The sequence below is a fragment of the Sinorhizobium sp. 8-89 genome, from assembly GCF_030124325.1.
Classification (GTDB): Bacteria; Pseudomonadota; Alphaproteobacteria; order Rhizobiales; family Rhizobiaceae; genus Sinorhizobium.
The window spans coordinates 1-56,415 of record NZ_JASKLR010000005.1 but is presented as its reverse complement, the minus strand read 5'-3'; the positions used below and the strand labels follow the sequence as shown (position 1 = coordinate 56,415).

Genomic DNA, 56,415 nt, shown 5'->3' with positions numbered 1-56,415 from the left:
AAGATTGCCGAGCGCCTCGGAAAGGCTGCCGCCGGTGCGGCTTTGAATGGCGATGACGATGGCGAAGAAATTTGCTTCCGGTAGCGGCATGCGTTCACACATACGCTCCACGGCCTCGTCAACGGGGATGCCCAGCGTCTGGTCCTGCGCGATGGAGACGAACTCGCTTTTGACCGGTTCCTGCGCTTCTGCCGCAATCACCCTCAGGCAATCGCCCATTGGCAGGCCCGCCTTCAGTCCTCGGACGATGACATCGACCGCATTCGGGAACTCGGCAGCGAAGCGGGCGAACCGCGATTTGCGCTTCTTGCTCACATACGCATGCGGCAGCAGCAAGCCGCTGGCGATGGCGAAGCCGACCGCTACCAACGGCCCAAGGCCCAGCGGAAGCATTATGCTCCAGGTCGTAAGGGCGACACCGGCGCAAGCGAGGAAATAGGTTCTGGTCGACCAGTGGAGGCCGGCTTGGCGGATCCTGCCGGCGAGCGACGGCTTGCGGCTCCTGCGCGCATTCGCCTTGTGCTTCGCTTCGATTTCGCGCAGCGTCCTTTCGACCGAACGCCGGCGATCCCGGCCATCCTCTTCCGCCCGTTCGCTCTGCTTGCGCTCCGCCACGGCCGCGATGCGCTCGAACCTTTGGCGATAGACGCTTGCCTTGACCACTCGCGGATAGAAGGCAGCTATCATCACGCCGCCGATGCTGATGGAGGCCAAGAGAAAGACAAACGCGGGAAACAGCAGGGAAGTCAGCATCTCTTACGCAGCCGCCTTCATTTCCGCAGCATCGAGGGCGGCGGCAAGCCGCGCCTCTTCGCCATAGTAACGGGCGCGGTCCCAGAATGCCGGGCGACCGATGCCCGTCGAACGATGTCGCCCGATGAGGTTGCCCTTCTGGTCCTCACCCTGAATGTCGTAAACGAAGAGATCCTGGGTCGTAACCACATCGCCCTCCATACCGAGCACTTCGGTGATGTGCGTGATCCGGCGAGAGCCGTCGCGAAGACGTGCGGCCTGCACGATCACATCGACCGACGAGACGAGCATCTCCCGAATTGCCTTGGCCGGCAGCGAATGCCCGCCCATGGTGATCATTGCCTCGATGCGCGAGATCGCTTCGCGCGGCGAGTTGGCATGAAGCGTGCCCATCGAGCCATCATGGCCGGTGTTCATCGCTTGCAAGAGATCGAAGGCCTCCGGCCCGCGCACTTCGCCGACGATGATCCTTTCAGGCCGCATGCGCAGGCAGTTCTTGACGAGTGCGCGCATGGTGATTTCACCCTGTCCTTCGATGTTCGGCGGGCGCGTCTCGAGCCGCACGACGTGCGGTTGCTGCAATTGTAGCTCGGCCGCGTCTTCGCAGGTGATGATGCGTTCGCCGGGGTCGATGTAGCCGGTGAGGCAGTTCAGAAGCGTTGTCTTGCCGGAGCCGGTGCCGCCGGATATGAGCACGTTGCAGCGGACGCGGCCGATGATCTTCAGGATCTCGGCACCTTCCGGCGAGATCGAGCCGAAGCGTACCAATTGGTCGAGCTTAAGCTTCTCTTTCTTGAACTTGCGGATCGTCAGCGACGGGCCGTCGATGGCGAGCGGGGGCGCGATGACGTTGACGCGCGAGCCATCTGCGAGACGCGCGTCGCAGATCGGGCTCGATTCATCGACGCGCCGGCCGACCTGGCTGACGATGCGTTGGCAGATGTTGAGGAGCTGTTCGTTGTCGCGGAAGCGGACACCGGTTTCCTGCACCTTACCGCCGACCTCAATAAAGACGTGGTTCGCGCCATTCACCATGATATCGGCGATGTCGTCGCGTGCGAGCAGGGGTTCCAGCGGACCATAGCCCAGAATGTCGTTGCAGATGTCACTGAGCAGCTCGTTCTGCTCGGCCAAGGAGATCCCGGCCTTCTTGGCCGCGACGATGTCGTTGATGATCGCGCCGATTTCGTTGCGTGCCTGCTCGCCTTCCATGTTGGAGAGTGCGGCGACGTCGATGGTGGCGATCAGTGCGCTGAAGATTTCCTTTTTCAGGCTGTAATATTGCTCGGCCTTTTCGGCTTTGATGACGGCAGTTGGAATGGCTGGCTTCTGAGTAGGGGGCAACTGGGAAATTCGTTCCGGTTCGCGTGCTGCCTCCGGCTCAACAGCCGGTTCAAGAACCTTTTCGTCCGAGAGGGATTTCTTGCCGAACATCGTTGTCGCCGTGCCTCGAGCATTTTGGGGGCTTGGGAACGAGCAGGGCGGAGGGCAAATGCCTCCGCCATGCACTTAAACCAGACTGGTCCCGCCGATTACAGCTTGCCCGAGATCGTGGTGAACATCGTGTCAATCTTTCCGCCGAGCGTGGTCGCACCGGTGATGAGGGCGACGGCGATAAGGCCGGCGATAAGGCTGTATTCGATGGCGGTCGCGCCGGATTCGTTGCGAGTAAAGGCAACAAGAAGCTTCTTCATGGTTCGGGGTCCTTCAGTGGTTTGAGGTTGCGCCGACGCCAAGTTCGGCATCACAGGGCCGGGCCAGGTTCTGCCTCGTTTCCCGCTTGCTGTGTGGCTCTCATATAGACTTTATTAACCCTCTCGATCCATTCAGCCTGATGGCCGATGGCCGCCCGCACGCGGCTCGGCCGGTTGGCCTAGTCCAATCGTCGGCGTTGCACTACTTCCATGCTTTGTCAGACTTGTTGGAACGGATTGCACATCCATCCGTTGAGATATCGCGAGTAACCAGTGGGAGTGATTGCAATGCGCACCGGTGCCGGATGGCTTGTTCTAGCGGTCGCGACATGGGCTAACCTCGGAGCGGCGCAGGCAGCGGAGAATGTCCTCCCAGCAGCCATCACATTGCAGCCAACCCGCCAGACCGAGGGCGTCATCAGGGTGGTCGTCGATTTCGCGCGAACGCTCCTGCTCGCGCGGCCCGCGAGCACGCTCATTATCGGCAATCCGGCCATCGCACAGGCGACTCTCAGCGACGACAGGACGGTCATTCTGACCGGCAGGACGCCTGGTTCGACAAACCTCATCGTTATCGGCACGGACGGCGCGGAGGTGTCCAACGTCATCCTCGACGTAGTGTCTGCAGGCGGTCGCCTGGTCACCGTCGACGAGGGCACGGGCAAGACAACATATAGTTGTTCGGACCGCTGCGATCCGGTTCAATCCGGCGAAGCACCCATTCCGCAAACTGAGAACACTGCGCCGCTGCCCGGTGAAGACGCCAATTCTACAGGCAATCCTTGAACGATCACCCGATCGGAATGCGCCGCGAAAGCTGAAGGTGGAAAGGACTCTGCGATAATCCCGGCAGTACGAAGGTGAAGGGATACCGGATCGATAGAACGCGAAAATCGATCCCGTCCACCGTTTCCTTGCCGGTGACGATCTGAAGCAGCGCCGGATCACCGCCTTGGAAACTCTCTCGCACCGCGCTCTCCAGCTTCTGCTGCGCCTCGCCGGCGGGCGCATCGCGGGCGACTTGGCCAATCAAGACCTTCCGCGCCGCGAAATCGGCGGCGTATGAGAGATCATTGCGTACGTAAAAGGCACGGCCGAACTCGACAATCCCTAGCATGAGCAGCAGCAGGGGGAGACAGACCAGCGCAAACTCCACCGCAGCCGCGCCCGACTGGCTGCGCCCTAGAAATCGAATGCCGCGCTGCAGGTTCATCGGACTTCCACCTGGATCGAAGAATTGAGATCGAAATCCGGAAGCACCTCCGGCGCAGACATCGGCCGGTAGAGTGTTGCTGCATCCAGGCGATAAAAGATGAGCTCCGGCGCTGAGTTCGCACAGGGTGTCTTCCCGCATTCCGGCGCCGCCTCCGGTTTGACATCGGCATTTTCCGGGCAGGCGCAGTAGCGCGTCACCGCCGCAACGGTGGTATTGGCCAGGTTTGCGCTCTTGGCGAGCGTGGACTGCATCACCTTGTAGACCTGTGTCGCCCCGGGATCGGCCATGGCAGCCTGCGCGCCTGCGCGAAGGGCATGGTCAAGCGTCATCCGTTCGTAGATAGCAAAACCGAGATCCGCCATCGCCACGAGAGCAAGGGCGAGCACCGGAGCGATCAGCGCAAATTCAACCGCTGAGGCGCCCGTCGCGGACGCTTTAAGCTCACCCACTTTCTTGCGCAGTGCTGAGGAGGCCTTCGGCTTTGTGCGCTTGAAGACGTTCCGCAGCAACGCCTTGAGGCCCTTCTGGTGCGTACGTCTCTCTCTCGTCCCGCCAACGCGCCACGCCAGGGCAATAATCGCACGGCCCGCTTCGGAAGCCGGTGCCCGCTCGATGACGAGCTTGCCATTATTCGCCGCGGCGCCGAACAGGTGCGGGTTGAAGGCAATGGAAACGCTCTCCTGCAGACCGACCGCAGCGACGAAGTCCTTCGGCTTGATTTCCGGAAGCTTGGGCGTGCCGAGCTTGTTCAACACAAGCCTCGGCGGCGGGTCGTTTGGCCGCGCCTTCTTCAGGAAGTCGATAAGGTTCTTGGTATTGCGCATGCTGGCAAGATCAGGCGTTGCGGTGATGACGATTTCATCCGCCTCAAGCAGGATCTTCCGCGTCCACTGCGTCCAGATGTGGGGCACGTCCAAGACGATGTGCCATGAGCTCGAACGCGCGACCTCGAGCAGATGATCGACGTTGTCTTCCCGCAGGCTGAAGAACTTGTTGAAGTCCGTGGTGGCCGGAAGCAGGTGCAGACGATCCGTGTAGGTCACTGCCAGCCGCCGCAAAAGCACGTCGTCGAGGCGATCCGGACTTTCGAGTACATCCAACATCCCGTTCGCGGCTTCGATATCGAAATTGAGACCGAGTGTCCCGGACTGAAGGTCGAGATCTGCGAGGAGTACATCGGCATCCACGCGCTTGGACATGGCATAGGCCACGTTATGCGCAAGCGTCGAGGATCCGGTCCCTCCCTTGGCGCCGACGAAGGCGACGATGCGGCCCAGCTTCTCCTCCGTGGAGTCACGAAAGCAGCGGTGTACGGCAGCGACGAAATCCATCGGCTCGAACGGCATTACGAGGTAGTCACTCACGCCGGCGTCCAGAAGCTTCTTATAGAGACTGACATCGTTGGAGCGGCCGATGACGATGACCTTGGTACCGGTAACGCACTCCACTGCCAGGGCTTCCAGCGCCGCCATCAGCCGGACCTCATCGTCGTCATTTTCCACGACGACGAGGTTCGGCGAGGTGATGCCCCCATAAAGAGCTGTCGCTTCCCTTATTCCACCCGACTTGATCGTTACCGTGGCGCGCGCCATACGACGGTCGATCGCCGCCGTACGGATCGCCTCCGTCGCTTCCTCCGATCGACAGAAGGTGGCGACCTCCACTTTCGGGATGGGCAAAAGCGGTGGAGCATCCACTATCTGCGACGTTTCCTGGATTTGCTTGCCGAGATGCTTCATTTGTCCGAGACTTCCATGAAAACCGATCAACTGCCGTTGGAGCGGGAGGGGACTTCGACCATCGACACGCGCCCGCCGCTGATGATGCGCACCACGCCCGGTCGCTTTTCTTCCGTTTCGACGGCCGGCCTTTCGTGATTGTCGGCCACTGCGCGCAGGGCCAGCGAAACCGTGCCGGAGGCTTCCGCAGCCGCAACGGTTGCGATCTGTTCCGGATCCGCTTCGAGCGTTGCGGTTTTCCCGATCACCGAAGTGCCGTCGGCGGCTTCCGAAATGGTCTGATCGACCGCGAGCACGCGGATGTTTGAAAGGATCGCTCGGCTGATTACCTTTCCGTCCTTGCCGGAGGAGTCCGCCCGGGCGACCGTGTGGATGACGTCGACATGGTCGTTGGGCAGGATGAAACCGCCGGCCGTGCTCTCCGCCGTCACGCGAACGGCGATCGCCCGTTTTCCAGAAGGCAGCATGCTTGACAGAAAACCGGAGCCGCGCTGCGCGAGCTTGTCTTCGCGAATGGGTTCTCCCGGCACGAAGTCGCTCAAGGCGAGCGAACCCTTGAGCGCCGTTATCGCGTCCGGCCTTGAACTGCGGCTGATGAAGACGGGAGCGATATCCCCCTCCCACGGTTGCCAGCGCATCTGGCCCTCGTCGAGCGTCGCACCGCGTTTGAGTTCCGCGGACGCGACCAGCACCTCATTCGAGGGAGCCTCTTCAGCGGTTACGACCTCTACCTCCGGCTGACGGGACGCGCCGAGCGCCAGCCAGGAGGCAGCCCCGCCGGATGCGAGGGCAAGAAGGAGAATGACGAAGCGGATCATGGCCAAACCTTTTCAACGGGCAACGGAAGCTTGGTAGCGCCCTCAGAGAAGAGCGGAGAACCACTGGGTTTGCGGCAGCAGCAGAAGCGCCGCCGGCGCCATCGCCGCCCCGTAGGGAATGCCCGTCTCAGGGGCGTGCAGGCGCGCGGAGCAGGCGTTCTTTTTCAACACCACCGGCAGGGGCATGCGCCGGAACTGAAGGAGCGCAAGCGTCAACGCCGCGCCGATCACGGCCGTGTAGAGGACGAAATCGACCGCGAGGTCGGGCCCAAGCCAGAGCACGGCGACGGGCAAGAGCTTTGCGTCGCCGCCGCCGATCCAGCCGAGGGAGAAAAGCACGAAGGTACAGGCCAGTATGCCGAATCCGATGAGAATGCTCGAAGAGATCGTGGCTACGCCCAAGCCAGCGGCGGGCGCAAGAACGGCAAAGGAAACCGCCAGTGCGAGCACCAGGCGGTTCGATATGGTCATCGTGGCGACATCCTTGATGCCGGCATAGGTCATCGTTCCGGCAAAGAGGAAGAATGCGAGCCAAGCTGCGGATGTCGAGATCATGTTCGATGCCTTTCGTGCGCCGATGGAATTGTCGCGAATGTGCCCTTTGAGCCGCGCAATAACCATTCGACCTGATGGCCTAAGCGTAAGGCGCCAAAGGCTTGCGGCCCGGACTAGGCCAATTGGCCGAATCGCCAACGACCGGCGAGCGATATACCGTCCGGCCCCGATAGTCGGGTTTTGGACAGAGGAATGGGCGAGAGAAGCGACACGGTCAACGTGGAAAGGCCGATGCGACAGCGGCGCGCCGGCACACGTCGATTCATAAGAGACGAAGGTGGTGCGGTCGCCGTCATCGCTGCGATCGCGTTTCCTGTTCTCGTCGGTGCGATGGGGCTCGGGGCCGAGACGGGCTACTGGTTCCTCGAAAAGCGTAAGCTGCAGCATGCGGCCGACGTATCGGCACACGCCGCTGCCGTGCGCTTTCGGGCCGGAGATCAGCAAGCTGCGCTCGAAACCACTGCCCGCAGGATCGCGAGTGCGTCCGGCTACACCCCCGGCAGCCTCACCGTCAGCACCCAGCAGGGCCTTGGGGGATCCAGCAAGCTCACGGTCGAGCTGACCGAGACGCATCCGCGCCTGTTTTCATCCGTTCTTGCCGACGGGCCGGTCACGATGAAGGCGCGCGCCGTCGCCGAGATCAAGGGCGGTTCCAAGGCCTGCGTGCTTGCGCTGTCGAACTCGGCGTCGGGCGCGGTGACTGTGACCGGCTCGACGGAAGTTCGCTTGTCGGGCTGCAGCGTTATCTCCAACTCCAGCGCAGTCGACGCCTTCCTCATGAAGAACGGCAGCGCAATGATGTCGACGGACTGCGTCTATACGGTTGGCGAGGCCGTTACGACCACAGGCCTGACGCTTACCGGTTGCAGCGAACCCATCGAACGGGTGTCGCCGACGGCGGACCCTTTTGCATCCGTCGCCGAGCCGGACAAGTTGCACATCCAACAGCTTCCCTGCCGCACGCTCGCCTATGTCTCCAATTCCACCTACACCTTTGACCGGCTCGCAGACGGGACGGAGGCGATCAGGTTCTGCGGCGGATTGCAGATCCAGAATACGATCACATTGAAGCCGGGCCTCTACATCATAGACGGCGGCGACTTTACGGTGACCGCGGGGGCGAAGCTTTCTGGTGAGGGGGTCACGCTGTTCTTCACCAACGGTGCCGCGGCGAAACTGCTCGGCAACGGCGACATTGACCTGTCCGCGCCGACTAGCGGACCCTTCGCCGGCCTGCTTTTCTTTGGCAGCCGCCACGATACGGGTGTGATGCACCAGGTGACGGGCAATTCAGAATCGACGCTGGAGGGAAATCTGTACCTGCCCAGTGGCCATATCGATTTCACCGGCAACTCCACTGTGTCCGGGGGGTGCACACAGATCGTTGCGGACCAGGTCACGTTCACGGGCAATTCGACAATGGAAACCTGCGCCTCGCCGACCGACGAGATCGTTGTAGGCCGAACGGTGTCGCTGGTTGAGTAGTACGCCGGACACGGGTTGGAACTACATGATCGGACCAACGGCTGTCCTTCGCGGTAGCAACCCGGATTAACGCGGTCGTCCAGTAATCAAACCTCGGGCGTACCGAGTACGAGCGAGACCACCGAAACGTGACCGGGCATTCACTCGCGGTCGAGCGTAGCCGGGATAGGTCAAGTTGTACGCATTTTCTGCACGGCGATTTAAAGCGTCTCATCTACCGTGCTGCGCATGAGGTTCGAGAACCAGGAGTTCTAAACATGAAGGCGCAAACAAGGACTTCGGTCGGGCTAATCGACGGCCGCAGCAATATAGTGCGGGGCGTGTTTGCTCTACTCCTTGCAGCAGCCGTGTCGGGATGTTCTGTCACTCCAGACCAAAGTATCCGAACCTCGTCGCTGACGAGACAGGTCGGCTATCCGGCGTTGAGCAACAAGCGCGTCGCGGCCAAGCCGGTCGTCGTTCAACGAGCGGTCAAACTCGAGCGGGCCGCCTATCTCGGGCGTGCCCCGTATATTTGCACGCCGAGCGGCTTTGGCAGCACCTCGCGCTGCTTCCTTCGATAGGGGTGGAGTTGCGCGCCGATCGGCGACGGGCTCATCTGCGGAGCCAAATTGATAGGCTGACGCAAACAGGCTGCGCAACTCCTTCACCCGGTCAAGATCATTCGACCTTGCCGAGTCCTGCTTCGATTCTGTTCAGCCGCGCGCTCACATAATTGCCGCGACGAAGCTTGGCGAATTCGTCGTCAGGCTTTGCCGGCACGTTCTTGAAAACATACCATTCGCCGTTCGGTTCGCGTTTCTGAAGGATGAGGCTACCTTGCCTGCGATGGCTGAAGCAGGTTGTTGCCGGAGCCGAGCCGTCCTTTGCGTGCCAGTCGGCCTTGAAGCAGAGTTTTCCTGGTCCGGTGATGAACCAGCGACCGACGCCATAGGAGGGACGGCCGTTCTCCTTCGACCAGGCCGTAAACCGGCGCTGCCGCACTGAGAAATATCCCGCGCCCGCTTTCCAGATCCACGATTTCTGGCTGTAGAGCCTATAAAGCTCGTCGTGCGTCAGCGGGATTGCCTTTTGAGCGTTCGCGCGTCCGGCAGCAGCCTCGGCAACCGATGCCGTCGCACCCATCATCGCGGTGATGGCGACAGCCAGGGACATTGTGCGTAATACTGACCTCATCTCATGTCTCCGTGCGAGCGATTGTTAATTGGTGGTTTCTCGGACGACTCGCCAGTCGGGCCGGCCATAGCCTCCAGGCCATGCGTAGATTTCGCGGTCGTTGAAGTAGACGACCGCAGTCAGTGCAGGGAATTCTGAATGACGCATGGCAACGCTTGTCGCCCAGCTCGCCACATAAGACGCGTCACCTTCGTAGCCCAGCTCGGCGACCATGATTGGCTTGCCGTAGCCTTTCACCCGTTCATACCCAGGCGTCAGCCGTTCCGAGAACGACTTGTCGCGGCCAGTCGTGCCTTGATCGTATTTTTGATAGCCGAACACCGAGAGCCCGACGATGTCGACGACGTCATCCCCAGGGTAGAAGGCCTCCAGCCCCTCGTTGCCCTTGGGCGACCATACGAATTTCGCGGTTTTGATGTGCGCGCGGCACACGTTCACCATACGCCGGTAGGCGGCCCTGAAATCTTCGCTCCGCCAATGAGACCAGGAAAACTGGTTGTCCGTCTCGTCCATTTCCTGCCCCCACCTGATGATAATCGGACTTTTCAACGTGGCGGCGGTCGAGCAGACTTGGGCCATGTTCTCGTCGCGTTCGCCACCGAGAATGCTCCGCAGCAGTTCCTGATCCGAAACGCGCCAATCAGGCGACCAAGACCACGGTTCGATCGTGATCATCAGCGAGCGCCCGCGCGCTCGGGCGTAATCGTCGGCAAGGGCCAAGGTGGACAAATCGACGTCTTCCCAGGGCAAGAAGAGATGTTCGATCTTGGACTGCGACGGTTCACCGAAATCGCCGTGGGGGTCATAAGCACCAAGATCGATGGAATCCTCCGTCAGCACGGGGCGCTTTTGCGACGGCGCCGCCGCGGTGGAATTCCGGCCGGGAATGCCACGCGGTATGCTGGCTGCCAGCACCGTGCCGGACAGGAAGAGGCCCATGCATAAGAGGGCAATTGCGTTTGATTTCTTATTCATCGTGAACCTCCGCTGTGGACTGGTTTTCGATAAGTGAAGCTGTTGCTGTCATGGTTTGATCCTCAGCGTCTCGCGACGTCTTCCACCGGAGCAGGGATCCAGCGCGGTCGAAGTACGATCTTGCGCAGGGTGATGCCGCCTTGGCCGGCACCTGACGCCGCATAGCGCTCTTCGAATAGGCGGAGATGCCCCGCTCCCCATGCAAGTGCTTCGAGCCCGTCCTTTCCGTGCTCGGCAGTCGCGATCCCGGGCAATGCAACGAGCGCTACAAGCCCGGCTGCCATCGCCGGCCTATAGAAGCGAGGTGCGGCAGCGATCGCGTTCTCCTTCGCATGCCGCGCGACAATGACCAGCAAAAGCAGGCCGTAGATCGCAGCATTCAGGATCGCGAAAAGATAGAAACCCTTGGCCTTGGCCGCATCGTCGACAAGTAGGACCGGCAGCACCGCGGCAACCGCGAGAAAAACATAGGGCGCAAGCACGCGCAGGGGCAGCGGATCGACCTTGGATGCGCCTTTCGGGGTGACGCGGAAGTCCACGAATGACCCAGTGAGCCAGTCGCGCGCAGCCGCCACCGTGCCGGCAAGCGCCCAGGGCCAGCGTGCAAAGAGAAACAGCATGCATTCCCAGCTTAGGATTTTCGCATCGTACGGCCGGAAGGAGCCACTCGCCCGCCAGCGATAGGCCAGAAGGACGAGAACCATCGAAAGTGGCGTGAAATGGACCAGGAAATCGGGATAGGTCACGGCGACGAAGGTCTCGCCGCGCGCAAGTGCAAGGGTCGGCGTTACGAACATGAGTGCCATGAAGCACGCGAAAAGCGGGTACCAGAGCTGCGAGAAGAGGAACTGGAACTTCAGGCGGAGCGGTAGCCGGCCGAGGAGACGAGGCGAATACTGCAGCAGCAGCATGGCCAGGCTGCGTGACCACTGGAATTCCTGCGTCACGAGGTCGCCGAAGGTGCGCGGCCCGTCACCATGCGCGATGGCATCGAGCGCGTGTACGCCGCGCCAACCGGCGGCATTCATCATCAATGTCGTCGAATGATCTTCCGCCAGTTCCGGACCGAGCCCGCCGATATCTTTGAGCGCTGCCGTGCGGACCGCATAATGAGAGCCGATGCAGAGCGGCGCGAGTCCGCCATTGTAGCCGGCCTGGAGCGAGCCGTGCATGCTTGCCTCGGCATACAGCCTTCCGCGTGCCGACCAGCTGTCAGCCGCGTTCCGGTCGCAAATGCTGGGTGCCGAGACATAGCCCACTTCCGGGTCGGCGAAGGGGCGGAGCATCTCGAAGAGGTAGCCGGGCTCGGGAACGTGGTCGGCGTCGAGCTGGGCAACGAAGTCGTAGCGATCGTAACCGTAATGGTCATAGAAGAAGGCAAGATTGCCTTCCTTGCAGCGCGTGCGCCGCGGCCACGAGGTCCGATGATAGTCCGCCCGCCCTTTGCGAGTCGAGACGAGGACATGATGCCTGCGGCACCACTCGAGCGTGGCCTCGGAAGGGTCCTCGTCAGCGAGCCAGGTATCGTGCGGCACATCCTGAGCGAGCATCGCTTCAAGTGTTTCCGCCACGACCGAAAAGGGTTCAGATGGGGCCTTGGTCACGACCATGGCAACACGGCTGCCTCCCGGCAGCCGCAGCGGCCCGTTCGGTTTTGCCGCGCGGTGGAAGACAACTATGAAATAAGCGGGGAGAAGCGTGACCCAGGCAAGCACCGTCGTCACCGTAATACTGCCGAAGATGTCCACGTGGTGGCGCGGCTCTAGCCACCAGCTCCAGAAATAAGCGAGGGCGGCGGCCCAGAGGCATGCTCCGAACAGATATTCCGCCCGGCGATAGCCTGTAAGCACAGGGACGAGCAACGGCTCGCCGCCGGGCATGTTGCTCGTTCTATCGTTGGCACAAAGACGACTCACGACCGCGCCTCCAGTCCAAAGAATGGCGCGGCCGTTCGTACGATCGTCTCGAGGTCGGAGTATCGGGGCACGAAGCCAAGGCTCCGGTAAGCGAGACCTGCGTCAGCATAGAGCGTCGGCGGATCGCCGGAACGACGCCGATGGAATACGACCGGGACATCATGCCCAGTCACGTCGACAATGGTCCGCAGGACTTCCTTGATGGAATGGCCGCGGCCTGTACCCAGATTAAGCGCGAGGTTTCCGCCGTCTTGGGCGAGATGCCTGTATGCGAGCACATGAGCGCGTGCAAGGTCGGCCACGTGGATATAGTCACGCACACACGTCCCGTCAGGCGTGTTGTAGTCCTCGCCGAATATCTCGAGATGTGGAATTCTCCCTGCCGCGGCCATGAGCGCCCGCGGGATGAGATGGGTCTCCGGATCGTGCCATTCACCGAGGTCGCCTTCGGGATCGGCTCCAGAGGCATTGAAGTATCGCAGCGCGACGTAGTTGAGGCCGAAGGCGGCCCCATAGTCGGCGACCATGTGCTCGGCCATCAATTTGGTCTTGCCGTAGGGATTGATCGGCAGCTGCGGTGTCGCCTCGTCGATCGGCAACACCGTCGGCACGCCATAGGTGGCGCAGCTCGACGAAAAGATCATCTTGTAGAGACCCGCCTGGCGGCATGCATCGAGGAGCGACAGCGTCCCACGAACGTTATTGTTGTAATATTTGGCGGGGTCGACGACGGACTCGCCAACATAGGCGGATGCCGCGAAATGGATGACGGCGACCGGTTGATATTGTTCGATGACCTCGATCAGACGAGTCGTGTCGAGGATGTCTCCATGCACGAACGGTCCCCAGCGCACCGAGGAGCGGTTTCCGGTCGTCAGGTTGTCGTAGACGACCGGCTCGATATCCTCCAGGCGCAGGAGCTTTGCGGTATGGCTGCCGATATAACCGGCGCCACCCGTCACAAGGATGCGCGACGCGACCATCAGACCGGCTCCATGACTTTCCGCTTCGACTGCGAGAGAAGCTCGTCGAAGTAGCGAATGGTTTGCGCGAGGCCTTCCGACAAATTGACAGTCGGGCGCCAGCCGAGCTGCTCGGTTGCGAGAGAAATATCCGGGCGCCGCTGACGCGGATCATCGACGGGGAGAGGGTGGCGGACGATCTTCGACCGCGAGCCGGTCAATTGTATCACTTGTTCAGCGAGTTCGCCGATCGTGAACTCTCCGGGGTTGCCGAGATTGACCGGACCAGTGAGCGACGACGGCGAAGCCATCAGGCGGATGAAGCCGTCGATCAGGTCATCGACGAAACAGAAGGAACGGGTCTGCGAGCCGTCGCCATATATGGTGATGTCCTCACCCTTGAGCGCCTGGACAATGAAGTTCGACACGACGCGACCGTCGTCCGGACGCATCCGAGGGCCGTAAGTATTGAAAATGCGAACGATCTTGATCTCGACCCCGCGAACCTTGTGGAAGTCGAAGAACAGAGTTTCGGCGCAGCGCTTGCCTTCGTCGTAGCAGGAGCGCGGACCAAAGGGATTGACGTTGCCCCAGTAGCTTTCCACCTGCGGATGAACGTGTGGGTCGCCGTAGACTTCCGATGTCGACGCCTGAAAGATCCGCGCTCGGCGGCGCGCCGCCAAATCCAGGAGATTGAGCGACCCGATCACGCAGGTCTTCGTCGTTTGGATCGGATCGGCCTGATAGTGCGGCGGAGATGCCGGGCAGGCCAGATTGTAAATTTCGTCGACGTCGAGGTCGATCGGTTCCACAATGTCATGGGTGATGACGCGGAAGGTATCGAAACGCTTCAGCTGAGCAATATTGCGTCTCAAGCCCGTCGAGAAGTTGTCGATGCAGATGACCTCATGACCGGCGCCGAGAAGCAGTTCGCAGAGATGGGATCCCAGGAAGCCGGCGCCGCCGGTAACGAGTATTCGCTTTTGGACTTTCCGGCTTGGCGATGGACCACTGTCATCCTTTGCGCCGTACAAAGTATTTCTGAAGTCATTTCTGAAATAATTCACGGAATAATCCCCATAATATTAGCTTTTCAACAAGGATTGTTCCCCGCAGGGAGCAATAATTAGGTGATCGAAACTCTATCGCTCGAAAATACCTTCAATGTTCATCAGCAATGTTTGGAAGCAATTGTAGGGAAGTGATACAATCATCCCGCGGAGATTGTCATTATCACCCAATCCCGATAGTTATCCCGCCGTGCATTTCTACTCAAAACGGGTTATAAACTGGAACTGCAGGGTGTAGCGGACCGATTTCGCTCCACCGCAGGCTGAGTTGTGTCAAGACCGGACACGGCCCGCCGCCAGGCAATCGATCGTCTGCGCCCTTGCGGACGATCCATTTCGCTGGAGAGAGTTGTATGACGAAAGACTCCGGATCAGGAGATGACCCCGCCGAAGTCCCGGCTTGGCCTGCCCACATGGAGCGGCGGCGTTGGCCCCGCGAGCCAGCTGTGCCGAAGGATCATCAAGGCGGAAAGTCACCTGTGCTCGTGCCCTCGCGCTTCTCGACAAACGATCTGCCGCCGGTCGAACAGTTCCAATCCTGGCGCGCGCATATGGCGCCCCTGGTGGATGTCCATCTGCCGGACGGAGTGTCCGAGGCGGACGGCTTTGCGGCTGAACAGATCGGGTGGCATCTCGGCGACTTGCTGGTCGTTCAACAGCGTACGCCGGGATTTAGCTACACACGTTCGCTGGCGATGCTGCGCTCCAGTCCGATCGATCATTGGAACGTCGGGCTATTTCGCAGCGGCCGGGCATGGACCGAAGTCGACCGCCGCGTCATGGAAGCCGGGCCGGGAGAGATCTTTTTCAGGTCACTCGGCTATCCCTATCGTGGCCGGACGACGGAGGCTGCAACCGTACTTCTGTTCATGCCGTTTGAATTGCTAGCCGATGACGCGAGCACGCTCGAGATTGCGAACAATTCGGTCTTGTCCGGCAGTCTGGCCGACTTGCTCGTGAACTATATCAACGGCATGGAGGCAAACCTCGGCAACATCACAGTCGAGGAGGTGCCTCGCGTCGTTCGCACGATACGCGACATGGTCGTCGCTTGCGTAGCGGCGGTGAGGCCGGACCCAGCCGGGCCCCAGCCGAAAATGGGAGTGATGGAGCGGGCACACCGATACATCCATGTCAACCTGCACTCTGCCGACATGACGCCCGAAAGGATATGTCGTGAGCTGGGCATCTCTCGTACCCGCCTCTATCAGCTCTTCGAGCCGAGCGGCGGCGTGCTAAACTACATCCGCCGGCGTCGGCTGCTGCAGGCCTATGCCGATCTCAGCGATCCGACGAACAATCGGCCCATAGGGGAAATTGCGGAAGCGGCCGGTTTCGAAGTAGCCGCCAATTTCACCCGCGCGTTCAGTCACGAATTCGGAGCGAGCCCCCGCGAAATCCGCAGGGCTGCGGCCGCAGAACGGCCCATGGTACCTGCTACGCCTTCCGAGAGGAATATCGGCTCTACGATTGGCGATTGGCTCAAGGCCGTCCAAGGCTAATGCAAGAGAGTTGCCCGCGCACAATTGCAGTGCGCAAGATTGGCGCCGCGGCAGAATGGGCGGCAGCCACGCGTCGCACGGCTCGTCTTCAGCCCAGCCTGAGATCGACGCCCGGATGCAGCTTCTTGAGGTTTGGCAGAGACTTCGATTGCCAGGGAAACTCTGAGCTTCCGCGGACCGTGAATTGGATGTTCGGCCGCTTGCGCGCCTCGATCGTGAGCTTCGCAAGCAGGTTGATTCCGGATGAATTGAGAAACTGCAATCCCGTGAGATCGACGGTCATGCGATCCGGCTCAGTCTCGAGGACGCTCATCACCAAGGAGAAAATCGGGGCATAGGCCTCGGTGCTGGGCAGGCGCATCGTGCCATCGAAATAGATGTCCTTGCCTTCCGACCAAACGCGATATTCGTCTTCGTTGATTTCCATATTTTTTGCTGCCCATTAGTTCGAGAGCTCGGGGACCGTAATCGCGGCATAGGTTTCCAGCGGGATGTCGCTGTTCTGTCCACCGGGTCCAAAGACCCAAGCAAAGTGGGCACCATAATCGCTCATGAGGGTCAGAAGGCCAAGTCCGGAGCCTGAGCCCGAGCCCGTCGCATTCGCTTCGATCCGTTCTATGAGGAGGTCGCTTGGATCGCCTGTGGTTATTTCCGAAAGCAAGTGCTGGAATTGCTCAGCCGTATCCTTGTCGATGAAATTGGAGACCTTTGCCCGAAAGGCGCTGGCGGCGATCGACGCTTCTACGATGATTTCGCCGGAAGCACGGAACTTCATTGCGTTTTCAATAAGCTCGTTCGTCAGATAGCCGACATTGTGCCGCACCTCCTTATAGAGATTGCGGGTGGTTTTATAGCGCAACGCAGCGAACTCGGCGACGAAGTCCGAAGTGATTGCGCAGTGTTTCCAGCTGAGATCGAGCGGACCTTCAAAGAGACGAAGTCTCGTCACATCTTCGCCCGTTCCGATCGCGAGGTCCTCCAGTCCGTATAAGGTCGTCATCCGCTTACCTGTGCCTCATCACTACCAGTGTAATATCGTCATGAATCTTCTGCGTGCCGATATGTGCCATCAGATCCTCGATGATTCCTGATTTGACATCCTCGGCGCTTCGGCCGTAGCGACGACGCGCGCTCTCACAGAGCCTTTCGATGCCAAAGAGTTCGCCGCTCCGATTCTCCGCCTCCGTTACGCCGTCGGTATGGAGAATGATCATGTCCCCATGCCCAAAGGAGATGTCGCGCGTTGCCACGAAGGGCGATATGTCCGGCTCCAATCCGATCGGCAGCCCGAGGTCGAGTGTGTCTATCCTCTCCACGTCTTTTAGGTTTCTCACGACGATCAGTTCTTCATGCTGGCCAGAGAGCGTCAGGCGCGCGCCGTCGTAATCGAGGAATGCCAGCGACAGATGCTTGTCGGTGCTGGTTCGGACGAGATTCTTGTAGATGGCGCGGTTTACGCGGTTGAGAAATTGCGATGGGTCCATCTCCCCGACTTCCTGCAGAGCCCGCGCGACGGATTGAACCATCAGCATCAGCACGCCACTCTCGAGACCGTGCCCGGTTACGTCGCCGATCCCGATCTTCAGCCGCTTTCCGTTCTTCAAGACATCGTAGTAATCGCCGCCCACCTCGTCCGCAGGCCGCATGTAGGCTGCGATTTCCAGATCGGCGATTTCCTCAAGCTCGCCGGCTTTGGGCAGGACCATCATCTGGATGCGCCGAGCGACTGCCAGTTCGGCGCCGAGACGCAGATTTTCACTGCGCAACTTCTGGTTTAGCGCTGAGATCTGCAGGTTCGCCTCTTCGATCTCTTTCGTGCGATCCTCGACGAGCTGTTCAAGGTTCTCTGTGTGGAAGCTGATCTGCTCCGCCATTCGATTGAAGGCCGCGCCGGCCTCGCCGACTTCGTCGCGGGTCGGGATATTGACCCTGACGGAATAGTCTTTGGCCTGAATGCGTTTGGCGGCATCGGCAAGTGCACTGATGCCGCCGGTGATCCGCTTTGAAATGGCGAACACGGCGGCAGTAACGAAACACAGGGACACGAGGAGCGCCAGGACCTGATAGATCACGATCCTGTTCGTCGCCTCTGAAATTCCAGCCTGAGCAGCAAACAGCGACGCGTAGATTTCGCGCTCCGGCACGACAATGCCAAGCATCATGGTTTCACGACGAACAGGGCCAGAAAGCCAAAGGTTTGTCGGCTGGAGCTGCTTCAATACAACGAGGTAGGGTACCCTCTCGCCGTTCTCGACTAGTAGGATATGCTTGAGCAGTCCGTCCTGGCCCAGGGGCAACTTCGCAATTTCCTGCTGCACGCTTTTGCGCAACGAGCGATCGAGGCCCGTCACACCTTCGCTGCCGGCCGCGCTCGACGCCCGAAGTCCGATGACTTTTTCTCCGACCGGATTGATGGCGACGACGTTGCCATCCGACATAGCCAGGAAGCCGAAGCCGTTGTCGGCGACCTTGACGTTCTCGACGATCTGCGCCAACTGGTCGAGCGTAATATCCGCTCCGGCGGCGCCAGCTACGCGCCTGCGGTCCCGAGACCACAGCGGCTGAAAGAAGCTGACGATGAGCTTGCCGGTGATAGCATCCGTGTATGGCGCTGTCTGGGTAATGTCGTCGCCCACCGGACGCTTCCTGCGATCGCTCGCCCACTGCTCCCACGAGTCGTAGAGTCCGGGAAAGAAGAACGACCAGAATTCCGCCTTGTTGTGTCCGGGATAGAGCTTGTCGAAGGTTTGGGCCTGATCCGTGTAGGGCGCTGTCCTGAAGATCGGCCGCTCCTTAGGGCCGATATAGTACATCTGTAGCTTTGACTGACCGTTTGCGAGAAGGCTCGGCGCGACCAGATCGAGCACCGCGCTGTTCTCTATGTCCGTCTGCACCTCAGGAAGCGGCACGTGGTTCGCGTCAAGGAGATAACCCCAGACGCTGACGACTGACAAAGGGCCGGGCAGGTTCTGAGCCCACCCTCCCTTCTGGTCGTATGCAACGGTAACGGCCCCCGGCGCTCCGCGCGCCATCGCTTCGCCGATCTGGGATTTCCTTACGGGCCGATCGATCTGCTCCTGGAGAACACCCGCGAGCGTGCCGACGTCGGAGTGGACCTGATCAATGAGCAGATTGACGCGAGCCGCCGTCGTTTCAGCATAGGAACGGATATAGTCCTGGCTCGCTTTCTCCAGACCACGGCCGACCTCCGCTGCGGCATCGCGGGAGAGTCTCTGAACATTCCATAGCGCCAGACCGCCGGTGACGAGCAGATCAAAAAGCACCGCGCCTCCGACGATGAGAACGAATTTGGCGCGGAAGGAGCGCAAGCCTAAACGGTTGGTCTGCTCGCCGGGGGCGCTCATAGCGGTTTGCGTCCTGACGCGGCCCAGATCGGCCAGCCGGCGTAACCCTTCGGGTGGAGCGCAGCGAAAATGTGGTCCCGGAACCCCTGACGGAAACGTTCAATGAACTCGGGAGGATCACCGCGCTTCACGGCCATTTCGCCAGCATAGACGTTCTCCCAGGCAGCGATGATGTCGGCGAAGTCCTGCGGATCTCCATCGAGGTTGGTGACCATGAACGATTCGACGACGATGTCGTCGAAGCCAGCTTCGGCGAGATAACGCCGGCTCTTAGGCCCGAGCTCGACGTCCATCTCGAAATGGCCGAACAGCTTGGCGACCTCCTCGTAGGTCCACTGGATGCTCTGTGATCGCGGCTCGCCGAGGCAGTGCGAGTTCTTTTCATTGGTCATGTACACTCGCCCGCCGGGCTTGCAGATCCGGTAAAGCTCTTTCAAGAGCACGTCCGGCTGGTTGAAGATCTGCAGCGAATGACGGCAGGTCACGAAGTCGAATTGGTTGTCCTCGAGCAACATCTCCGAAGCATCGCCGTAAGTGTATTCGATATCGGTGATGCCGAACCCTGCCGCCACGTCGCGCGCATAGGCAAGGCTTGCCTTCGAATGGTCCAGGGCGACGATTCGTGCTGGCTGGAACTCCTTGCGCACAAGCATGGCGAAATCGCCGATGCCGCAGCAGATGTCCGCCATCACCATTCCGGGGCGGATGCCGTGACGAGGGAGAATGGCGCGCTCGTGGCGCCAGGTCATTTTCGTCTGCGTCCGCAGTATCGGAATGAAACTCGCGTTCTCCACGAAGCTCTGGCCGGGATAGAACTTGGAATCATAGACCTCGACAGTGACCTGCGGTTCGATCTTGTTCAGGTGCCCGAACATGCGTTCGGTCCAGCCCACGACGCTCGACGTTACCACCACGAAGCGGAGATCCGATCTTTCACGACAGGCATCGAGAACGACACGTGCGAAAGCGTGAAAGGCCGTGTTGTTCATCTGAACCAGGCGTTTTACGTTGATGTAGAGGACGCCTCGCACCTGATCGATTGCGCCCTTGAGCGTTGAAATGCTCGCCGCGATTTCATCGACCGAGCGCGGCCGGATCACTCCCGAAAGAGAAAACTCCTGGCTGTTCGGGTCGAATTCCACGTTGAAGGGCGAAAGGGCTGTCGTACTCAACTCACGATTCCTTCCAGAGGCAGGTCGATGACAATCGTTATTTGCGGAGGATCGCTTTCCTCCAGCCGAAGCCGGGCATCGAAATTGATCGCCAGATCGAGCAGGACGGCCTCCCTGCTCGGAGCGAGATCGGTCGAAATGGCATCGATATAGCGCGCGTAGGCATTTCCTCTTCGGGTCTTCGAGACCGCTTCTCGATAGAACTGTCTCTGGCCCGGCGGGCAGGGAAAGGTGAGCTTCACCCGTTCCATGGGACCGTGTCGATAGACGGCGCAGCCAATCCGCCCGTCGAGAGAACCGCCACGGAATGACACCTCCAGGAGTTCATTGAGGGCGAATGAAAAGAAATTCGAATGCCGAATAGGATCCGTTCGATTGTGGCTGATCATTCGCGCCATGAAAGTCGACAGCTGGTCGCAGTTGTGCCAATCCGAAAGAAACGTTCCCATCGCCATCTCGACTTGGAGCAGGGGTTCGAAATGGCCGTCCGCGGCCTCGTTCTCAAGTCCGTTCATGCTGCTTCCTCCTCCGAGCGCAAACCTGGTTCAAGCTTGTCCAGACGATTTCAACGCTCCTTCGCTCACGTTCGTAAAAGGCCCGCAGGCGACTTGCGGAGAAATGCGCCAATTGCTTCGGCAGGCATGGGGAAGCCCAGGAAATATCCCTGCAGGCGGTCGCATCCCTCTTTCTGGAGCCAGGCCGCCTGACCACCGGTTTCCACCCCTTCGGCGGTAACATTCATGCCTAGGCCATGCGCCAATGCGATGATGGAGCGCACGATTGTCTGGCTCTTCTCGTCTGCCTCGAGGTCCTTGATGAAGTACTGATCGATCTTGATGGTGTCGAAGGGGAAATTCTTGAGATAGCTGAGCGAGGAATAGTAGGTACCAAAATCGTCGAGCGAAATCCGCACGCCGAGCACATTCAAGGTATTGAGCGTATCGAGGTTGTTGATCGTTCGCTCCAGCAGCACCGACTCGGTAATTTCGAGTTCAAGACGGTCGGCGCGAATTCCGACGAGATCGAGCGTTTGAGCCACGCGATCCGTGAGACCTTCGTGCAAGAATTCGGCGGGAGACAGATTGACGGCGAGTGTGAAGTGAGGCGGCCAGGTTATCGCCGCCCGGCACGCGCGCTCCAGCAGCCATTGGCCGATCTCGCTCATGAGACCATCAGCCTCAGCCATCGGAATGAAGACATTCGGCGGAATGATGCCGACCAGGGGGTGGCGCCATCGCAAAAGCGCTTCGAAGCCAACGACCGAAGACGATGTCTTCACGAGAGGCTGGTATTCAACGAAAAACTGACCCTCCTGCAGGGCCGAGCGGAGGCCTCGGCGTAGCATTTCCCGTTGTTCGAGCACAACGAGCATGGAGCGGGTGAACGTCCTTGCTCGCCCACGGCCGTCCGTCTTTGCCGCATAGAGCGCGATGTCGGCAGCCTTCATCAGTTGCTCGACTTCGTTGCCGTCTGCCGGCGCAACGGCAACTCCGACGCTTGCGCCGACGAAGACATTGATGCCTTCGACCGTGAATGGTGTCTTGAACGTGTTGACCAGCGCCTCCGCCAGGCGCTCGGCCTCCTTGGGCTGGTCGGCCCTCCATTGGATGACCGCGAATTCGTCGCCGGCCAGCCGGTACGCGAATTCCCGATCCCTCAGCACGCTCCTGATCCGTTCCGCTGCCATCTTGAGAACGTCGTCGCCAGCGCTGTGGCCCAATGTGTCGTTGATCGGCTTGAAATCATCGAGATCGATTTGCATGAGCGCTAACCGCGCACCGTTCGGCACGGGCAATGCGCCGCGCAAATGATCACTGAATTGCCGGCGGTTCGGCAATCCGGTCAAAGCATCATGGGTTGCCTGATGCAGCAGAAGCGCCCGATCGCTCTCGCTTTGGCTGGATGTCTCGCGGTAGGCGGAACTGCTTTCCGCTTCGACGATCCCGATACCATTGGCACTGCGAAAGATGATGAGGATGCGGCGATTTCCCGTCGCCATATCGGCGATCTCGACCGTTCGCGGCAGTCCGTTCCCGATGACAAATTCGATGGCGGACTTCGGGCCGGGCGCCAACAGTTCGGGATAGATGTGCCAGAGAGTTGTCTCGACGAGCGAGTCGACGCCGTACGTTCTCCGGTGTGCTGCCGAGCAGCCGACGAGATGGAAGCCCTCGTCGTAGAAAGAGACGAGTTCGTCGGTATTGGTGAGAAAGCAGCTCTCAGGGGGATATGAAGCTGACATCGTCGCATCCGCGTCCGGCATCCTAGCCCTCCACTCCCTTCCCTTTGCTCCTCGTCCGAGCCGTCTCCGTTCTATTCAGAACCCGACGACGTGCGTTGACTCAGGTCAATATCCAACGCAGTCGTACACCCACAAGTTATGGCGGAAGATGTCGCGGTCAATGCCGCTCGACCAGTGAGGTCGGCGGGATTTTCATAGATTCACCATGGAAACACTCAAATTTAAGGGGTTATTCGATGTCTCGTGTCGATGAATGTTGAACACGTAGCGGCTGTAAAGCGACAGCCGAACCGGCGCGCGCCTCTGGCTGTCGTCGGTGGTGCAGTGTCGGGTAAATCCCGATCATCCGGAACCATCGCGCTTGCCAGCTATTGTTGCGCGAAAGGAGAGCGCCGATGACCACTGATATCCGAAACGCCAGATTTTACGTATTAGAGCAGGACGATCCCTCCACCCCCGCCGATGCAATTCCCGTCAGTTTCGAAGAAGCCTTCAAGGAGGCTGAAAAGCTGACGGCCAGCGGTCGCGCTGTTCACGTTCTTTATACCGAGGAGGCAACTCAGACACAATTGAACCGCTTTGCCGACGCTGGCTTGCGAACAAGCCTTGCTCCGAAAGGTTAGGAGAAATTGCCGAGGATCAGCGCTATCTTGCTGGCCCACCTCCTGGGATTTCATCGCCTGAGCGGCGCGAGTTCGCCACGAGACCATGAGGCCGCTACCGCGGGCGCGGGTCGAGCCCAGCAAGTGGTAGCGGAGCTAGGTTGCGTCGAGGCCACCACAAGGCCCTCATCGGCGAAGAACAGAAGACTGCACTCGATCACACGTCAGGGTCAGAAACTGCTTGCGCAACGGAGAGGAAGCACAGAGCGGATTACTCCGTGCAGGTCGGCCAACTTGTATTTCGTTGTCTTCCCGTATCCGATCATCTGTTCCTCCTGTTGAAGTCGCGTTTGCCCCTGTTGCGCATGAGGATTTCGGACAGGACCCTTCGGTCATCCCCCGACATGGCGGCAATCCACTGGTTGGTGAAATACCGCAATTCATGGGTGGAGAAGGGGGCCGGGTTCCTCGCGTAGGGGACGAGAGTGTCGATGAGCGTCTGCCCCAACAGAAGCTTGTCCCAGTCCTCCTTGATATCCGGCTCTGTCTCCTTCGGCTCGACCGTGATCACCCGTGGAACCGTCTTGATCGTGGCGCCGGTGAGAACCGGCCTGCCCTGCAGAGCCGTCACGTTCCTGGAAACCTCCGGCTTACCAAACAACCATTCGACTAAGCTCATCGCTTGCGCTCCAACATCGCAGTCACTTCTCGTCATCTGGTACGGCGCGCGCGAAGAACGAAGCGGGCGAGAAGATCCTCCGCTGTTCGATCCTTCATTGGTGGGGTTGCGCAGACGCCAAGTGCGGCATCACAGGTCGGCCCGGGTGCTTTCGTTTTCCACCGCGCTGTGCGCTGATATAGACTACATTAAACCTTTTGATCCATTCGGCCTGTTGGCCGATACCTCTTCCGGAGAGGGTCACCCGGTTGGCCTAGTCCGTCTGATGACTCTGCCGCTTGGTTTATTAGCCACCGCTTCTTCGAAGCGCGCAGGTTGCTTGGTGTTAAACGTTCTTCCGCTGATCTGACCTGTACTGAACTGGTCGCCTCAGGGAGAATTGATCTCCTACTGCAGGGCGTATCTACCGATGACAGCGACCAAGCGTGGTCTTTCGATGCGGTCGACTGCAAAAATGCAACGGGCAGGCGTGAATATGCGACCCGAACTTCTCGCTTCTTGTTGCCGCCTATACTTCCGACATGTGCGGCAGTCACATCGAGCCTCGACCGGTCCGGATTATCACGCGCGGCGGCTGCGACTGGACCGACCGCTTCCCTTCGATCGCCGACGATGCGCGCTTGCCGTAAAACAGCCATCCTCGATGGCGAGGCAGTTGTGCTCGACGACAAGGGCCGATCCATGTTCGACACGCGTTGGGGCGCCGTCGCTGTCATCGACCGTCTGTGCCGGGACCTCCCCGCCGCCTGGTCTAGATGATGACTTGCTCTCCCAACTCGACGACACGATTTGGAGGCAGATGGAAGTACTCGGTTGGATCAATCGCCGAGTCGGCCATGACGATGAAGAGCTTGTCCTGCCACTGCGGCAGTCCTGATTGGGAGTCTGCTATCAGCTTGCGCCGGCCGAGATAGAAGGATGTCGACATGATCTCGAACTTGAGCCCTTCCTTTCGGCAGCGCGCCAGGGCCCTTGAGACATTCTGATCGTCCATGAAGCCGAATCTCAGCTCCAGTAGGCTGAACCGGTCCGTGAGCTTTGTAATTGTGTAGCGGTCCTTCTCAGGCACGTACGGGATCCTGGCGGTTTTGATGGTCAGGATGACATTGTGCTGGTGCAGCACGTGATTGTGCTTGATGTTGTGCAACAGAACAGCCGGAGTCGTGTCGGGCGTGGCCGTCAGGAAGATCGCTGTTCCGGGCACGTCGACAGGAGCATGCTCAGACTTTCGTTCGACCATGGCTATGAACTGGCTGAGCGGAATGTCCTGGCGGGCCGTCTTTTCGCGCAGCAGTCTGACACCCTTGCGCCAGGTCCACATCATCGTAATCAAGGTGCCGGCGATGAGGATTGGCACGTAACCCCCATGGTGAACCTTGAACAGGTTGGCGCCAAGAAAGACCAGTTCTAGGCTGAACAATGGAAGCAGGACGGCTATTGCCGTCAACGTGGGCCAGGCCCATTGGCGGCGGACGAATTCGAAGGCGAGGATAGTATCAATCACCATCGCGCCGGTGATTGATACGCCGTATGCGGGGGCAAGGGCTTCGGAACTACCGAACAACAGCATGAGGGCGAGCACGCCAATCAGCAGAATGCTGTTGACCAAGGGCAGGTAGATCTGACCTGTCTGCGTTTCCGAGGTGTAGCAGATCTCGAACCTTGGCAGGAAGCCGAGGTGGATCGCTTGCCTTATGAGCGAGAACGCTCCGGTGATCACGGACTGGCTGGCGATGATCGTTGCGGCAGTGGCAAGGATCACCATCGGCAACAGGGCCCAGTTCGGGAACATTAAGAAAAACGGGTTGGAGAGGGCGTCGGGATGGGACAACACTAGCGCGCCCTGTCCGAGGTAGTTCAGCGCAAGAGCCGGAAACACGACGGCAAACCAAGCCGTCTGGATGGGGAGGCGCCCGAAATGGCCTAGATCGGCATAAAGCGCCTCGGCTCCGGTCACTGTGAGGAAGATGGCGCCGAGCACGATAAAACCTACGAGACCGGCATTCCATAAGAAGGCAACCGCATTGAGCGGGTTGAATGCTGAAAGAATCGCCAAATCGTCGCCGATATGCGCGACGCCGGCAGCGGCCATGACGAGAAACCAAATTAGAGTGATTGGGCCAAAGAATATCGAGACGGCCCCGGTGCCACGGGATTGCACGGCAAAAAGCAACACGATTATCGCGACGGAGATCGGAAGGACATAATCGTGAAGCGCCGGCGTCACGAGCTTCAATCCCTCGACGGCCGAGAGCACCGACAGCGCCGGCGTGATCATCGCGTCACCGACGAACAGGGCGGCACCGAGAATGCCGGCAAAAAACATCAGGATAGGATACTTGGTTCCCCTCTTCATCAACAGGGCGAGCAGGGACAAGGTGCCTCCCTCACCATCGTTATCGGCACGAAGCAGAAAGAGCACGTACTTAATGGTAACGATGGCTGTCAGCGTCCAGATCACGAGCGAGACGAGACCGATGACCTCGTCTCGCCCGACCCCACCTGGTCCAAATGGACGCAGTGCCTCACGGAAGGCGTAGAGAGGACTGGTCCCGATATCACCGTAGACCACGCCGATTGCCCCAACGGTCAGCGCCAGAAACCGCGGCAGATTGTTCGTTTGTGCTGGTACGTGGTCGAGGGAGTCGGCCAATGTGTTCTCCCAGCGTTGATTGGGCGACCTGCTGATGCAGCCGACGGCGCAGATACCGCCGCCCGTTCGAGAGTCGAGCCACCGAACTAACTGAACCGCGTTCTTATTTGTTCCTGCTTAAAGAACACCGGAACGCTCACCCCTTCTGGTGAAAACGGCGTATAACCGTCGACTGCGTCTCATGCAAGAACAAGCATTCCATGATCGACGAGGACATTGCCGCCAGTCCTGGGCGGCGTGGCAGCTTCGTGTGTCGATGAAATGCCCTTAGGGCAAAGAGCGGCATGCAGTTGGCTAATCGCAGAAGAATGGGATGCCCTTCAAACCTTGCGCTCCACCAATCCCAGAAGCGAGACTCCCGACTAATGTGTGCCGGTTCTCCCAACTGGAATTGGGCAGGATCCCACATTCGCATCCCTAAGCTCGCGAAGCTTGCGCGGAAAAGGGCAAGCCGCCTAAGCCAAAGGAACTATCCTGAGCTAGGTCACGAGGCCGAATTAATGAATTTGGGGGATGCCCTAATCCCTTTTTGAAGCTCGCTGCTGTCAACTGGCTTTGCTACCCTAAGCAAGGTGTTTGCGGATCATCAGTGCCGTGCGCATGAGCTTCGTGCCAGTCGCGCATGGACGGAAGGATCAGAAATGGATCTTGTTCAGAGATCCAAGGCCGCGTGCGACCGCCGTGCATTCCTTTGTAGGAGCCGAACCTTGGGAATTCCAAGGCCTCGGGCCCGGCAGGTGCCGGTTGGTGCCGCCCTGAGCCTCATCCCGTTCTGCCTTATTGTGCTGCTTGGATCGCCCGCAAGAGCGACTGACGACAGGCTATCCCTGCAAGACACGGTCGGGATGCCAGCCGTCGGTCTGCGTGCGAGTGAACTGACGGAACCGATTGCCAACCGCTTGCACGCCAAACGCGGCAGCCAGGGAACTCCGGCCACGACGGTACTGCGACGAACGCCGGCGCCTGAAGGACCGTCATCGCGCGCCGCCACAGCTATCGGGCGGCGCCCGACGGGGGAGCAACCGCGCATCGAGGAGCCTTCGGCGACGGAACTATCGCAAGCTCTCGCGCAAGAGCGCTCAAGGGTCAAAGCTTTACTTCGCGATCTGGCGGCCGCTCGCGCGGAGCTCGAAACGGTTCGTGGAGAAGCGCGAGCTGCCCGTCGGGCCGACGAGAAAGACGCGTTCCTGCACAAACAAGGCCTCGCTGTGGAGCGTCAACTGGTTGCCACCTTGACGCAGGAACTCAGTGCCGCCTGGGCCGATCTCAAAGCTATGAGCGTTCAACTCGAGCAGTCAGCGAACGCGGCGGTGCGAGCGAGGGAGGCTGCGGAAGCAGCGGTCAACAAGGCTCATGAGGTGGCCGAGAGCGAACGTGCTAAGAATGACGCATTGGAGCAAGAGCTGCTCGCCGCGCGCAAGGAAGTCGCCGCCATAAAGGGCGCTGCGCCAACGGCTCGTGGTGAGCGTGAGGAAATTCTCCGCCGGGACCTGGCGGCGGCCAGAAGCGAGCTTGATGTACTACGGCGCGCCGCCGCCGCCGCTGACGCTCAGGCACAAAGAGCGGCCGACAGGGCGGCCGCAGACGGTCAAGCCGCTGAAGAACAGCGCCAACGAGCCGAGGGGCTCTCACACAATCTGACCAAGGCCAGAAGCGAGCTTGACGCAATACGGCGCGCCGCCGCCGCTGACGCTCAGGCACAAAGAGCGGCCGACAGGGCGGCCGAAGACCGTCAAGCCGCTGAAGAACAGCGCCGACGAGCCGAGAGGCTCTCACACGATCTGATGGCGGCCAGAAGCGAGCTTGATGCAACACGGCGCGCCGCCGCCGCCGCTGACGCTCAGGCACAAAGAGCGGCCGACCGGGCGGCCGAAGACCGTCAAGCCGCTGAAGAACAGCGCCAACGAGCGGAGGGGCTCTCAGACGATCTGGTGGCGGCGCTGCACGAGATGCAGGATTTACGGGCCAAAGCCGCTGGGGCAATCCGATCAAAGGCCGCCGCGCTCAGAGCGCGACACGTCGCGGAGGCATCTTTGGCCGCCGCGAGGCGAGCGCTTGACGACGAGCGGCACAAGCTTGAAGCCTATGAGCACGATATTGCCTTGACCCGCCAGTCGACCGCTTCGCTGAAGGCTCTCGTCGATCGGGGCGCGGCAGAGCGGGATGCCGCCGTCGAGGCCCGGAAGTTTGCCGAGGCGGCGGCAAAGCAGGCTGGTGCAGCGCTCGTGTTGGAGCGTGAGAAGGGAAGATCGCTCGCGCGCGATCTGGACACTGCCCGTCAGGAACGCGACACGGCAAAGGAAGAATTGAGTCGGGTCTCAGCGGCGCAGCGCAAGGCGCTCGGAGACGAGCGCGAGCGGGTCAACGGCCGAAAACTTGGGGCCTCTAAGGAAAATGACGGCCCGAACGCCCGAACGGAGCGCCGCATTTTGGATGTCGAACAGGTAGCAAAGTCGCGGGCCAGCGGTCGCGCAAGTGAACGTGCAAGGAAGCACTCTGTAAGGACGAGCGCTCGATCGGCCCGTGAACCAGCGTTGCGGGAAGTCCGCCGGGTGAAGGTGCGCAAGCCGACGCCATCCGCTCGACCTCTGACGATCGTGCTCCCCAACGCACTGCTCCCCAAAGAGCGGCTCGTGAATGGCCTTTGGTAAACCAACTGGAAGGCGGTTTTCGAGGGTGGATTTGCCGAAGATGAGGAAAATCGCGATGCGCAAGTACCTCGCTGCTACCTTGTTGATCGCAGTTGCGATCGGGCCCGCCTGGGGTCTCGGCCTCGGCGTCTCGGCCGGCGGTGTCGGGCTCGGCGCCAGTGTAAGCGTCGGCAAGAATGGCGTCTCGGTGGGGATTAGTGCGGGCGGAGCAAAGGTGGGAGCCTCGGTCGGCAAGAATGCGGGATCAAGCAGTGGGTCCCGCAGCAAGGCCGGCGGGAAGAGTGGCGGCATATCGAAAGGCTCCCATTCGGGTGTCGGGTCATCGAGAGGTGGCGGAAAGGGCGCCAGTCAGGGAGGTGCCTCAGGTGGTGCGGCTAAAGGTTTCGATCTGGGGGGCAGGTCGGCGAGGGGAGCGATATTGGATAACAATCCGACGAATGCTTCAGGCAATTCGGTTAACACGAAAGCTGGCGTTGCTCCCGCGACCGCGACACGGCAATCCGCTGTCCTGCCTCGCATGCTTTTGCCGTTAAAACAGAAGCGCGCCGTCAACGAGCGAGGCGAATGGGGTTACCTGTTACGGGTGCCAGCGCCAGCAGCAGCGATTCCGGCTACCCGGGGCACCGTGGCTCGCATCTGTCTTCACGCGATCGCGTCGGCGGCCTCCCCCCTTGGAGCCGTGCGGGTGCGGGCGGCAAGCGCCGGCCCCTTGCACCGGGATCGCGGCGGCGGTCTGACCGCCCCGCTGACGGTTCGCATAGACTATGCCGGTCCGAACAACGTCGAGGTCCGTCAGGCGCGAATCAGCTGTCGCCTCGATTCCTCCGGCAGAGTTATCGCGGTGATTTAGACGAGGCCTCGGCCTTACTGTGCAGGAAGCAGTCTCCTGGCAGCGTTCAGAAAAAATCCTGTGGCGAGATACGTGCGGTGGTCGTTGCGCTTCACCGCCGCGGAGCGTCTGGCCGACGACCGTGACCCGGGGGGCGTGCGGCACCGGAAGCGAGGTGATCATCGAAGGCGCTGACTTCTATCGCGGGGTCAACATAGTCGCCCGTCTCCATTGATGGCCAAGGCGAGCGGCGTCTACGGTGGGGACATACAGCCAAACGCGTGAAATGACACCACGCATTGTCTCGGCCGAGGCTACAAACGCATCAACCCGGCGGTTTCCCGCCTGCTCCGGTATCCGTTCCGATCAGGCGCTCGGGGCGATCCGCGAAGTCGGCCCGAATCGTGGGAAAGGGGAGTGTCTGCAGCGGAAGTGAAATGGGGCAGGCCCCAGAGCGGGCGGTATTGGGGGCATTGGGACGTCGCTCTGGGACCTCATGGCCCACGACGGTTGCCACTGACGATTCCGTCGAATTGGCCGCCATGGATAGCAGGAGCCATAACCAGAAAGATACCGCGACTGGCGGCGCGGCGCATCGGACCTTTGGCCCTACATTAGCCTCTGGAAATCGGACCAAAGTCGGAAAGGTTCGGCCGGGTCAAAGCATTCGGCAAGTGGCTAGGACTTTTGGCGGATCAAATCGGACTAAGGTCCCATGGATCAAGGTTAACGCCCCCCTAGCTCTCTAGGGGTTCGCTGCGGCGGGCACTCACAAGAACCTAATCATTTCAGCAAAAATTTAGAGTGGGGCCTGTGCCTTTGCGCGGGTCCCGCTTGTGTTGGTTCTACCGTCAGTTCTGACATCCATGATGTCGTGGGGAGCGTGGTTGGACCAGAACGCGCCGGTTGAGGCTTCTGTCGATTGGTCTTTGGGCAAGGAAAGAAGGTCCCAGAACGCCAGAAGGGACTGTTGCCATCGCTCTGGGACCCCAGCGAGCTTGACGGCGGCGTTGGAGAAGCCGCCGCTGGCGCCCAACCGCGGATATGTGTCGCCAGGAACATTCCGCAACGGGTCTAAGACCTCTGGCGATGCCATATCGGACTAAGGTCCCAAGGGGCTCACCCTCGCGCGCGAGCATCGCGAAGCGAGGCTGCCACCGTCGTCATCGATTACGGCTGGTTGGCCGGGAGCTGCGGTTCCTTGAGGGCGGTCTCGCCCTCCCGTCGATAGCGTTCCGCCATTTTATGGACGTCTTAACACAGACCCCGAAAACCGCGGCGACGGTCGTCGGCCGCAGTCCTTCGGCCACCGCGTGCGCAATTAGGGCTCCATCCTCAAAGAATCACTGAAGCTTCGACAACCTCAGCCTTCCGGGTGAGACCGGACGGGCAACCTGTTGAAAGCTCGCATCTAGCTCGCTTGATTGAATCAATATGCCATAATTTTTACGGTCGGGACTTTGATTTCCCTTTTCCACCCTTTCCAGCGCCTTTTTTGGACCCGCCACCGCCACCGCCGGATTTTGCGATCGCATCGGATGTGAGACTGGTTGAGAGTAGCATCGTCACCAGCGGAGGAGTTACCGCTGCGAAGCGCCCGCAACTTTTCAGAAACTCACGCCGATCTTCATCGCTCCGCGAGATCTGTAGATCTGATTTTTCCTGATCCATAGCGCTCTCCTCTTGCTGGAGCATTCTACAGCACGGGATAATATGTTGCCATATATCCGGAAGCATAGGACTTCAGCAGTTCGGTGGTCCTGGCCTGCACCGAGGCATCGAGCCCCGATTGGACTTCGTCGCAGATCAGAAGTTGAAACCGCCGCCGGCGTGCATGCAGCAAGCGCGGAGGGGCCTTTGGCCAGTGGGGCGGCACCTGTAGCTGACCGCAGTTCATCAGTGAACGGCTTCGCGCCGCTCGACGTTACCTCCTGCTGGAAAAATGCAGTGCCAACTGCCGCTTCAACCGGCGGCAATCAGCCACTGCCGGTTGCCGCCGGTTCTTCGTTAGATCCTATTCGCTACGGTCGTAGGAGAACTGGATGCCGGGAGTACCGCCGGTTTCGATGAACAGGTTCATGAAAGCGGGGACGGCATCGCTGCGTTTCCAATCTCGCGAACCGGCCTGCCTTCGGTAGAGTTGCCGACGATGATCGTAGTTTTGTTTCAGTTCTGGAATCCAGTCCGGGCGCAATGCTGACGTGTAAAGAGTCGGGCATTGCCTACGTTCGCGCAAATGCGCCATGGGCGGGAGTGCGATAGCCGGGCACTTGCGCGGCAACGCGTTCAGATGACGGGCGAGGACGACGAGCTGCTGCCGGCTGACGGCGGACAGATCGGTGTCAGTCCGACCCCTCTCCGCCAGTAAATCACACCTCGCCAGCGATCGCGCCACTCGCCGGCATCGCCGCCCTATTCTCCGCCAAAGCCTGCCTTGCCCAACACGCCCAGAGTTCGGAAGGCGGTAGCCAGAACCAGCCTCCTTTCTCATCCCCAACGACTTCCGACTTGCCGACGTAGGCGCATGCCGACGTCAGAAGGCAGATCCACGCTGCGCGCTTTTCGTGATCCCGCTCGGCTGTGACCTTCCGAAGCAGAACCTCGTTGCTCCAACCGATGGACCGAAGGAGGTTTTGGAGCACGCCGCTTTCGACGGCGTGGTCGTACAACCAGTCGAATTTCTTGCGCTTCGCCGCCCTGGACATGGCAAAACGCTGATCCTCGAGAAGAACGCCGAGAAAGGCGTTGGGGAAAGCCTCGATGATCGCGGTGCCGGGAACGACGGATTTGCCGATCATGCGCGCAGCCGCAAGGTGCCTGATCTGCGCCGCCGTCTCTGCGGCAGCTTTTCGCAGGTTTCGACCATAGCCGTGATGGCTGAGTCCCGGCTTGCAACGCGCATGGAATGCGCCGCGGATAAAGAGCCGCTCGCACAAGCGGTCGAGGTCATCGGGAGCGTCGGGCGGCGTCAAGGGTCCGTCGATCGCGATAACGGCGAATGTCGTCGACGCGGGAATGTGACGCTTTCGGCGGTCCCAGTCGGTGTACGTCCTCGCAGAACCGAGATCCTCGCCGACGCTCCACGCGATCCCGGTGGTCGGTCGCGACAGCGAGTATCCGACGTCAATGCCGAGCAGGTTTTCGAAGCTCATTTCTTTCACGGTCAGCTCCCAACCCTCCGACGAGAAAGCCGCTCCTTCCTCAAGCCTGCAGTCCTTACCCTCGCGCGTTCGTGCGCAGCCATGTCTCCAGCGCCGCGATCATCGTCAATCTGAGGCTTGCGCCACGGGCAAGCGCATGGGCCAGGGAGTGGTCGTGGGGTGGGAACCCGATTTCGTGCATCACGTCGTCCGGCTTCAATCGGCGTCGGAACATGATCGCTTCGATCTCGGCGATTGTGGAGGGGAGCAGATAGCGGCCGCTTGCGATAGGAGCCTCTGCTGCACGCGCAGACGGCGTGGGGATTAAGGCTGGTGCCGCCGTTGCCGATGGGGCGCCCGTAGCCGCGAGCCAGGTCAGAAAGGCATCGCGCTCGGTACCAGTCGCCTTCCTCCAGGAGTTCTTGAGCTTGTCCAGCCGGGTGCGCTCCGGTTTTATCCCGGCGATCGCGAGGGCCTTGCGCAAGGATGGGATCTTGCCGGCAACAAAAGCGCCGTGAACGTCAGGGAACTCGGACCTGAGTCGCTGCAGATCGTGTGCATTGTCCAGCTTCGTCTTCTTCGCCATCCTCACATCCGTCATCGAAATTCGGTGATCCTCTATCGTGCCTGGAAGGTAAGCGCGAGCGAAAAGGCTGCCCAGGGATTGCAGCCGCGCTGTTGAAAGACGGCGGCCGGCGATTTCCCTCAAGCTCTGCACAAGTCGGCGCGCCTAATTATCGCCTCAACAGCCGGAATGTAACGCGGCGAAGAAAGGACGATGCGATGTCCAACGATATTGAGCACTATAGCGACCCCGAGGATGCGACCGTGGCCCTGTTCCTTATGAACAATGACGGCGACGAACTCACCGATATTCTGGTTGCTGCGCTCGAGGATGCATTTCGGATTCTCGATGAGGATTGGATGTCGCAGACGATGCATTGAGGCTAGAGCATCCCGCTTTCAGGTGGAATCACCCAAAGCGGATAAGACGCTCTAGAATCAAAGTGCTGGAGCGCCCTTGTGCGTTCATCTGAACGCACGGCGTTCTAGGCCGCGCCATTCAGCCGACTTGCAGTAACGCTTCGACCGATACGCTCGCGGCCAAGAGCATCCCGTCCGTCCCGCTCCGCCCTACCAGCATCAAACCCGTCGGCAGGCTTGTGCCTGCCATCGGCAGCGTGATTGCCGGCAGATCGAACTGGTTGGCCACTTGCGTGTTGCGCAACAGCAGATCCTCGACGCGACGGTACTCCATTTTGTCCTGCTCGACCGAGGCGATGCCGACGGCGGGAATCGGCGTGGTCGGCAGCAGGACGAGGTCGAAGGGCGTCAGCCGCTCGTCCATGGCGCGAACGAGATCCTGCCGCGTCCGCAGCAGCTTTTCGAGCGCTGCGTCGGACACCGCCAGGCGGCGGCGAAGCGTCGCTTTTACCCGGCTATCGACCCGCTCATCCTCGTCCTTGAGCCAGTCGCGGTGGATCCGACTGCCTTCTATCCCCGCGATCGAGCCGATTGAAGTTGCCTCGGCAAAGCGGGCGAGGAGATCGTCGATCACGCAGTCGACGAGCGTTACGCCGGCACACGAGAGGATTTGCATGCTTCCCTCGAAGGCCTCCGCAACCTCGGGCGTCAGGTTTTCGAGGAGCGCGCCCTTCGGAATGCCGAGCGTCAGGCCGTCGAGCGGCAGCGGCGCAAGTGGCTTCGGTGTCTCGCCGGCCATGATCGCGTCGGCAAGCGCGCAGTCGGCGACGGTCAGGGCAAGCGGGCCGATCGAATCGAGGCTCGGCGACAGCGGAAAGGCGCCGTCGAGTGGCACGCGCCTGGCGGTCGGCTTGAGTCCGACGAGGCCGTTGAGAGCCGCCGGAATGCGCACCGATCCGCCGGTGTCGGAACCGATAGCGATCTCGCTCGTGCCCTCGGCCACCGAGACGGCCGCACCGGACGATGAACCTCCGGGAATGAGGCTCGGGTCGCTTGCGTTGCCGGGCACGGGATAATGCGGATTGAGCCCGACGGCCGTGAAGGCGAATTCGGTCATGTGTGTCTTGCCGAGAATTACGGCGCCGGCCGCGCGCAGACGTCGGACGATCGCCGCGTCAGCCGCGGCAGGTACTGCCGCGCGGCGGACGATCGAGCCGGCAAGCGTCGGCTCGCCAGCGATGTCGAACAGGTCCTTGATCGAGAGAATGCGGCCGTCGAGCGGGCCGAGGCTCTTCCCGTCGCTGAGCCTTCGGTCGGCGGCGTCGGCTTCGGCGCGGGCGGCGTCCGCATAGAGTTTCATGAAGACGCGTTCTTCGTCCCGGCGTGCATCGAGGCGGGCAAGGATTGCTTCGAGCCGGTCGCGAGAGGGGGTATTCGATCGGGGCAAGGCGAAAGACCTCGTGAATGGGATAGCCGCTGCTGCATGATTCCTTAAATCGGAACCGATTTATGGGCGAAATCGTGCAGCAATTCAAAGTGCTGCAGCCGTCCGTTCGGGCTCATCGCGCGCGGCCGAGCGGGTGGGGATGGCGGCGCCGGGCGGCCGACCGTCGTTTATAAGTCCGGGCATTTGATATATAATGAAAAACCAACAGCGACTGCTGGAATTTCGATCGGGAGGCGCCAATGCCAATGCTGAAATCGTCCGCGATCCTGGACTCTTCCGCAATCCAGCGCGTCAATTACGATGCACGCCCTCGAACCTTGAGCGTTTGGTTCGTTGGCAATCGCAGGCCTTACCATTACCTCGATGTCCCGGAGAGTGTTTACGAGGAGCTTGTGCACGCAGACTCCGCCGGCGGCTACTTCAACAACCATGTCCGGGATCACTACGATTTCACGCATTGAAGCGGGATGAGGAGAGGCGGCATCCCCAGCCCCTTGCCTCCAGTGCCCGCTGCGGCCGGCTGCGATTTCCCGAAAATCGGAACCGCTGCACATTCAAGTAAGGCGAAGAGGGCGTGCGAAGGGGCGAGCGCCAAGGTGACGGAGGCTTTAGCCGTAGCTCGCCTCATCGCCGCTCCTTCACAGAACTGTCGCCAAACCGTTCAAATAGTTTCATCTCGCTGTAAAGCCGCTGACATGCGGCTCGCCAAAGGTCCGCCTCGCAAACTCGATGATTCGCGAAGCACGGAATCGGAGGCGGATATTTGGCTGACATTCGAAGCACGCTGACCAGGCGCTCTTTTCTCTTCTCCGCCGGCGCCGCCGGTTTCGCCGCTTCTTCCGGCCTTGCCACTCCCTTCTACGCCCGTGGTTATGGGCGTCCGGAATTCCTGCACGGCGTGCAGTCCGGCGACGTCGATACGCAGTCGGGAATGATCTGGACGCGCGTCGATCGGCCGGCGCGCGTGGCGGTCGAGTATTCGACCACGGAAAGCTTCTCGAACGCCGTCCGGCTTCCCGATCTCGATGCGACGCCGCGGAGCGATTGCGCGGTCAAATGCCGGCTCGACAGCCTGCTGCCGGACCAGGACATCTTTTACCGCTTCACCGCAACCGATCTCTACGATGGCAATCGTGTTTCGGAGCCGGTCGTCGGGCGGTTCCGTACGGCGCCCCTGCGCAAACGGTCGGTGCGTTTCGTCTGGTCCGGCGATACGGCCGGTCAGGGCTGGGGCATCGACGAGGTCGGGATGAAGACCTATTCGACCATCTGTCTGCACGAGCCGGATTTCCTCATCCATTCGGGCGACACGATCTATGCCGACAATCCTATGCCGGATGAGATCAAGCTCCGGGACGGCGGGATGTGGAAGAACCGGATCGTGACGCCCGAGAAGCGCGACGTCGCCCGCACCCTGGAAGAATATCGCGGCCAGTGGAAATACAACCTGCTCGACGAACACGTGCGCGGGTTGAACGCCGTGTGCCCGACCTTCTATCAATGGGACGACCACGAAGTGCTCAACAACTGGTCGGCGTCGACCGACCTTCGCGACGATCCGCGCTACCCCGAGAAGGACGTGACGGTTTATGCGGCCCGGGCCGCGCGCGCCTTTCACGAGATGACACCGATCCGCACGCTCCCGACGCAGCCCGGACGCATCTTCCGTAAGGTCGCCTATGGGCCGCTGTTGGACGTGTTCTTCGTCGATCTGCGCTCCTATCGCGGTCCCAACCAAGGGGAGGGCGATGCCGGCCTCTTCGGCTGGCGGCAGGCGGACTGGCTGAAGCGGGAGCTCGCGGCATCTCGCGCCACCTGGAAGGTCATCGCCTGTGACATGCCGATCGGCCTTGTCGTCTGGGATGATTATTCGCAGAAGCGCGGGTCGGATGCGATCGCCAATGGCGACAGCGGCACGCCGATGGGCAGGGAGACGGAATTCGCCGACCTGCTCCGGTTCATCCGCGACAACGCGATCGAGAACATCGTCTGGTTGACCGCGGACGTGCATTACACGGCGGCGCACCACTACGATCCGTCCCGTGCGGCCTTCAAGGAATTCCTGCCCTTCTGGGAATTCGTATCCGGTCCCTTGCACTCCGGCACCTACGGTCCGAAGGAGCTCGACATGACCTTCGGCCCGGAGGTTCGCTTCATCAAGGCGTCTGGCGGCGGCATCGACAGCAACCTGCCGCCGTCCGCGGGCATGCAATTCTTCGGCATCGTCGACATCAGCGGCCGGACGCAGCAGATGACCGTGCGGCTGATGGATCGGCAGGACAAGGAACTCTGGCGCGTGACGCTCGATCCGGCGGCCACTGCGTGAGCCCGCAGAGCTTTGTGCAGGGCTGGTCTGCGCCCCGGCCCCCTTTCACTCCTGCAAAAAAACCTGTATGAGCGCGGCAACTGAAAAAGCGGTACCCGCCTTGTCGCGCGTGCCCTCGAACTTTCCGAGACAAAAAATGAGCATTCGTAACATCGCGATCATCGCGCACGTCGACCATGGGAAGACCACGCTCGTTGACGAACTTCTGAAGCAATCAGGCTCCTTCCGCGAAAACCAGCGCGTTGCCGAACGCGTGATGGATTCCAACGATCTGGAAAAGGAACGCGGCATCACCATTCTCGCCAAGGCGACCTCGGTCGAGTGGAAGGGAACGCGTATCAATATCGTCGACACCCCCGGCCACGCCGACTTCGGCGGCGAGGTCGAGCGCATCCTGTCGATGGTGGACGGCGCGATCGTGCTCGTCGACGCCTCCGAAGGCCCGATGCCGCAGACTAAGTTCGTGGTCGGCAAGGCGCTGAAGGTCGGCCTGAAGCCGATCGTCGCGATCAACAAGATCGACCGGCCCGACGGCCGCCACGAGGAAGTCATCAACGAGGTCTTCGACCTCTTCGCCGCGCTCGATGCGACCGACGAGCAACTCGACTTCCCGATCCTCTACGGTTCTGGCCGTGACGGCTGGATGAACGTCAACCCCGAAGGTCCGAAAGACCAGGGAATGGGACCGCTGCTCGATCTGGTTCTGAAGCATGTTCCCGAGCCGACGGTGGCGGATGGGCCGTTCCGCATGATCGGCACGATCCTCGAGGCAAACCCCTTCCTCGGCCGCATCATCACCGGCCGCGTATATTCCGGCTCCGTCAAACCGAACCAGGCCGTGAAGGTGCTGGGGCAGGATGGCAAGCTGCTCGAATCTGGCCGTATTTCGAAGATTCTCGCTTTCCGCGGCATTGAGCGTCAGCCGATCGAAGAGGCCCATGCCGGGGACATCGTCGCGATCGCCGGGCTCACCAAGGGCACCGTCGCCGACACCTTCTGTGATCCTTCCGTAGCCGAGGCACTGACAGCCCAGCCGATCGATCCGCCGACCGTGACCATGTCCTTCATCGTCAACGATTCGCCGCTTGCCGGCACCGAGGGCGACAAGGTGACCTCGCGCGTCATCCGCGACCGCCTGTTCAAGGAAGCGGAAGGCAATGTGGCGCTGAAGATCGAAGCATCCTCCGAGAAAGACTCCTTCTTCGTCTCCGGTCGCGGCGAATTGCAACTCGCAGTGCTGATCGAAACGATGCGCCGCGAAGGCTTCGAGCTTGCCGTCTCGCGTCCGCGCGTCGTCATGCATAAGGACGAGAGCGGTCAGCTGCTCGAGCCGGTCGAAGAGGTCGTGATCGACGTCGACGAGGAGTATTCCGGCGTCGTCGTGCAGAAGATGTCGGAGCGCAAGGCCGAGATGGTCGAGCTTCGTCCATCGGGCGGCAACCGCGTCCGTCTCGTCTTTTTCGCCCCGACCCGCGGCCTCATCGGCTACCAGTCGGAACTCCTGACCGACACGCGCGGAACGGCAATCATGAACCGCCTGTTCCACGACTATCAGCCCTACAAGGGCGAGATCGGCGGCCGCATCAACGGCGTGCTGCTCGCCAACGAAGCGGGCGAAGCCGTGGCCTACGCGCTCTTCAACCTCGAAGACCGCGGCCCGATGGTGATCGAACCCGGTGAGAAGGTCTACGAAGGCATGATCATCGGCATCCACACCCGCGACAATGACCTCGAGGTCAACGTCCTGAAGGGCAAGAAGCTCACCAACATGCGCGCCGCCGGCAAGGACGAGGCCGTGCGCCTGACGCCGCCGATCAAGATGACGCTCGAACGGGCGCTTTCGTGGATCCAGGACGACGAACTGGTGGAAGTGACCCCGAAGTCGATCCGGCTCAGGAAGCTCCATCTCGATCCGCATGAACGCAAGCGCTTTGAAAAGGCCCGCACCGCCGGCGCGGCATAAGTCACGAAAAACTGACGCAATTTGAACCCCGGAGCGATCCGGGGTTTTTTGCTGTGCGTGCCGATCGCGAGCGGCTTGCGGATAAAGTTAAAAAGGCGTTAACCTTCACTTGGATGCCGTTAAAGTTGCCTGTGGGTTAACGCCGCCCGGCAGCACGGCGGGATTCCGGTTCGCCGTGTCGTGTGTTTAGAGTCAACTCATGAAGACTGTTTCGATCGAGGTCAGGCCCGGGGAGCCGCATGAAGCGGCGGCGATTGCCGAGGTGCATCGTGTGTCCTGGCTTCAGGCCTATGGCGGCATCATTCCGCATCGCCCGCTGATCCAGATGGTCAACCGCCGCGACGAAATTTGGTGGCGCAAGGCAACGCGTGGACCGGCCACCTTACTGGTGGTCGATGTCGCCGGAACGATCGCCGGCTATGCCACGCTGGGCTTGAGCCGCGCGAGAGCCCTGCCGCAAGAGGGCGAGATCTACGAGATCTATCTGCGGCCGGAATATCAGGGCATCGGCCTCGGACGCGTACTCTTCCGCGAGGCGAAGAGTCTCTTGAGGTCGCTCGGCTGCAGAGGCCTCGTTGTCTGGTGCCTCGAAGACAGCGAACACGCCTACAGTTTCTTCCGGACGGCCGGGGGCAGCGACATTGCCGAAGGCATGGAAGATTTCGGCGACAAATACCTGAAAAAAGTCGGCTTCGTCTGGAATTGACTGCTTAGCCGTCCCTCCGCTTCGGCAGGCAATGGGCGGGTTCGGCCGCCTTTTCGCCGCCGCGCTTGCCGCGCTAGGCTGCTGGCAATGTAGATGCTGTCGTTGGCGAAAGTCGGTGCCGGAAAAGGCGCGGCAACGGCAAAATGACGAAGCGTCTTCACCATTGTTGCTTCCTTGCGCCGAAAAACATTCACCTGCCTATTTTTGGCCGTGTCGCCCGCCTACTGCATGTTTCCCTAAATCGTAACCGATTTAAGGATAAGTGCGGCAATTCAAAGTGCTACTGTCCTTTGCGCGTCTGAGACGCGCGGCGCTGTAGAGCAATTCCGCCCGTCCCGGACGAAAGTTATGTTGCATCGCGGCATGTTTCCCTTTATCCGACGGGGCGAATTTTAACCGACCCCTGGAGGTACTCATGCGGATCGACGCGATTTCCATCGGAAAAAATCCACCGGAAGATGTCAATGTAATCGTGGAAGTTCCGGTCGGCGGGCATCCGATCAAGTACGAGATGGACAAGGAAGCCGGCACGCTGGTTGTCGACCGCTTTCTCTATACGCCGATGACCTATCCGGGCAATTACGGCTTCGTCCCGCACACGCTGTCCGACGACGGCGATCCGATCGACGTTTTGATCTGTAACACCCGCCCGCTCGTGCCGGGCTGCGTCATCAATGTCCGCCCGATCGGCGTGATGATGATGGAAGACAATTCCGGTCAGGACGAGAAGATCATCGCCGTGCCGTCGGGCCACCTCACCAAGCGCTATGACAAGGTCCACGATTACACCGACCTGCCGGAGATCACGCTGAAGCAGATCGAGCACTTCTTCGAGCACTACAAGGATCTGGAGCCTGGCAAGTGGGTGAAGATTTTCGGCTGGAAGGACGCCAGCGTCGCCAAGCAGTTGATCAGGGAAGCGGTCGAGCGCGCCAAGTCGAAGAAGTAGTCTATTCCACCCACGCAATTCCGGACGGAAAACCGTTACACACTTTTCCTGGAATTGCTCTAGCCGACGATCTCGGCGAGCTGCTTGATGATCTCCTCCGGATCGGCCTCGATCCGGAGGATTTTTTTGCGCTGCGTGTCGCCGGATACCAGCGCGATCCTGGTCTTAGCGATGCCGAACTGTTTTGCCAGCAGGGCGATCAGCGCCTGGTTCGCCTTGCCCTTTTCCGGCACGGCGCGGACGCGAACCTTGAGGTATTCCCCACCGTCGGCAGCGATTTCGAAGCCGTCGATCGCATCGCGACCGCCGTTCGGCGTCAGCCGAACGGTCAGGCGGACGTGGTCGTCAAGGCTCGTCAGCGCGGCGTGCACTTATATGCCGATCACCGCCGACGCGACCGTCGTGTTGAGGAAGTACCAGATGAAATAGAGGATCACCAGGACGACGAGCGGCGAGAGATCGACGCCGCCCATATCCGGCAGGAAGCGGCGGATGGGCCGGTAGAGCGGCTCGGTCAATTGATAGAGCGAACGGCCGATCATGTTGATCGCATGGTTGTTCACGTTGATCACGTTGAAGGCGTAGAGCCAGGAGAAGATGGCCGACGCTATGATCAGGAACCAGGCTATGTTGATAATGAAGTTCAAGGTTGCGATGACAGCAATCATGCCAGTCTCCAGTTCGTTGTTGACAGACATGTAGACATTGGAAACTAAACGGGCAAGTACGACGCTTCGTCGAGCGCGATCATGTTTAATGGCATCGCACCTGTGCTTTGCCGCTCCTACAGCGCCGCGCGTCTACTCAGACGCGCAAAGGTCGCTGCAGGGCTTCTGCATGATTTTGTCCCTAATCGATTCCGATGTGAGGAATCATGCAGTAGGAGCCTTCCCATATGTCCGCCGTTCACGCCGCGCATCGTTTCGCCGCCTTCAGGCATGTCGGCTATCGGCGCTATTTTTTCTCGCGCTTCCTCGCCTATTTCGCCATCCAGATCATGTCCGTCGCTGTCGGCTGGCAGATCTACGACATGACGCGTGATCCGTTCGATCTCGGCCTCATCGGTCTTTTCCAGTTCCTGCCATCGCTGGTCCTGATTCTGGTGACGGGGGCCGTCGCGGACCGCTACAACCGCCGTGTCATCATGGGCATCTGCATGACGGTGAGCACGCTCTGCGCGGCCGCGCTGCTCCTGTTGACGGTGACGGGTCTGTTTTCGCCGTGGCCGGTCTATCTGATCCTCATCGTCTTCGGAATCGAGCGGGCCTTTCTCGCTCCGGCCGCGCAGTCGCTTGCTCCCAATCTGGTGCCAGTCGAGCACCTGCCCAATGCGATCGCCTGGAATTCGACCTCCTGGCAGACGGCGACGATCGTCGGGCCGGTGGCCGGAGGCCTGATCTATGGTTTCGGTCCTGTTGTACCGTACGCAGTCAGCCTCTGCTTCTTGCAGCGGCGGCCCTGATGGTCTTTGCTGTGCCGAAGCCCGCAGTGCGTTCGCCCGCCTTAGGAGAAAGCTGGCAGACGATCACGGCGGGCTTCCGCTATATCACGGCCGAGAAGGTGGTGCTGGGCGCGATCTCGCTCGATCTCTTCGCCGTGTTGCTCGGCGGCGCGGTTGCACTCATGCCGGTCTTTGCGCGCGACATACTGGCACTTGGGCCATGGGGGCTCGGTCTTCTGCGCGCCGCACCGGGCGTCGGTGCCGTTGGCATGGCGGTCTGGCTGGCCGCTCAACCGATCCGCAACCGGGCAGGGCTCTATATGTTTATCGGTGTTGCGCTTTTCGGCCTCGCGACAATCGTCTTCGGCCTGTCGGCGACACCCTGGATTTCGATTGCCGCCCTTGTCGTCATGGGTGCGGCGGACATGATCTCGGTCTATGTCCGCGAAATCCTGATCACGCTCTGGACTCCGGACGAACTGCGCGGCCGCGTGAACGCGGTCAACATGGTGTTCGTCGGTGCGTCGAACGAGCTCGGCGAATTCCGTGCCGGCATGATGGCTTCGGGCTTCGGTGCCGTCTTCGCGGTCGCCTTTGGCGGTGTCGGCACGCTTCTGGTGTCGTTGCTCTGGGCGGTCGGCTTCCCGCAATTGCGAAAGATCGACACGCTTGATGTTCCGGAGCACCAACGGGTCTGATTGCACATGCGCCGTAGGGCGGGTGGCAGAGCCGTATCGTTACTCGCGATCTTGCCTTTTCGGCGCGGCAGCTTCCCCGCCGCGCAAAAAAATCAGTTCGAGGAAATTCTCCATCCAGGTCCGCAAAGGGTGATCGTGAATCATTCGGCCTTCGAGATGCGCCTTGCCGATCTGGGCACCGGGCAGCACGAAGCGGTGCGCGCCGTGGACCACCCAGCGATGCATCATCGCGCGCGTCAGTTCGCCGTGAAACTGAATGCCCCAGGCGTTCTCACCGTAGCGGAAGGCCTGGTTTGGATAGGTCTCGCCGGTCGCCAGCAATTCGGCGCCACTGGGCAGATCAAACCCTTCCCGGTGGAAGTGATAGACCATGGCCGGCCAATCCATCAGCGCCTTGCCGGCCTCGGTGGCCTTTAGCGGATACCAGCCGATTTCCGTCATGCCCTCGTGATGCGGTGCGACCTTGCCGCCAAGATTGCGTGCCAGCATCTGCGCCCCCAGGCAGATGCCGAGATAAGGCTTGTTCTCGAGGAGTGGTACCGACAGCCAGTCGATCTCGCGGCGGACGAACTCTTCCTCGTCGTTGGCGCTCATCGGGCCGCCGAAGACGATGGTTCCCGAATGGGCCTCCAGCGTCGGCGGCAGCGTGTCGCCCAAGGCCGGGCGCCGGATGTCGAGTGCAAACCCCTTCTGCTTGAGAATCTGCCCCACGCGCCCGGCGCTCGATCGCTCCTGATGCAGGATTATGAGGATTGGTCTTTTGAAGTCGTCGGCCTCTGCGGGCATTTCAGTTTTCCTGCTGCGGGTCGTTTTCCTCCTCCACGTCGATCCTGGCGGCAACTTCCTGCCGCTTCAAGACCCGATCGCGCCCGGATACGCCCAGGAGATCGGCAATCCGCCAGATCACGTGATCTTCCATCTCGTTGCGGACGCCATCGGCATAGACGATCTCCCACAGCGTGCCGACGAGTTCGATCCGCTGCTCCTCGGACAGATGACGCTTGATCTCGGCGGTGAACTTATAAAAGTCGATCGCCTCGCTTTCGGCGCTCTCGCCCGCCTCGATGAGCGCATCGAGGCCCTCGTCGTCGAGTTGATACTGCTCCTCGATAATCTCGCGCATCTTGCGACGCTCGGCAGCCAGAACCGTGCCGTCGGCCTCCATGACCTGAACGCAGAGTGCGATCACGGCAACACGCGGGTCGCCTTTTTCAATAGGCGCCGTGGAGCTCGCCAAACTTTCGAGGAACGCTCGAAACCGTTCTAACATGTCCTTGCCCGCAGCCTTCGAAGTTCAAAACAGCCGGAAGCCGGCCTTGTCCGTTGCCTTTTCGCCGGCCGAGGCTTCGCGGACACCGGGATCGTCCGGAGGGCGGCCGAAGAAGGGTGCCGGTTCTTCTTCCGCGACCTCCTCCTCGTCCTTGGCAGCAGGGGGAGCAGGTTCTTTCCTCTCCGGAACCTTGATCACCTCACGCTCCGCCTCCAGAACGGCCGGCGTTGCTTTCGCCGGTGCCGGCTCCGGCGCCGTACGCACTGCGACGTGCTGCACTGTGGCGACTGGCGGGAGGTTGCGGATCGCCTCGTCGGCGCTCGGACGACCATTTTCGAGCTTGTCCGAAAGCTGCAAGGCCGGTGCCTTCCATTCGAATGCATCGAGCCGGCCGCTGACCGGCGAGACCGGCAGCCACGACGGCGAAGTGACACCGTCGGCGGTCCAGGCCGGATCGCGCGGACTGCGCAGCGCCTGCGCCATCCAATGGCGGATACGGCCCTCGTCGCCGGTGTCCGCTTCCTCGATATCGGCGAGCAGCAGGAAGACGCTTTCCGTCGGTTCGAGCCGTGCAGCCGCTTCCGCCTTGGCTCGCGCCAGCGGCAGTTCGCGCGCCTCGAGCGCGGCTTCGGCGACCGTTGCCAATGCAACCGCATTGTTGCTGCGGAGCGATTCGAGCTTCTTCGCACGCTTCAAACGGTCAAGGGCGGAATCTCCTCCGCGCGCTCTGACGTAGAGCCTTGCCACGTCCGGATGCGGTTGCTGTTTCCACATCCTTTCGAGGATTCCCGCGCCCTTGCGCAGATTGTCCTCGCGGAACAGGGCCTTGGCCGTTACCAGCGCCGCCGGCACCAGGCTGTCACTGAGTTTCAACGCCGCAAGGCCGTCGTCGCGCGCCGCTTTCGGGTCAGCGTCGAGCTTAGCCATTGCGCGGGCGGTGAGAAGCACGGCCTTCTTCCGGTCCGCCTCCTTGCGGTCGAGAATATTGGCGGCGCGACTCTGGTCGAGAAGGCGGATCGCCTCGTCCCATTGTCCTGCCTGGCTGCGGTGATCCAGCGTTGCCAGCGTCGCCCACGGCAGATGCGGTGCCTTCTCTGCAGCGCGTTCCGCATATTGCCGGGCTGCCTCGTTCGCGCCAAGGCGCTTGGCTTCGAGGAACAGGCCGCGCAGGCCAAGTTCGCGCGTTTCGGGATCGTCGGCCATCAGCTCGAATTTCTTGCGCGCGTCGTCGTATTTGCCTTCGATCAGCGCGGTCTGCGCCTCAAGCAAGTGGATGAGCGGCTCCTGGTCGGCGCTGATCAGACCCCGGCTTCGGGTCGACATCTTGCGGGCGAGATTGGCATCGCCGGCGCCGGCCGCGATCAGCCCTGTCGAAAGCGCCTGATAGCCGCGGTCACGCTTGCGGGCTCGGAAATGGCGCGTGACGGTATGGGGTGTCATCCAGATCGTGCGGAGCAGCCAGATCACGATCAGGACGGCGGCGAAGAGCGAGATCAGGATGGAGGCGGCGCGCATCAGCGTCATTTCGACGCGCTGTCCCTGCCAGATCAGCGACAGTTCCCCCGGCCGATCGGCGAGCCACGCAAAGCTGAGACCGAGACACAGGACGAAAAGGATGAAGAACAATATACGGAGCATCTCTTCTTCTTTCCTTCCGCTAGCCGGCTGTGCCGGTACGCGTCATGGTCTGTGCCACGGCGGCATCAATGGTGGCCTCGACGCGCAGGCGCTGGTCAAGTTTCGCCTTGAAGTCCGCCCCAGTTGATTTCGCCGGTTCGGGAAGGGCGCCCCATTCTAACGATGCGCCTTTCAGGTCGCCATTGTTGAGCTTGTCCTCGATGCGCGCGATGACGGCTTCCGGCGTGTCGCCCTCGACGCTGCCGACCGGCCGGATGCGGATGCCGGACATGGCGCTTGAGACCAGGCGAGCGAAAATGCCCGCGTTCGGATCGGGCTGGTTCAGCGCATCGAGCATCGCGTCCGCCGTTTGCGGAAAGGCGGCGCGGAGGTCCGTTCGCGTCGCGACACCCGTTGCGGCGTCCTCAGTCAGATCTTTCACGGTCACGTCGTCTGGCGCAATGCTGCGCAAGGCATCAAGCTCGGCCAGAAACGGGCCGCCGCGATCGATCGCAGTCTTCAGCGCCGTGACGGCGACCGCCTTCGCCATCTGGATGTCGTTAGCCGGCTCGTTGAGTTTTTGTTCCGCCTGGTCGATGCGCCCGGCAAGTTCGGCCTTGGCGGCCGCCGCCGACTGTTCCGCATCGGCGAGGCTGGCTTTCAGCGTGGCGACTTCCTTGGTCAGATTGGCGACTTCCGCTTCGAGGGCGGTGATCTGCGGCGCGCTCGCCCCATCTGCCCCTGGTTGTTTGGCCGCCTGTTCCAGCGCCGCGAGACGGCTCTCCAGCGGACCGATGTCCGCCGCGGGGGCCGATTGAGATGCGATCTGTGTCTTGATCGCCTGGATTTCGCTGGCAAGGCCCTGCTCGAAGGCAGCACTGCCGCGATCCGGTCCGAGCGCTGGAATATAACCGGCATATTGCAGCACGCCGGCGCCGAGCAGCGTCACGAGACCCCCGAGAATACCGGCCGCGAGCGCGCCTGCGCTCGTCGCCTGTCTCTGCGCCGGCATCGCGCCGTTGCTCAAGTGCGGGGGCTCTTCGTCGAAGGCCGCCGCGGCGGCGTCCGCGCGCTCCTCCTCCGTTTCCTCCGTCTTTTCCGTCGTATCGGTCGCGTTTTCGCTCTCTGCCTCGCTCGCCGAAATCTCGGCGGGCTCGTCGGTGACCGATTCCTTGTTCGCGACAGATTCGGCGGCGTCGGTCGCCGTCTTTTCCGCCTGGAGGTCGATCGTCAGCGGTTCCTTCTCGGATTTCGAGCGGCGCGGCGGGTTTTCCGATACCATGGTGACCTCTTACCGTTACAGTGCCAGTCGGCTTGTCAAGACAAACCTAGTCAGGCGAACTCGCGAGGGAAAGCCCCCAAGTCCGTTTTTGCCGGAAATGCATCAGTTCACCAGATTGGAGGGCGGCACATGCGCGGAGAACCGGTGCCGGCTTTGCTGTTCGCGCCTCGAACATGCGGCGTTGAATATTCTGCCGAGATATCGCCGCCTGCGCGGATCAGAGAAGTTGCAGAAGGTGCTCCTCATCCGGCATCGAGGCGACTTCCGCAGCCGCATCAGGCGGCAAAATCTCCGCTATCGACGTGCTCAGGCAGAGATAGCGCCGCGAAAACGCGGCTGCGCCGAGATTGCCTTCCGAGAGAAGGGCGGCAAGCTGCCGCGCGTTTTCGCGCGAATAGAGCAGCGCGGCGTCAAGTTGCCCCACGCGGAGAAGGTCGGAGAGCGCGTCGGGGCGAAGCACGACCGGCGTCATCCGATAGCATTCAATGGTCCTGTGACCGATGCCTCGTTGATGAAGCGCCCGCTCGAGGCCATCGGAGCGCGGCGAACCGGCGAGATAGAGCAGCGGTTCCGCTAGCCCCGCGTCGAACGCAGTCGCGATGGTGTCCGCGAGACCCTCGCCCGTGCCCGGTCCGACATGAATATCGGTGAATCCGAGGGCTGCTGCGGCCCGGCCGGTTGCCTCGCCGACGCAGAAGAGCGGTGTCGCAAGATGCGGTTCAAGCGCGCGGCCCAGCGCCGCCAGGACGCGGGTTGCTTCCGCGCTCGTCAGCGCGATGGCGCCATACCTTTGCTTCAATGCGCTCGCGAGAGCGGTTACCAGATGCTCCGCCTGCATCAGCGGCAGCAGGATCGGTTCGTGGCCCATCGCCTCGAGCTTCAGAGCCGTCGCAGCAGCGGCCGGACGCGGCCGAGTGACGAGCACGCGCATCGCTCACGCCCAGCTCGAAAAGAATCCCGGTCCGGCCTTGGCGCGGATTTCCTCGCCGGCCCTGCGTCCCAGGTCGGCGGCCTCCGCCGCCTTGCCGTCGACGGCGATGCGATGGCAGGTAGCGCCATCTGGCGTCAGGATCATGCCGGAAAAGTGGATATGCGTGCCGTCGGAGACGGCGTGCCCGGCGATCGGCGTGCGGCAGGAGCCGTCAAGCGTCGCGAGGAAGCCGCGCTCGCAGGAGACGGCCTCGTGCGTGCGCCGATCGTCGATGGCCGCAAGCAGCGTATTAACCCGGGTGTCGCCGATGCGGCTCTCGATGCAGATCGCCCCTTGCGCCGGCGCCGGCGGAAATTCCGCCGGATCGAGCAGTTCGGTCGGTACGTCGGTCATGCCGAGCCGCTTCAAGCCGGCATAGGCGAGAAGGGTGCCGTCGACCTGGCCTTCGGCGAGCTTGCGCAGTCGTGTTTCCACCTGGCCGCGATAGGTGATCACGTTGATGTCGGGCCGGAGGCGCCGAATGAGCGCCTGGCGACGCAGCGAAGATGAGCCGACGGTGGCGCCATGCGGCAGGTCTAGAAGTCTCGGCGCCGTGCGTCCGACGAAGGCGTCGCGAATGTCTTCGCGTGGCAGGAAGGCGGAGAGAAAGAGCCCGTCGGGCAGCTTCGTCGGCATGTCCTTCGACGAATGCACGGCGAAATCGAGGTCGCCCGACAGAAGCTGTTGTTCGAGCTCCTCGGTGAACAGGCCCTTGCCGCCGATCTCCGCTAGCGACCGGTCGGTGATCCGGTCTCCCTTGGTGGACAGGATCACGACCTCGAACATTTCCGGCGGCAGACCATGGGCAGCGGCCAGCCGGTCGCGCGTTTCATGCGTCTGGGCGAGCGCCAGCGGACTGCCCCGGGTCCCGATGCGGAAAGGTTTCGTTTGCATCCTCGGTCATCCATTGTTACTGCATGGTTCCTTAAATCGGGACCGATTTAAGGATAAAACCATGCAGCAGTTCAAAGCGTTACAGCGTCCTTTGTGCTTCTGAAAGACGCACGGCGCTGACACAAGTTCCGTGTACCCACCTTTCGGTGCGACCGCAATCTTTGAGTAGACCACATATGTCCGCGCCCCTGCGTATCCTCGGCATCGAAACAAGCTGCGACGAAACGGCGGCGTCCGTCGTGCTGCGGGAAAAGGACGGCAGCGGCCGGATCCTTGGCGATGTCGTGCTCAGCCAACTCGAAGAGCATAGCGCCTATGGCGGTGTGGTTCCGGAGATTGCCGCCCGCGCTCATGTCGAGGCGCTCGATACGCTGATCGAGGAAGCGCTCCTGCGCGCCGGCGTCAAACTTGAAGACATAGACGCGATCGCTGCGACAAGTGGTCCCGGCCTGATCGGCGGCCTGATCGTCGGGCTGATGACCGGCAAGGCGATCGCGCGGGCGACGGGCAAGCCGCTTTACGCCGTCAATCATCTCGAGGGCCACGCACTAACGGCGCGGCTGACGGATGGCCTGACGTTTCCATATCTGATGCTGCTTGTCTCGGGCGGCCACACGCAACTGATCCTGGTGAAAGGCGTCGGCGACTACGAACGCTGGGGCACGACGATCGACGATGCACTCGGCGAAGCCTTCGACAAGACCGCAAAGCTTCTCGGCCTTCCCTATCCGGGCGGTCCGGCGGTCGAGCGCGCGGCCCGGACGGGCGATCCCAGGCGCTTCGACTTTCCGCGCCCGCTCGTCGGCGATGCGCGGCTCGATTTTTCCTTCTCCGGCCTGAAGACGGCCGTTCGCCAGGCGTCGCAGTCGCTGGAGCCCGTGACGGAGCAGGATGTCGCCGACATCTGCGCCTCGTTCCAGCGTGCCATCTCGCGCACTCTGAAGGACCGCGTCGGACGCGGGCTGAAGCGGTTCAAGGCCGAGTTCGCCACTGTCCCTGAACCGGCTCTCGTCGTCGCCGGCGGTGTTGCCGCCAATCAGGAGCTGCGGGCGACGCTTCAGGATCTTTGCGACGCGAACGGCTTCCGCTTCGTAGCGCCGCCGCTTCAGCTTTGCACCGACAATGCGGCAATGATCGCCTGGGCTGGTGCCGAACGGCTTGCGGCGGGACTGGCGGCCGATGGCCTCGATGTCGCGCCGCGCTCGCGTTGGCCGCTCGATAGCCAAGCACAGGCATTGATCGGCTCCGGCAAGCGTGGCGCCAAGGCATGATGGACAAGATGAGCGAAAAACCGAAGATCGTCGTCGTTGGAGCCGGAGCCTTCGGGACCGCGCTTGCCGCCGTAGCGGCAGCGACCGGTAATGCCAAAGTGACGTTGCTTGGCCGGCGACAGGAGGCAGTCGAGGAGTGCCGCCGCACGCGCCGGAACGACGCGTTCCTGCCAGGCATTCCGCTTCCGGCGGGACTTGCTTTTTCCGCCGATACGACTGTGCTGACGGACGCCGATGTCGTCCTCTTCGCCATGCCCTCGCAGGAGCATCGGGCCGCTGCCCGCAGCTACGGCGGCTGGATCGGCACCGATGCGACGATCGTCACCTGTGCCAAGGGGATGGAGCAAGCGACCGGCCGGCTCCTGACCGACGTGCTCGACGAGGAGTTGCCGGCCCGCAAGATTGGTGTCCTTTCCGGTCCAGGTTTTGCCGCCGATATCGCCAAGGGCTTGCCGACGGCAATGGTGATCGCGGCGCGCGACAGCGAGACAGCGACGGAACTCGCCGAGACGCTTTCGAGCCGGACGTTTCGGCTCTACCCCTCGGCCGACCGTGTCGGCGTGCAACTCGGCGGCGCCCTGAAGAACGTGCTGGCGATCGCCTGTGGCATCGTCGAGGGCGCGGGTCTTGGCGATTCGGCGCGCGCGGCGCTGATTTCCCGCGGTCTTGCTGAAATGTCCCGCTTCGTCGTTGCCCAGGGCGGCGAGGCCGATACGGTTCGCGGTCTTTCCGGGCTCGGCGACCTCGTGCTGACCGCGACGAGCCATCAATCGCGCAACCTGCGCTTCGGCATCGCACTCGGCAAGGACGGACGCGCGACTGGGCAGGGCGGCGGCGAACTGGTCGAGGGCGCCTTCGCCGCTTCGGTCGCAGCCCGCGTCGCACTCGACCTCGGCGTCGACATGCCGATTACCGAGGCGGTCGCCGCCATCATCGACGGAAGGCGCGATGTCCGCACCGCTCTGGAGCAGCTGATGTCGCGCCCGATAACTCAGGAATGATTCGGCAGCGGGATGGGCAAGCGTGGGGCGATTTACCGCCCGGATCCCGCGCCAAACGATAACGTCAGGAGGAATCATGCTCTTCGCACTTCTATGCACGGACAAGCCCGGCGGGCTGCAGTTGAGGCTGGATACGCGCCCGGCCCACGTCGCCTACCTCAACGACCTCAACGCCAAAGGCATCCTCAAGATCGCCGGTCCCTTTCTCGGCGAGGATGGCAAGCCGACGGGAAGTCTGGTGATCGTCCAGACGGAAACGCGCGAAGAGGCGAAGGCAATCGCCGAGGCCGACCCTTATGCCAAGGCGGGCCTTTTTTCGAATGTCGAGATCAAGGCCTACAACTGGGTCTTCAACAATCCGGAGGCTTAAACGGCGATGGCGTTCTGGCTTTACAAATCCGAACCGGCCAAATGGTCCTGGCAGATGCAGAAGGACGCGGGCGAGAAAGGCACGGAATGGACCGGCGTGCGCAACTATCAGGCGCGCAACAACATGCGGGCGATGAAGATCGGCGATAAAGGTTTCTTCTACCACTCCAACGAAGGGCTGGAGATTGTCGGCATCACCGAAGTTTGCGCCGTCTCGCACCCGGATTCGACGGCCGAGGGCGATCTCCGCTGGGATTGCGTCGATATCCGTGCCGTTATGGACGTGCCGCGTCCGGTCTCCTTGAAGGAGATCAAGGAGAACCCGAAGCTCGCCAAGATGTCGCTGGTAACCTCGATGCGGCTGTCAGTGCAGCCGGTTACGGAGGACGAGTGGATCGAGGTTTGCCGCATGGGCGGCCTCGACAATCCGCCGCGCTGAGATCCCTTTCCTTGAAGACCGATCCCGAAAGCTTCATCCGCGCCAATACCGGCGTCCTTTCGCCGCCGCATGTGCCGGAGATCAGATTGCATCTTGCAAGCGAGGCGCATGATCTCTGGCTGACGACGGAAGAGGAACTGGAGGAGATCGGTCTGCCGCCGCCATTCTGGGCTTTCGCCTGGGCGGGCGGGCAGGGGCTTGCGCGCCATATCCTCGATCATCCGGAATCCATACGCGGGCGCCGCGTCATCGATTTCGCCTCCGGCTCCGGCTTGGTTGCAATCGCGGCCATGAGGGCGGGTGCCTCTTCCGTGCTCGCCGTCGACATCGATCCCTGGGCGGAAACGGCGGTACGGCTGAATGCGGAACTGAACGGGGTGGAAATCGGGTTCAGCAACCGGAACATCATCGGCGAGCCGAAGGTCGCCGATGTCTACCTCGCCGGCGACGTCTTTTACGACAAGGCTTTTGCAGATCTGCTCCGCCCCTGGTTCGCCGGATTGGCGAGGGCGGGAGCGGCGGTGCTCGTCGGAGATCCCGGACGCGCCTATTGCCCGCGACAGATGATGACGGCGCTCGCGACCTATGAGGTGCCGGTCACGCGGGCGCTCGAAGACAGTGAGGTAAAGCGCACAACCGTCTGGCGCTTCGAACCGGCCGAAGCCGTCGGCGATTGAGCGGGATCGCGGGCCTAATGCCTGTTGTCCAAAACTACGCAGCGGTTTTGGACAACGAATGCAAAAAACAAAGCTGCAAAGCGCGTTGCATAAATTCGCTTGAAAGCGACGCGCTTTATGGCCGGATGACGCAGACGCCGTGTTCCCAGGAGCAGACGCGGTCGTTCGGTTGCGGCGAGACGACGATGATCTTAGCGCGCTTCAGCGGCGGGGCGGCATCGACCGCATCCTCGCCGAAATAGCTGGAATTGCCGTATTGGCGGAAATAGATGCCGTTGCCCTCCTGTCGGAAGGCGGAAATGCCGCCGGCATAGGTTCCGATGCCAGGGGTGACTGAAGGAAAGTCGTCGCCGCCGTAAGAACCGAAGCCATTATAGGAGCTGAAACCATAGCCTCCGCCGATCACGACCACACCATGGTCGCGGCGCCAATCACGCTTGGCATGGTGCCGTAGACGGTGCTTCATCCGTACGTGCCGGGTGCGGGTCTTCACGTCTTGCAGGTCCCGATTGAACAAAGAAAAGTCGTCAAAGCCGGACACAACGGAGCGGTGCCTTCTGCGGTCGGCAAATTTGCGGTGGCCGTGATGCCAATCGCGCCATGCGTGATGCGGCTTTCGGTGCAGTCTTATATGCCGGACGCGGGTCTCGACCTCAGATAAACCCTGCCGGTCGCCCGCCATCGCAGGCATCTCTGCCGTCATCACCAGAGCGCAGGCCAGCGCTAGAACTTTGGTCGCATGGACCGCTCGCAACAGATTCATTCTGCCGTGCCCTCCGGATGATCCTTAACAAATCCTTAACGCCATCCTGGGCCAACCGCCGGCAAATGTCACGGATTTGCTTATGTTTTCTGCGCTTATCGTTAATTCCGTCCGATGTCTTAGCGAGGCCGAAAAATGCCGTTTTTCGTCTAATCGATTAAATTGATTTTGCACCGCAAACACACTTGTCGTTAAGCCTTATGGTGATTAAAGGTCCGGATGACTGAATTGCGCACAATCGTGTGCGATACCGGACGAATGCGATCCAGTTTTGGGCGTGGAATCCGGTCATTCCGTGAGGTTCCGATGACGAATGTCACAAGAAGCCGGCCGCTTTCGCCGCATCTTCAAATCTACAAACCTATCCCGACCATGGTGATGTCCATTGTGCACCGCATTACCGGCGGCGCCCTGTATTTCGGCACGATCCTGGTCGCGTGGTGGCTGATCGCCGCGGCTTCCGGTGCGGCCTATTACGATTGGGTCAGCTGGCTGTTTGGCACATTGATCGGCAAGCTCGTCCTCTTCGGATACACCTGGACGCTGGTTCATCACATGCTCGGCGGTATTCGCCACTTCGTCTGGGATCTCGGCTACGGCTACGAGAAGCATTTCGCAACGAAGATGGCGAAGGCGACGATCGTCGGATCGGTGGCTCTGACGCTGCTGATCTGGGTGATCGGCTATCTGGTCCGCTACTGAGGGGAATGAAGATGGATATGCGCACACCTCTCGGCAAGGTTCGCGGCCTCGGCTCCGCCAAGGAGGGGACCGATCATTTCTGGCGCCAGCGCCTGACGGCCGTTTCCAACGTTCCGTTGCTGATCTTTTTCGTGTTCTTCGTTGCCCGCTACGCCGGCGCCCCGCATGCGGAGGTCGTCGCGGCGCTCTCCAATCCGTTTGTGGCGGTGATTATGGGCCTCGTGCTCGTTTCGGCTCTCACACACATGAGAATCGGCATGCAGGTGATCATCGAAGACTACGTGCATGGCGAAGGCGCCAAGATCGCTCTTCTCATGCTCAACACATTTTTCGCGATCGCGATCGGCGGGCTCTGTCTTTTCGCCATCCTGAAGATCGCTTTTGCAGGGTAATTTCGTCATGGCATCGATCAGTTCACCCGCTGCAAACGGCAAGGCCTATCAATATGTCGATCACGCCTTCGACGTCGTCGTCGTCGGTGCCGGCGGCGCCGGCTTGCGCGCCACCCTCGGCATGGCCGAACAGGGCCTGAAGACGGCCTGCATCACCAAGGTCTTTCCGACGCGCTCGCACACCGTCGCCGCCCAGGGCGGCATTGCCGCGTCGCTGCAGAACATGACGCCGGACAGCTGGCAGTGGCATCTCTACGACACCGTCAAGGGCTCCGACTGGCTCGGCGATGTCGATGCAATGCAGTATCTGACCATGGAAGCGCCGAAGGCGGTCTATGAGCTCGAACACTACGGCGTGCCGTTCTCGCGCAACGAGGAAGGCAAGATCTACCAGCGGCCGTTCGGCGGTCATATGCAGAATTTTGGCGAAGGCCCGCCGGTGCAGCGCACCTGCGCGGTTGCCGACCGCACAGGCCATGCGATCCTGCACACGCTCTACGGCCAATCGCTCCGGAACAACGCCGAATTCTTCATCGAATATTTCGCCATCGACCTGATCATGTCGGACGACGGGCGCTGCACCGGCGTCGTCGCCTGGAACCTCGACGACGGCACGATCCACCGCTTCTCGGCGAAAATGGTGGTGCTGGCGACCGGGGGTTATGGCCGCGCCTATTTCTCGGCGACCTCGGCTCATACCTGCACCGGCGACGGCGGCGGCATGATCGCCCGCGCGGGCCTGCCGCTCCAGGACATGGAGTTCGTGCAGTTCCACCCGACCGGCATCTACGGCTCGGGCTGCCTGATCACCGAAGGCGCGCGCGGCGAGGGCGGTTATCTCGTCAACGCCGAGGGCGAGCGCTTCATGGAGCGTTATGCCCCGTCGGCCAAGGATCTCGCCTCGCGTGACGTTGTTTCGCGCTGCATGACGCTGGAAATCCGCGAGGGCCGCGGCGTCGGCAAGAACAAGGACCACATCTTCCTGCATCTCGACCACCTCGATCCGGCCGTGCTGCACGAGCGCCTGCCGGGCATTTCCGAGAGCGCGAAGATCTTCGCCGGCGTCGATGTGACCCGCGAGCCGATCCCGGTGCTGCCGACGGAGCACTAGAAGTGGAGA

At 61.2% G+C, this 56,415-nt stretch carries 54 protein-coding genes and 2 pseudogenes (1 of these 56 only partly in view); 22 read left to right on the top strand and 34 right to left on the bottom strand.

The window, feature by feature from the left end; all coding sequences use genetic code 11:
* The 3 genes from QN219_RS12530 to QN219_RS12520 all read right to left on the bottom strand — a co-directional run.
* Positions 1-753, bottom strand: the 5' portion of a protein-coding gene (locus tag QN219_RS12530) for a type II secretion system F family protein (RefSeq protein WP_284000012.1). It extends 249 nt beyond the left edge of the window; only the first 753 of its 1,002 coding nucleotides appear in the window; its start codon is at positions 751-753; its stop codon lies off the left edge, out of view.
* A gap of 3 nt (positions 754-756) precedes the next feature.
* Positions 757-2,187, bottom strand: coding sequence for a CpaF family protein (locus QN219_RS12525; RefSeq protein WP_284000011.1), 1,431 nt, complete (start codon positions 2,185-2,187; stop codon positions 757-759).
* A 98-nt stretch (positions 2,188-2,285) separates the two neighbouring features.
* A complete protein-coding gene (locus QN219_RS12520) occupies positions 2,286-2,447 on the bottom strand; it encodes a Flp family type IVb pilin (protein WP_284000010.1) in 162 nt (53 codons plus the stop codon).
* 288 nt (positions 2,448-2,735) lie between these two features.
* On the opposite strand from QN219_RS12520, the gene QN219_RS12515 reads away from it, so the two are divergent.
* The gene (locus QN219_RS12515; RefSeq protein WP_284000009.1) at positions 2,736-3,233 is read left to right on the top strand and encodes a pilus assembly protein N-terminal domain-containing protein; all 498 of its coding nucleotides are present in this window, start codon (positions 2,736-2,738) and stop codon (positions 3,231-3,233) included.
* Between the two features lie 4 nt (positions 3,234-3,237).
* Here QN219_RS12515 and QN219_RS12510 read toward each other — a convergent pair whose 3' ends face one another.
* Genes QN219_RS12510 through QN219_RS12495 form a run of 4 tightly spaced genes read right to left on the bottom strand, consistent with a single transcriptional unit; the run spans position 3,238 to position 6,775 of the window.
* Complete coding sequence (locus QN219_RS12510; RefSeq protein ID WP_284000008.1) at positions 3,238-3,660, bottom strand: pilus assembly protein; 423 nt, start codon at positions 3,658-3,660, stop codon at positions 3,238-3,240.
* Positions 3,657-5,402, bottom strand: a complete 1,746-nt coding sequence (locus QN219_RS12505; protein ID WP_284000007.1) for an AAA family ATPase — start codon at positions 5,400-5,402, stop codon at positions 3,657-3,659. Before QN219_RS12505 ends, QN219_RS12510 begins: the two co-directional genes overlap by 4 nt.
* Before the next feature lie 26 nt (positions 5,403-5,428).
* Positions 5,429-6,220, bottom strand: coding sequence for a Flp pilus assembly protein CpaB (gene cpaB / locus QN219_RS12500; RefSeq protein ID WP_284000005.1), 792 nt, complete (start codon positions 6,218-6,220; stop codon positions 5,429-5,431).
* Positions 6,221-6,262: 42 nt separating this feature from the next.
* Entirely contained in the window at positions 6,263-6,775 is a 513-nt protein-coding gene (locus QN219_RS12495) for a prepilin peptidase (RefSeq protein ID WP_284000004.1), read from the bottom strand.
* 231 nt (positions 6,776-7,006) lie between these two features.
* Between QN219_RS12495 and QN219_RS12490 the strand changes: the two genes are divergently transcribed.
* Together QN219_RS12490 and QN219_RS12485 are read left to right on the top strand one after the other, a co-directional pair.
* Positions 7,007-8,260, top strand: coding sequence for a pilus assembly protein TadG-related protein (locus QN219_RS12490; protein WP_284000288.1), 1,254 nt, complete (start codon positions 7,007-7,009; stop codon positions 8,258-8,260).
* Positions 8,261-8,517: 257 nt separating this feature from the next.
* The gene (locus tag QN219_RS12485) at positions 8,518-8,823 is read left to right on the top strand and encodes a hypothetical protein (protein ID WP_284000003.1); all 306 of its coding nucleotides are present in this window, start codon (positions 8,518-8,520) and stop codon (positions 8,821-8,823) included.
* 97 nt (positions 8,824-8,920) lie between these two features.
* On the opposite strand, the gene QN219_RS12480 is transcribed toward QN219_RS12485, so the two are convergent.
* The 5 genes from QN219_RS12480 to QN219_RS12460 all read right to left on the bottom strand — a co-directional run bounded on the left by QN219_RS12480 (position 8,921) and on the right by QN219_RS12460 (position 14,323).
* Entirely contained in the window at positions 8,921-9,436 is a 516-nt protein-coding gene (locus tag QN219_RS12480; protein WP_284000002.1) for a DUF995 domain-containing protein, read from the bottom strand.
* Between the two features lie 24 nt (positions 9,437-9,460).
* The gene (locus QN219_RS12475) at positions 9,461-10,411 is read right to left on the bottom strand and encodes a glycoside hydrolase family 26 protein (RefSeq protein WP_284000001.1); all 951 of its coding nucleotides are present in this window, start codon (positions 10,409-10,411) and stop codon (positions 9,461-9,463) included.
* Between the two features lie 62 nt (positions 10,412-10,473).
* On the bottom strand, positions 10,474-12,291 hold the full coding sequence (locus tag QN219_RS12470; protein WP_284000287.1) for a glycosyltransferase family 2 protein: 1,818 nt from the start codon (positions 12,289-12,291) through the stop codon (positions 10,474-10,476).
* A gap of 32 nt (positions 12,292-12,323) precedes the next feature.
* A complete protein-coding gene (galE, locus tag QN219_RS12465) occupies positions 12,324-13,310 on the bottom strand; it encodes a UDP-glucose 4-epimerase GalE (RefSeq protein WP_284000000.1) in 987 nt (328 codons plus the stop codon).
* Positions 13,310-14,323 (bottom strand): SDR family oxidoreductase, encoded by a 1,014-nt coding sequence (locus QN219_RS12460; RefSeq protein WP_284000286.1) that lies wholly within the window; start codon positions 14,321-14,323, stop codon positions 13,310-13,312. The genes galE and QN219_RS12460 overlap by 1 nt, the downstream gene beginning before the upstream one ends.
* A 389-nt stretch (positions 14,324-14,712) precedes the next feature.
* On the opposite strand from QN219_RS12460, the gene QN219_RS12455 reads away from it, so the two are divergent.
* Positions 14,713-15,861 (top strand): AraC family transcriptional regulator, encoded by a 1,149-nt coding sequence (locus QN219_RS12455; protein ID WP_283999999.1) that lies wholly within the window; start codon positions 14,713-14,715, stop codon positions 15,859-15,861.
* Positions 15,862-15,949: 88 nt separating this feature from the next.
* On the opposite strand, the gene QN219_RS12450 is transcribed toward QN219_RS12455, so the two are convergent.
* The 6 genes from QN219_RS12450 to QN219_RS12425 form a co-directional block, all read right to left on the bottom strand.
* The gene (locus QN219_RS12450; protein ID WP_269286228.1) at positions 15,950-16,288 is read right to left on the bottom strand and encodes a slr1659 superfamily regulator; all 339 of its coding nucleotides are present in this window, start codon (positions 16,286-16,288) and stop codon (positions 15,950-15,952) included.
* A 15-nt stretch (positions 16,289-16,303) separates the two neighbouring features.
* Complete coding sequence (locus QN219_RS12445; protein ID WP_269286226.1) at positions 16,304-16,861, bottom strand: slr1658 superfamily regulator; 558 nt, start codon at positions 16,859-16,861, stop codon at positions 16,304-16,306.
* Between the two features lie 4 nt (positions 16,862-16,865).
* A complete protein-coding gene (locus tag QN219_RS12440) occupies positions 16,866-19,226 on the bottom strand; it encodes a SpoIIE family protein phosphatase (protein WP_283999997.1) in 2,361 nt (786 codons plus the stop codon).
* On the bottom strand, positions 19,223-20,398 hold the full coding sequence (locus tag QN219_RS12435; RefSeq protein ID WP_283999996.1) for a class I SAM-dependent methyltransferase: 1,176 nt from the start codon (positions 20,396-20,398) through the stop codon (positions 19,223-19,225). Before QN219_RS12435 ends, QN219_RS12440 begins: the two co-directional genes overlap by 4 nt.
* Positions 20,395-20,913, bottom strand: coding sequence for a ubiquinone biosynthesis methyltransferase UbiE (locus QN219_RS12430; protein WP_283999995.1), 519 nt, complete (start codon positions 20,911-20,913; stop codon positions 20,395-20,397). The genes QN219_RS12435 and QN219_RS12430 overlap by 4 nt, the downstream gene beginning before the upstream one ends.
* 65 nt (positions 20,914-20,978) lie before the next feature.
* On the bottom strand, positions 20,979-22,661 hold the full coding sequence (locus tag QN219_RS12425; RefSeq protein WP_283999994.1) for a bifunctional diguanylate cyclase/phosphodiesterase: 1,683 nt from the start codon (positions 22,659-22,661) through the stop codon (positions 20,979-20,981).
* A gap of 374 nt (positions 22,662-23,035) precedes the next feature.
* Between QN219_RS12425 and QN219_RS12420 the strand changes: the two genes are divergently transcribed.
* Positions 23,036-23,263 carry a hypothetical protein gene (locus QN219_RS12420; protein WP_283999993.1) on the top strand — a complete coding sequence of 76 codons (228 nt, stop codon included), beginning with the start codon at positions 23,036-23,038 and terminating at the stop codon, positions 23,261-23,263.
* Positions 23,264-23,564: 301 nt separating this feature from the next.
* Here the strand turns inward: QN219_RS12420 and QN219_RS12415 are convergent, their stop codons facing one another.
* Both QN219_RS12415 and QN219_RS12410 read right to left on the bottom strand, forming a co-directional pair.
* On the bottom strand, positions 23,565-23,921 hold the full coding sequence (locus tag QN219_RS12415; protein ID WP_283999991.1) for a hypothetical protein: 357 nt from the start codon (positions 23,919-23,921) through the stop codon (positions 23,565-23,567).
* A 751-nt stretch (positions 23,922-24,672) separates the two neighbouring features.
* Positions 24,673-26,574, bottom strand: coding sequence for a potassium transporter Kup (locus tag QN219_RS12410; RefSeq protein ID WP_283999990.1), 1,902 nt, complete (start codon positions 26,572-26,574; stop codon positions 24,673-24,675).
* Between the two features lie 845 nt (positions 26,575-27,419).
* Here QN219_RS12410 and QN219_RS12405 point away from each other — a divergent pair.
* Both QN219_RS12405 and QN219_RS12400 read left to right on the top strand, forming a co-directional pair.
* Positions 27,420-29,225, top strand: coding sequence for a hypothetical protein (locus QN219_RS12405; protein WP_283999989.1), 1,806 nt, complete (start codon positions 27,420-27,422; stop codon positions 29,223-29,225).
* Between the two features lie 55 nt (positions 29,226-29,280).
* Positions 29,281-30,075, top strand: coding sequence for a helicase (locus QN219_RS12400; protein WP_283999988.1), 795 nt, complete (start codon positions 29,281-29,283; stop codon positions 30,073-30,075).
* Between the two features lie 1,425 nt (positions 30,076-31,500).
* On the opposite strand, the gene QN219_RS12395 is transcribed toward QN219_RS12400, so the two are convergent.
* The 4 genes from QN219_RS12395 to QN219_RS12380 all read right to left on the bottom strand — a co-directional run bounded on the left by QN219_RS12395 (position 31,501) and on the right by QN219_RS12380 (position 33,780).
* Positions 31,501-31,725, bottom strand: coding sequence for a hypothetical protein (locus QN219_RS12395; RefSeq protein ID WP_405052132.1), 225 nt, complete (start codon positions 31,723-31,725; stop codon positions 31,501-31,503).
* A gap of 343 nt (positions 31,726-32,068) precedes the next feature.
* Positions 32,069-32,449, bottom strand: coding sequence for a hypothetical protein (locus tag QN219_RS12390; RefSeq protein WP_283999987.1), 381 nt, complete (start codon positions 32,447-32,449; stop codon positions 32,069-32,071).
* Positions 32,424-33,206 (bottom strand): DUF429 domain-containing protein, encoded by a 783-nt coding sequence (locus tag QN219_RS12385; RefSeq protein WP_284000285.1) that lies wholly within the window; start codon positions 33,204-33,206, stop codon positions 32,424-32,426. The genes QN219_RS12390 and QN219_RS12385 overlap by 26 nt, the downstream gene beginning before the upstream one ends.
* A 64-nt stretch (positions 33,207-33,270) precedes the next feature.
* Entirely contained in the window at positions 33,271-33,780 is a 510-nt protein-coding gene (locus tag QN219_RS12380; protein ID WP_283999986.1) for a hypothetical protein, read from the bottom strand.
* Positions 33,781-33,977: 197 nt separating this feature from the next.
* Here QN219_RS12380 and QN219_RS12375 point away from each other — a divergent pair, with 197 nt between their 5' ends.
* Entirely contained in the window at positions 33,978-34,139 is a 162-nt protein-coding gene (locus QN219_RS12375; protein WP_283999985.1) for a hypothetical protein, read from the top strand.
* Between the two features lie 118 nt (positions 34,140-34,257).
* Here the strand turns inward: QN219_RS12375 and QN219_RS12370 are convergent, their stop codons facing one another.
* Complete coding sequence (locus QN219_RS12370; protein ID WP_283999984.1) at positions 34,258-35,565, bottom strand: amidase; 1,308 nt, start codon at positions 35,563-35,565, stop codon at positions 34,258-34,260.
* 239 nt (positions 35,566-35,804) lie between these two features.
* Here QN219_RS12370 and QN219_RS12365 point away from each other — a divergent pair, with 239 nt between their 5' ends.
* From QN219_RS12365 to ppa, 5 genes are all read left to right on the top strand, one after another.
* Positions 35,805-36,026 carry a KTSC domain-containing protein gene (locus QN219_RS12365; protein WP_283999983.1) on the top strand — a complete coding sequence of 74 codons (222 nt, stop codon included), beginning with the start codon at positions 35,805-35,807 and terminating at the stop codon, positions 36,024-36,026.
* Between the two features lie 302 nt (positions 36,027-36,328).
* Positions 36,329-37,891, top strand: coding sequence for an alkaline phosphatase (locus tag QN219_RS12360; RefSeq protein ID WP_283999982.1), 1,563 nt, complete (start codon positions 36,329-36,331; stop codon positions 37,889-37,891).
* A 136-nt stretch (positions 37,892-38,027) separates the two neighbouring features.
* The gene (gene typA / locus QN219_RS12355; RefSeq protein ID WP_283999980.1) at positions 38,028-39,854 is read left to right on the top strand and encodes a translational GTPase TypA; all 1,827 of its coding nucleotides are present in this window, start codon (positions 38,028-38,030) and stop codon (positions 39,852-39,854) included.
* A 199-nt stretch (positions 39,855-40,053) separates the two neighbouring features.
* On the top strand, positions 40,054-40,560 hold the full coding sequence (locus QN219_RS12350; RefSeq protein ID WP_283999979.1) for a GNAT family N-acetyltransferase: 507 nt from the start codon (positions 40,054-40,056) through the stop codon (positions 40,558-40,560).
* Between the two features lie 415 nt (positions 40,561-40,975).
* On the top strand, positions 40,976-41,509 hold the full coding sequence (ppa, locus tag QN219_RS12345; RefSeq protein WP_283999978.1) for an inorganic diphosphatase: 534 nt from the start codon (positions 40,976-40,978) through the stop codon (positions 41,507-41,509).
* Positions 41,510-41,568: 59 nt separating this feature from the next.
* On the opposite strand, the gene QN219_RS12340 is transcribed toward ppa, so the two are convergent.
* Complete coding sequence (locus tag QN219_RS12340) at positions 41,569-41,880, bottom strand: DUF167 domain-containing protein (protein WP_283999977.1); 312 nt, start codon at positions 41,878-41,880, stop codon at positions 41,569-41,571.
* Positions 41,881-42,177 carry a YggT family protein gene (locus tag QN219_RS12335; protein ID WP_136505441.1) on the bottom strand — a complete coding sequence of 99 codons (297 nt, stop codon included), beginning with the start codon at positions 42,175-42,177 and terminating at the stop codon, positions 41,881-41,883. It abuts the gene before it with no gap.
* A 227-nt stretch (positions 42,178-42,404) separates the two neighbouring features.
* Between QN219_RS12335 and QN219_RS12330 the strand changes: the two are divergent.
* Positions 42,405-43,648, top strand: a pseudogene (locus tag QN219_RS12330) (MFS transporter).
* A 39-nt stretch (positions 43,649-43,687) separates the two neighbouring features.
* Here QN219_RS12330 and QN219_RS12325 read toward each other — a convergent pair.
* The 6 genes from QN219_RS12325 to hemC form a co-directional block, all read right to left on the bottom strand.
* Positions 43,688-44,434, bottom strand: a complete 747-nt coding sequence (locus QN219_RS12325; protein WP_283999976.1) for a glutamine amidotransferase — start codon at positions 44,432-44,434, stop codon at positions 43,688-43,690.
* Position 44,435: 1 nt separating this feature from the next.
* Positions 44,436-44,918 carry a TerB family tellurite resistance protein gene (locus QN219_RS12320; protein WP_283999975.1) on the bottom strand — a complete coding sequence of 161 codons (483 nt, stop codon included), beginning with the start codon at positions 44,916-44,918 and terminating at the stop codon, positions 44,436-44,438.
* Between the two features lie 24 nt (positions 44,919-44,942).
* Positions 44,943-46,556: a heme biosynthesis protein HemY gene (locus QN219_RS12315; RefSeq protein WP_283999974.1), complete on the bottom strand. Its 1,614-nt coding sequence runs from the start codon at positions 46,554-46,556 to the stop codon at positions 44,943-44,945.
* A gap of 19 nt (positions 46,557-46,575) precedes the next feature.
* Positions 46,576-47,817: a hypothetical protein gene (locus QN219_RS12310; protein ID WP_283999973.1), complete on the bottom strand. Its 1,242-nt coding sequence runs from the start codon at positions 47,815-47,817 to the stop codon at positions 46,576-46,578.
* A 217-nt stretch (positions 47,818-48,034) separates the two neighbouring features.
* Positions 48,035-48,748 carry a uroporphyrinogen-III synthase gene (locus QN219_RS12305; RefSeq protein WP_283999972.1) on the bottom strand — a complete coding sequence of 238 codons (714 nt, stop codon included), beginning with the start codon at positions 48,746-48,748 and terminating at the stop codon, positions 48,035-48,037.
* A 3-nt stretch (positions 48,749-48,751) separates the two neighbouring features.
* Entirely contained in the window at positions 48,752-49,681 is a 930-nt protein-coding gene (gene hemC / locus QN219_RS12300; RefSeq protein ID WP_283999971.1) for a hydroxymethylbilane synthase, read from the bottom strand.
* A 176-nt stretch (positions 49,682-49,857) separates the two neighbouring features.
* On the opposite strand from hemC, the gene tsaD reads away from it, so the two are divergent.
* The 5 genes from tsaD to QN219_RS12275 all read left to right on the top strand — a co-directional run bounded on the left by tsaD (position 49,858) and on the right by QN219_RS12275 (position 53,438).
* The gene (tsaD, locus tag QN219_RS12295; RefSeq protein WP_283999970.1) at positions 49,858-50,952 is read left to right on the top strand and encodes a tRNA (adenosine(37)-N6)-threonylcarbamoyltransferase complex transferase subunit TsaD; all 1,095 of its coding nucleotides are present in this window, start codon (positions 49,858-49,860) and stop codon (positions 50,950-50,952) included.
* An 8-nt stretch (positions 50,953-50,960) separates the two neighbouring features.
* Positions 50,961-51,953: an NAD(P)H-dependent glycerol-3-phosphate dehydrogenase gene (locus tag QN219_RS12290; protein ID WP_283999969.1), complete on the top strand. Its 993-nt coding sequence runs from the start codon at positions 50,961-50,963 to the stop codon at positions 51,951-51,953.
* 76 nt (positions 51,954-52,029) lie between these two features.
* Positions 52,030-52,323 (top strand): YciI-like protein, encoded by a 294-nt coding sequence (locus tag QN219_RS12285; RefSeq protein ID WP_283999968.1) that lies wholly within the window; start codon positions 52,030-52,032, stop codon positions 52,321-52,323.
* A gap of 6 nt (positions 52,324-52,329) precedes the next feature.
* Positions 52,330-52,761 carry an EVE domain-containing protein gene (locus QN219_RS12280; protein ID WP_283999967.1) on the top strand — a complete coding sequence of 144 codons (432 nt, stop codon included), beginning with the start codon at positions 52,330-52,332 and terminating at the stop codon, positions 52,759-52,761.
* Positions 52,762-52,772: 11 nt separating this feature from the next.
* Positions 52,773-53,438 (top strand): methyltransferase, encoded by a 666-nt coding sequence (locus QN219_RS12275; RefSeq protein ID WP_283999966.1) that lies wholly within the window; start codon positions 52,773-52,775, stop codon positions 53,436-53,438.
* Between the two features lie 115 nt (positions 53,439-53,553).
* Here the strand turns inward: QN219_RS12275 and QN219_RS12270 are convergent, their stop codons facing one another.
* Positions 53,554-54,201 carry a hypothetical protein gene (locus tag QN219_RS12270; RefSeq protein WP_283999965.1) on the bottom strand — a complete coding sequence of 216 codons (648 nt, stop codon included), beginning with the start codon at positions 54,199-54,201 and terminating at the stop codon, positions 53,554-53,556.
* A gap of 306 nt (positions 54,202-54,507) precedes the next feature.
* Between QN219_RS12270 and sdhC the strand changes: the two genes are divergently transcribed.
* The 3 genes and pseudogenes from sdhC to QN219_RS12255 all read left to right on the top strand — a co-directional run.
* Positions 54,508-54,903, top strand: coding sequence for a succinate dehydrogenase, cytochrome b556 subunit (gene sdhC, locus QN219_RS12265; RefSeq protein WP_269280686.1), 396 nt, complete (start codon positions 54,508-54,510; stop codon positions 54,901-54,903).
* Positions 54,904-54,914: 11 nt separating this feature from the next.
* Complete coding sequence (gene sdhD / locus QN219_RS12260; RefSeq protein WP_283999964.1) at positions 54,915-55,295, top strand: succinate dehydrogenase, hydrophobic membrane anchor protein; 381 nt, start codon at positions 54,915-54,917, stop codon at positions 55,293-55,295.
* Positions 55,296-55,302: 7 nt separating this feature from the next.
* Positions 55,303-56,403, top strand: a pseudogene (locus QN219_RS12255) (FAD-binding protein); the annotation flags it as partial.
* Between the last annotated feature and the right edge of the window lie 12 nt (positions 56,404-56,415).

Coding starts and splice junctions, on each gene's coding strand:
- QN219_RS12505 (WP_284000007.1), bottom strand. CDS start 5,402: ATGAAGCATCTCGGCAAGCAAATCCAGGAAACGTCGCAGATAGTGGAT.
- QN219_RS12510 (WP_284000008.1), bottom strand. CDS start 3,660: ATGAACCTGCAGCGCGGCATTCGATTTCTAGGGCGCAGCCAGTCGGGC.
- QN219_RS12280 (WP_283999967.1), top strand. CDS start 52,330: ATGGCGTTCTGGCTTTACAAATCCGAACCGGCCAAATGGTCCTGGCAG.
- QN219_RS12470 (WP_284000287.1), bottom strand. CDS start 12,291: ATGCCCGGCGGCGAGCCGTTGCTCGTCCCTGTGCTTACAGGCTATCGC.
- QN219_RS12385 (WP_284000285.1), bottom strand. CDS start 33,206: ATGAGCTTCGAAAACCTGCTCGGCATTGACGTCGGATACTCGCTGTCG.
- QN219_RS12375 (WP_283999985.1), top strand. CDS start 33,978: ATGTCCAACGATATTGAGCACTATAGCGACCCCGAGGATGCGACCGTG.
- QN219_RS12395 (WP_405052132.1), bottom strand. CDS start 31,725: ATGGATCAGGAAAAATCAGATCTACAGATCTCGCGGAGCGATGAAGAT.
- QN219_RS12415 (WP_283999991.1), bottom strand. CDS start 23,921: ATGAGCTTAGTCGAATGGTTGTTTGGTAAGCCGGAGGTTTCCAGGAAC.
- QN219_RS12495 (WP_284000004.1), bottom strand. CDS start 6,775: ATGATCTCGACATCCGCAGCTTGGCTCGCATTCTTCCTCTTTGCCGGA.
- QN219_RS12335 (WP_136505441.1), bottom strand. CDS start 42,177: ATGATTGCTGTCATCGCAACCTTGAACTTCATTATCAACATAGCCTGG.
- tsaD (WP_283999970.1), top strand. CDS start 49,858: ATGTCCGCGCCCCTGCGTATCCTCGGCATCGAAACAAGCTGCGACGAA.
- QN219_RS12290 (WP_283999969.1), top strand. CDS start 50,961: ATGAGCGAAAAACCGAAGATCGTCGTCGTTGGAGCCGGAGCCTTCGGG.
- QN219_RS12350 (WP_283999979.1), top strand. CDS start 40,054: ATGAAGACTGTTTCGATCGAGGTCAGGCCCGGGGAGCCGCATGAAGCG.
- cpaB (WP_284000005.1), bottom strand. CDS start 6,220: ATGATCCGCTTCGTCATTCTCCTTCTTGCCCTCGCATCCGGCGGGGCT.
- QN219_RS12305 (WP_283999972.1), bottom strand. CDS start 48,748: ATGCGCGTGCTCGTCACTCGGCCGCGTCCGGCCGCTGCTGCGACGGCT.
- QN219_RS12485 (WP_284000003.1), top strand. CDS start 8,518: ATGAAGGCGCAAACAAGGACTTCGGTCGGGCTAATCGACGGCCGCAGC.
- ppa (WP_283999978.1), top strand. CDS start 40,976: ATGCGGATCGACGCGATTTCCATCGGAAAAAATCCACCGGAAGATGTC.
- QN219_RS12285 (WP_283999968.1), top strand. CDS start 52,030: ATGCTCTTCGCACTTCTATGCACGGACAAGCCCGGCGGGCTGCAGTTG.
- QN219_RS12490 (WP_284000288.1), top strand. CDS start 7,007: ATGCGACAGCGGCGCGCCGGCACACGTCGATTCATAAGAGACGAAGGT.
- QN219_RS12520 (WP_284000010.1), bottom strand. CDS start 2,447: ATGAAGAAGCTTCTTGTTGCCTTTACTCGCAACGAATCCGGCGCGACC.
- QN219_RS12315 (WP_283999974.1), bottom strand. CDS start 46,556: ATGCTCCGTATATTGTTCTTCATCCTTTTCGTCCTGTGTCTCGGTCTC.
- sdhD (WP_283999964.1), top strand. CDS start 54,915: ATGGATATGCGCACACCTCTCGGCAAGGTTCGCGGCCTCGGCTCCGCC.
- QN219_RS12430 (WP_283999995.1), bottom strand. CDS start 20,913: ATGAACGGACTTGAGAACGAGGCCGCGGACGGCCATTTCGAACCCCTG.
- sdhC (WP_269280686.1), top strand. CDS start 54,508: ATGACGAATGTCACAAGAAGCCGGCCGCTTTCGCCGCATCTTCAAATC.
- QN219_RS12325 (WP_283999976.1), bottom strand. CDS start 44,434: ATGCCCGCAGAGGCCGACGACTTCAAAAGACCAATCCTCATAATCCTG.
- QN219_RS12475 (WP_284000001.1), bottom strand. CDS start 10,411: ATGAATAAGAAATCAAACGCAATTGCCCTCTTATGCATGGGCCTCTTC.
- hemC (WP_283999971.1), bottom strand. CDS start 49,681: ATGCAAACGAAACCTTTCCGCATCGGGACCCGGGGCAGTCCGCTGGCG.
- QN219_RS12320 (WP_283999975.1), bottom strand. CDS start 44,918: ATGTTAGAACGGTTTCGAGCGTTCCTCGAAAGTTTGGCGAGCTCCACG.
- QN219_RS12455 (WP_283999999.1), top strand. CDS start 14,713: ATGACGAAAGACTCCGGATCAGGAGATGACCCCGCCGAAGTCCCGGCT.
- QN219_RS12400 (WP_283999988.1), top strand. CDS start 29,281: ATGCGCAAGTACCTCGCTGCTACCTTGTTGATCGCAGTTGCGATCGGG.
- typA (WP_283999980.1), top strand. CDS start 38,028: ATGAGCATTCGTAACATCGCGATCATCGCGCACGTCGACCATGGGAAG.
- QN219_RS12420 (WP_283999993.1), top strand. CDS start 23,036: ATGACCACTGATATCCGAAACGCCAGATTTTACGTATTAGAGCAGGAC.
- QN219_RS12425 (WP_283999994.1), bottom strand. CDS start 22,661: ATGCCGGACGCGGATGCGACGATGTCAGCTTCATATCCCCCTGAGAGC.
- galE (WP_284000000.1), bottom strand. CDS start 13,310: ATGGTCGCGTCGCGCATCCTTGTGACGGGTGGCGCCGGTTATATCGGC.
- QN219_RS12365 (WP_283999983.1), top strand. CDS start 35,805: ATGCCAATGCTGAAATCGTCCGCGATCCTGGACTCTTCCGCAATCCAG.
- QN219_RS12440 (WP_283999997.1), bottom strand. CDS start 19,226: ATGAGCGCCCCCGGCGAGCAGACCAACCGTTTAGGCTTGCGCTCCTTC.
- QN219_RS12270 (WP_283999965.1), bottom strand. CDS start 54,201: ATGAATCTGTTGCGAGCGGTCCATGCGACCAAAGTTCTAGCGCTGGCC.
- QN219_RS12450 (WP_269286228.1), bottom strand. CDS start 16,288: ATGGAAATCAACGAAGACGAATATCGCGTTTGGTCGGAAGGCAAGGAC.
- QN219_RS12515 (WP_284000009.1), top strand. CDS start 2,736: ATGCGCACCGGTGCCGGATGGCTTGTTCTAGCGGTCGCGACATGGGCT.
- QN219_RS12310 (WP_283999973.1), bottom strand. CDS start 47,817: ATGGTATCGGAAAACCCGCCGCGCCGCTCGAAATCCGAGAAGGAACCG.
- QN219_RS12480 (WP_284000002.1), bottom strand. CDS start 9,436: ATGAGGTCAGTATTACGCACAATGTCCCTGGCTGTCGCCATCACCGCG.
- QN219_RS12445 (WP_269286226.1), bottom strand. CDS start 16,861: ATGACGACCTTATACGGACTGGAGGACCTCGCGATCGGAACGGGCGAA.
- QN219_RS12380 (WP_283999986.1), bottom strand. CDS start 33,780: ATGGCGAAGAAGACGAAGCTGGACAATGCACACGATCTGCAGCGACTC.
- QN219_RS12405 (WP_283999989.1), top strand. CDS start 27,420: ATGCCAGCCGTCGGTCTGCGTGCGAGTGAACTGACGGAACCGATTGCC.
- QN219_RS12525 (WP_284000011.1), bottom strand. CDS start 2,187: ATGTTCGGCAAGAAATCCCTCTCGGACGAAAAGGTTCTTGAACCGGCT.